This is a genomic window from Nocardia sp. IFM 10818 (assembly GCF_054655275.1).
Map to the genome: position 1 here is coordinate 57,003 of NZ_BAAHJH010000001.1, position 56,714 is coordinate 113,716.

Sequence of the window (56,714 nt, forward strand, 5' to 3'; positions counted from 1 at the left end):
CAGGACCGCCGTGCGGCGCGTGCGCGGTGTCCGGAAAGTTAGCCGCCTTACAGCCGGTTTGCCGGGATCCTTTGCGGGGAAATCTGTTCCATTGCAGGTGAGGGGCTGTTCCGGGGCTGCGCCGGGATGGCCGGACGTTTCCCTCGCGCGCGCGGAATTCAGTGGGCAACTCAACTGAAAAGCCGGTGCACGCCTGCTTTACACTGGAGAACGCGCAAGTTGTGGAGGACCGATGAAGAAGCCCAGCTAGACACTGTTATTAGTGCAACCTAAGTTGGTTGGGCTGTTGTCCTGACTTATCGTTTGCTCTTACGTCGAACTAGACAAGTTCGGCATATCTCCCCATACGGACCAGAGGCCCGATCGGCGCTCAGCCTAGCGGGGACGAACGGCGCGGTAGGTAGCGAGCACGTAAGCGTTCGGTTACCACCGAGCACCCGACTACATCACCGAGCGGGTGAAACAACTGGAGAGTTGACTGCACGGGATGACCATCAGCGCCGCTGGTCTCCGAAACGTCCGGGAGCAGTCTGACCGGAGGCTTTGGACGAACGCCGCATTCTTGCTGCGGTACGAACCGAAGGCCTGTTTTTTGTGAAGGCAGAGGCATGACGCAACTTCCTGGCCACAGGTCCCCTGGACCCCGCGGGCTCTATGACCCGGCGAACGAACACGACGCCTGTGGTGTCGCCTTCGTCGTCGACATGCACGGCCGCCGCAGCCGCGACATCGTCGACAAGGCTATTACGGCATTGCTGAACCTGGAGCACCGAGGCGCAGCCGGCGCCGAGCCCAATTCGGGTGACGGCGCGGGCATTCTGATCCAGCTCCCGGACAAGTTCTTCCGTGCGGTGGTCGACTTCGACCTGCCGGCCGAGGGCGCCTACGCCACCGGTATCGCCTTCCTGCCGCAGGCCCGCCGCGAGGCCGCCCGCGCCGGATACGGCGTGGAGAAGATCGTCCGCGAGGAGGGCTTGGAGGTTCTCGGCTGGCGCGAGGTCCCCATCGACGAGTCGTCGCTGGGCGCCCTGTCGCGCGATGCCATGCCGACCTTCCGGCAGATCTTCATCGCCTCGCCCAAGGACTCGGCCGAGCAGCTCACCGGCATGGACCTGGAGCGTCGCGCCTACGTCATCCGCAAGCGCGTGGAGCACGAACTCGGCAAGGCGGGCGCCGGTGAGGGACCCGTCGGCAAGGAGTCGGTGTACTTCCCGAGCCTGTCCGGTCAGACCTTCGTCTACAAGGGCATGTTCACCACGCCGCAGCTGCGCGCCTTCTACCTGGACCTGCAGGACGACCGCGTCGAGTCGGCGCTGGGCATCGTGCACTCCCGCTTCTCCACCAACACCTTCCCGTCGTGGCCGCTGGCGCATCCGTTCCGCCGCGTCGCCCACAACGGTGAGATCAACACCGTCTCCGGCAACGAGAACTGGATGCGGGCCCGCGAGGCGCTGCTGAAGTCGGATGTCTTCGGCACCGATCACGAGGGCAACAACCGCCTGGAGAAGATCTTCCCGGTCTGTACCCCCGGGGCTTCGGACACCGCGCGTTTCGACGAGGTTCTGGAGCTCCTGCACCTGGGCGGCCGCAGCCTGCCGCACGCGGTGCTCATGATGATCCCCGAGGCGTGGGAACGGCATGAGTCCATGGACCCGGCCCAGCGCGCCTTCTACCGCTACCACTCCTTCCTCATGGAGCCGTGGGACGGCCCGGCCTCGGTGTGCTTCACCGACGGCACCGTGGTCGGCGCGGTGCTCGACCGCAACGGCCTGCGCCCCGGCCGCGTCTGGGTGACCGAGGACGGTCTGGTCGTGCTGGCCTCCGAAGTCGGTGTGCTGGACATCGATCCGTCCACGGTCGTGCAGAAGACCCGGCTGCAGCCGGGCCGCATGTTCCTGGTGGACACCTCGCAGGGCCGCATCATCTCCGATGACGAGGTCAAGTCCGCGCTCGCCGCGGAGGCCCCGTACCAGGAGTGGCTGGACCGGGGCCCGACCAAGCTGTCGGACCTCAAGGACCGCCCGCACGTGCACATGTCGCACGATCGCGTGCTGATCCGCCAGCAGATCTTCGGATACACCACCGAGGAGCTGAACCTGCTGATCTCGCCGATGGCGCAGACCGGCGGCGAGGCGCTCGGCTCCATGGGCACCGACACCCCGATCGCGGTGCTGTCGGCCCGGCCGCGGCTGCTGTTCGACTACTTCTCGCAGCTGTTCGCGCAGGTCACCAACCCGCCGCTGGACGCCATCCGCGAAGAGGTGGTCACCTCGCTGCGCAGCATGATCGGCCCGGAGGCCGACCTGCTGAACCCGGGACCGGAGTCCTGCGGTCAGATCACCCTGACCCAGCCCATCCTGGACAACGACGAGCTGGCCAAGCTGGTGCACATCAACGACGACGGGTCCCGGCCCGATCTGCGTTCGGTGGTCGTGCACGGCCTGTACCCGGTCAAGAAGGGCGGCAAGGGACTTCGCAAGGCCATCGAGGCCGTGCAGAAGCAGGTGTCGGCGGCCATCGACGGTGGCGCGCGGATCATCATCCTGTCCGACCGCGAGTCCAATGAGAAGCTGGCGCCGATCCCGTCGCTGCTGCTCACCGCCGCCGTGCACCACCACCTGGTGCGCGAGCGCACCCGCACCAAGGTCGGCCTGGTGGTGGAGGCCGGTGACGCCCGCGAGGTGCACCACATGGCCCTGCTGGTCGGCTTCGGCGCGGCCGCCATCAACCCGTACATGGCCTTCGAGTCCATCGAGGACATGCTCGAGCGCGGCGCGCTGCAGATGCCGGGCAGCACCGGCGATCTGGCCGCCGACTACAAGAAGGCCGTCGCCAACTACAACAAGGCCGCCGGCAAGGGCGTGCTGAAGGTGATGTCCAAGATGGGCATCTCCACCATCGCCTCCTACCGGGGCGCGCAGCTGTTCCAGGTCGTCGGCCTGGCGCAGAGCCTGGTGGACGAGTACTTCACCGGCCTGCGTTCGCCGCTGGAGGGCATCGGCCTCGACGACATCGCCGGCGAGGTCGCGCAGCGGCACAAGGTCGCGTTCCTGGAGAACCGCAATGAGCGCGCGCACCGCGAGCTCGAGGTCGGCGGTGAATACCAGTGGCGCCGTGAGGGCGAGTACCACCTGTTCAACCCGGACACGGTGTTCAAGCTGCAGCACGCCACCCGCTCGGGGCAGTACTCCATCTTCAAGGAGTACACCAAGATGGTGGACGACCAGTCCGAGCGGCTGGCCTCGCTGCGCGGCCTGTTCAAGTTCAAGTCCAAGGGCCGCAACCCGATTCCGATCGAGGAAGTCGAGCCCGCCAGCGAGATCGTGAAGCGCTTCTCGACCGGTGCGATGAGCTACGGCTCCATCTCCGCCGAGGCGCACGAGACCCTCGCGGTGGCCATGAATCGCCTCGGCGGCCGCTCCAACTCCGGTGAGGGCGGCGAGCATCCGGCCCGCTTCGAGCCGGAGGAGAACGGCGACTGGCGGCGCAGTGCCATCAAGCAGGTGGCGTCCGGCCGTTTCGGCGTGACCGCGCACTACCTGACCAACTGCACCGACATCCAGATCAAGATGGCGCAGGGCGCCAAGCCCGGTGAGGGCGGTCAGCTGCCGGCGCACAAGGTGTACCCGTGGGTCGCCGAGGTCCGGCACTCCACCCCGGGCGTGGGCCTGATCTCTCCGCCGCCGCACCACGACATCTACTCCATCGAGGATCTGGCGCAGCTGATCCACGACCTGAAGAACGCGAACCCGCAGGCGCGGATTCACGTGAAACTGGTCGCGGAGCCGGGCGTCGGCACCGTCGCCGCGGGTGTGTCCAAGGCGCACGCGGATGTCGTGCTCATCTCCGGCCACGACGGCGGCACCGGTGCGTCCCCGCTGACCTCGCTCAAGCACGCGGGCGGTCCCTGGGAGCTCGGCCTGGCCGAGACCCAGCAGACGCTGCTGCTCAACGGTCTGCGCGACCGCATCGTGGTGCAGGTGGACGGTCAGATGAAGACCGGCCGCGACGTCATGATCGCCGCACTGCTGGGCGCCGAGGAGTACGGTTTCGCGACCGCTCCGCTGGTGGTCTCGGGCTGCATCATGATGCGCGTGTGCCACCTCGACACCTGCCCGGTCGGCGTCGCCACCCAGAACCCGGTGCTGCGCGAGCGTTTCACCGGCAAGCCGGAGTTCGTCGAGAACTTCATGCTGTTCATCGCCGAAGAGGTGCGTGAGCTGCTGGCGTCACTGGGTCTGCGGACCCTGGACGAGGCCATCGGCCGGGTCGATCTGCTCGACACCACCAAGGCCAAGGAGCACTGGAAGGCGGCCAAGCTGGACCTGTCGCCGATCCTCGACGATGTCGAGACGGCGTTCATGTTCCAGGATCGCCGCCGCACCAAGGATCAGGACCACGGCCTGGACAAGGCGCTGGACAACCAGCTCATCGCGCAGGCCGCGGATGCGCTGGAGCGCGGCAAGCCGGTCAAGTTCGACACCAAGATCACCAACGTGAACCGGACCGTCGGCACCATGCTCGGCCACGAGGTGACCAAGCTGTACGGCGGCGTCGGCCTGCCCGACGACACCATCGACATCACGTTCACCGGTTCCGCCGGTAACTCCTTCGGTGCGTTCGTCCCGGCCGGTATCACGCTGCGCGTGCTCGGCGACGCCAACGACTATGTGGGCAAGGGCCTTTCGGGCGGCCGCATCATCGTGCGCCCGTCGGCCGACGCCCCGTCGGCGTTCGTGGCGGAGCAGAACATCATCGCGGGCAACGTGATCCTGTTCGGCGCCACCAGCGGCCAGGCCTTCATCCGCGGCACCGTGGGCGAGCGCTTCGCGGTCCGCAACTCGGGCGCCACCGCGGTGGTCGAGGGCGTGGGCGACCACGGCTGCGAGTACATGACCGGTGGCCGCGTGGTCATCCTCGGCGAGACCGGCCGCAACTTCGGCGCCGGCATGTCGGGCGGTATCGCGTTCGTCTACAACCCGAACGGCAGCTTCGAGGCCAACCTGAACACCGAACTGGTGGATATGGAACAGCTTTCGGGCGACGATGCCGCGTGGCTGCAGAACGTCATCACGCAGCATCGCGACGAGACCGGTTCGGCCGTGGCCGAGCGCCTGCTCAGCGACTGGTCGCAGCAGGCGAGCAAGTTCGTCAAGGTCATGCCGCGCGATTACAAGAAGGTTCTGCTCGCTATCTCGGAGGCCGAGAAGGCCGGCCGGAACGTGGACGAAGCCATCATGGAGGCCGCTCGTGGGTAGCCATGCAGCCGCGTTGACGTGGACGAAGCGCTGTGACCATTCAAGGCCGCGCGTGGCTGACATGACCTTCGCCGAGAACTTTGCTAGCACGACTGGAGTTGTAAATGGGTGACGCACAAGGCTTCCTGAAGCACACTTCCCGGGAACTGCCGAAGCGCCGTCCGGTTCCGCTGCGCCTCATGGACTGGAAAGAGGTCTACGAGGAGAACTTCTCCAAGGACACGCTCCGGACCCAGGCCAGCCGCTGCATGGACTGCGGCATTCCCTTCTGCCACAATGGCTGCCCGCTCGGGAACCTGATTCCCGAGTGGAACGACCTGGTGTACAAGGGCGCCTGGAAGGAGTCGTTCGACCGGCTGCACGCCACGAACAACTTCCCGGAGTTCACCGGCCGGCTGTGCCCGGCGCCGTGTGAGGCGTCCTGCGTGCTCGGGATCAACCAGGATCCGGTGACCATCAAGCAGGTCGAGGTCGAGATCATCGAGAACGGTTTCGACGAGGGCTGGGTGACCCCGGTCTACCCGACCCGCCTGACCGGCAAGCGGATTGCCGTCGTCGGTTCCGGCCCCGCCGGTCTGGCCGCCGCCCAGCAGCTGACCCGCGCCGGCCACACCGTGACCGTGTTCGAGCGCGACGACCGCATCGGCGGCCTGCTGCGCTACGGCATTCCGGAATTCAAGATGGAGAAGCGCTTCATCGACCGCCGCATCGCGCAGATGGAGGCCGAGGGCACCATCTTCAAGACCGGCGTGAACGTGGGCGTGGACATCACCGCCGAGGCGTTGCGCGAGCAGTTCGACGCGATCGTGCTCGCCGGTGGCGCCACCATCGCTCGCGACCTGCCGGTGCCGGGACGCGATCTGGACGGCATCCACCAGGCCATGGAGTTCCTGCCGCTGGCCAACCGCGTCCAGCTCGGCGACGACATCACCGATGCCGACGGCCTGCCGCCCATCCACGCGCGCGGCAAGAAGGTCGTCATCATCGGCGGCGGCGACACCGGCGCGGACTGCCTGGGCACCTCGCACCGCCAGGGTGCGGAGTCGGTGCACCAGTTCGAGATCATGCCGCGTCCGCCGGAGGAGCGCGCCTCCTCCACCCCGTGGCCGACCTACCCGCTCATGTACCGCGTCTCCTCGGCCCACGAGGAGGGCGGCGAGCGCGTGTTCTCCGTCAACACCGAGCGTTTCGTCGGCGAGAACGGCAAGGTCACCGGGCTGCAGGCGCACGAGGTGACGATGGTCAACGGCCGCTTCGAGAAGGTCGAGGGCACCGACTTCACCCTCGAGGCCGATCTGGTGCTGCTGGCCATGGGCTTCGTGGGCCCGCAGAAGAACGGCCTGCTCGAGGGCCTGGGCGTCGGCTACGACCAGCGTGGCAACGTCAAGCGGGACAATGACTGGGCCACCACGGTTCCCGGCGTCTTCGTCGCCGGCGATATGGGCCGCGGCCAGTCGCTGATCGTGTGGGCCATTGCCGAGGGCCGCGCCTGCGCCTCGGCGGTGGACAAGTTCCTCGAGGGCGAGACCGCGCTCCCGTCCCCGATCACCCCCACCATGGTCGCCCAGCGGTAACCCGCTCCCGGCGCCGAAACCCGAAGCGCCCGTGGACCCCAGGGTCCGCGGGCGCTTTCGCGTGTCCGGGAGCCGGGCGCGAATGCTGTGGTGTACGAGGAATTCGGACAGATTGCGGCAGTTGGTTGGCGCAGTGCGAAAGGCCCCTTTATTGTTATGCGCGGTGTGTCGCTGATCTCTGTCACGCGGTCTGCTTCGCGCATCTCATACGGGGCGGTTACTTCGGTTAACCCTCAGTGCACCGGATGGACATCCGGCGACTTCACCATGATCGGGAATCGGGACGGTCACAGCGGTCCCGGGCAAATGGCGTGAACTGGAGCAGTATGCGGTTGAAGAAGGTTGTCGCCGCTGCGGGGGCAGCAGCGAGCGTGCTCATGTCGGGAATCGTGCTCGGCAGCGGCCCCGTTACGGCAGACCCGGGATGCCCGGTCATGTATACGGTGGCGATTCCGGGAACCTGGGAGACCGGCCGGGACAAGGCGCCCGAACCGGGAATGCTGTCGGATGTGACCGACGGGCTACCGGGTCAGGTCGACTATGTGGTCTACGCGGCCACCGCCTTCCCGTGGGAGGGCGACGTCTACGGCGCATCCAAGAAGGACGCCATCGACAAGGCGCGAGGCATGGTGGCGGCCATGGGAACCCGCTGCCCCGGCACCACCATCTCCATCACCGGCTACAGCCAGGGCGCGGACGCCGCGGGCGATCTGGCCGCCGAGATCGGCACCGGACTCGGCGTGGTGCCCCCGGATCGGATCGGCGCGGTCGCGCTCATCTCGGATCCGCGGCGCTCGCCCACCGATATCCAGATCGGTCCGGCCGCGCCGGGCATGGGTGCGGGCGGGCCGCGCGTCGGCGGCTTCGGCTGGATCGCGGACAAGGTGCGCACCGTCTGCGCCCTCGGCGATCTGTACTGCTCCACCGAGGAGAGCGACTTCGTCAGCCGCTTCGCCGGCTTCCTGGCGCAGACCTCGAATCCGAACCCGGTGAATCTGTGGCGGTACCAGCTCGAGTTCGGCGCGATCATGAACGATCTGATGGCGCAGGGCGGCATCCCGACGCTGCAGTCGCAGCTCAGCGAGGGCGCCAATGAGGAACGCGCCAAGCAGTTCGAGCAGTTCTTCCGCACCGGCAAGCACACCAGCTACGGGTACTACCCGGTCGGCGGCGGGCAGACCGCGCTGACCTGGATGCACAACTGGCTGGCGGGCGCCGCCTAAGGGGTGTGGGGGCCTGGCCCCCACACCTTCCCATCACTGGGGCAGGTTGCGGGGCAATAGATCCCAGACGTGCCCGTTTTCGTTGATGGTGGCAGCGGTTCGTCCGCCGGTGCGCGAGTACAGGATTCGCGTGATCGAGCAGTAGTCGATCGGGAAGGTCAGCGGCCGCTCCAGGCGCAGAACATCCTGGAGCAGGACGTTGATCACGCCACCGTGCGCGAAGACGACGACCGTCTCGGCGTGGTCCGCTGCCGCCACGATGCCCGAAATCCCGTCCAGCACACGGCTGATGAAGGCCGGGCCATCGATCTGCTCGGGCAGGTGGCCCGCCTTGATGCGCGCATAGGCGCCGGCGAAATCGCGCTTGGCATCCTCGATGGGGATATAGGCGGGCAGGTCGCGATCGTATTCGGCGAGGCCGTCCATGATGTCGGCGGCCAACCCCAGCTTTTCGGCTGTGGGACGGGCGGTTTCCCGCGCCCGCAGCTGCGGGCTGCTCACCACCCGGGCAATCCGGTGATGGGCCAGGGCGGCGGGCACGCGCGCGGCTTGTTCGAGGCCGATCTCGGTGAGATCCGGGTCGGCCGGGCCGGACAGCTCGGTGACGCGTTGCGGCTGAGCGTGGCGGACGAGGATCAACTGCACGCCATCACTCTGCCGCACCGTACCGTCACATTGCCCGGCGGGGCGGCGCTACTGCTGCTTCTTGCGCTTGGTCATGAGGTAGACGATGCCCAGGACGAGCGCGATGACGCCGATGCAGCAGACCGCGGCGAAGATCCAGAAACCGCCGCCGCGCTTGCTCTTCTTCTTGGCGGCCTCGTATTCGATGGCCGAGGTCCAGGTGTTCGGATCGGTCCATACGGTGTGATCCAGCAGGTTCGCCTGGGTCATCATATCGAGGTAGTACATCGGAAGCCCCTCTCGAATCGGAACGGCCCTCCTCCCGGGGCCCAACTCAGATTAGCTGGTGCGCGGTTTCACCAATGGGAATGGCAAGGTTTCCCTAATACTGCGACCGGTGAGCAGCATGACCACCCGATCCACGCCGACGCCGAGCCCGCCGGTGGGCGGCATGGCGTGCTCGAGGGCCTGCAGGAAGTCCTCATCGAGCTCCATGGCCTCCGGATCGCCGCCCGCGGCCAGCATGGACTGCTCGGTGAGCCGGCGGCGCTGTTCCACCGGATCGGTCAATTCGCTGTAGGCCGTGCCCAGTTCGACGCCCCAGGCCACCAGGTCCCAGCGTTCGGTGACGCCCGCGATGTGCCGGTGCCGGCGGGTGAGCGGTGAGACCGAGGTGGGGAAGTCGATGTAGAAGGTGGGTTCCTCGGTCTGCGATTCCACCAGGTGCTCGTACATCTCGAGCACGATCTGCCCGGTGTCCCAGCCCATTTGATGCGGTACGCCGGCCTTGTCGCAGAGCAGCCGCAGGCGTTCCTCATCGGTGTCGGGCGTAATGGTTTCGCCGAGTTTCTCCGAGACCGCGCCGTGCACGGTCTGCACCGGCCATTCGCCGGAGATGTCCACTTCGTCGAAGGTGCCGTCCGGTTTCGGCCGCAGCGCCACCATCTTCCCGTTGGCCGCCACCGCGGCCTCCTGGATGAGCTGACGGCAGGTGTGCATCATGCGTTCGTAATCGCTGTGCGCCTCATAGGCTTCCAGCACCGTGAACTCGGGATTGTGCGAGAAGTCCGCCCCCTCGTTGCGGAAGACCCGGCCCAGTTCGAAGACCTTCTCCATACCGCCCACGCACAGCCGCTTGAGATACAGCTCGGGCGCGATGCGCAGATACAGGTCCAGATCGTAGGCATTGATGTGGGTGGTGAACGGGGTGGCATTGGCGCCGCCGTGCACCCGCTGCAGGACCGGCGTCTCGACCTCCAGGAATCCCCAGCCGTGCAAGGTGTCCCGCAGCGAGCGCACCACCGCGCTGCGCTTGGCCATGAGCTCGCGGATATCGGTATTGATGGCCATGTCGACGTAGCGCTGCCGCACGCGCGCCTCGGGATCGGCCAGGCCCTTCCACTTGTCGGGCAGCGGGTGCAGGCATTTGCCGAGCATCCGCCAGTCGGCGGCCAGTAAAGACAGCTCGCCGCGCCGGCTGCGCCCGATCTGGCCGCTCACCTCGATGAGGTCGCCGAGATCGAAGTACTCGTCGAATTCGGCGGCGTGCTCCGCGCCGACCCGGCCGCGATCGATGACCAGCTGGATCTCCCCGGACCAGTCGCGCACCAGGGCGAAGATGACGCCGCCGTAGTCGCGAATCCGCAAGAGCCGCCCGCAGACTCGCACCGTGGTGCCCTGCGGGGAGCGGCGTGCGGCGGCCACCGTATGGGTGGGCGGATAGGCGACGGGGTAGGCGTCGATGCCCGCGGCCTCGAGCTTGTTCAGCTTGTCCATGCGCACCCGCACCTGTTCGGGGCGGCGCGGTCCGGCTTCCTCGAGCTCCTCGGGCGTCGGCTCGGGCGGGCTGCCGTCGGCGTGCAGCCCGGTAATGGTGGCGGGCACCGAGGAGCGCACGCCGGTGTGCGCGGAGGCGTCGTGATCCTTGCCGATGCGCGGCAGGAAGCCCTCGGCGAGCGCGCTGGCGATGGCGACCCGCGGTAGGTGCCGGCGTTCCTCGAACATCGAGAAGCGCGGCACCCAATCCGGTTGGTATTTCACATTCGAGCGGTACAGCGCCTCCAGCTGATACCAGCGGGAGAAGAACATGAGAATGCTGCGCCACAGTCGCAGCACGGGGCCCGCGCCGATGCGCCCGCCCTCTTCGAAGACGGCGCGGAAGACGGCGAAGTTCAGCGAGATGCGGGTGATGCCGTACTGCTCGGAGGTGAGCGCCAGCCGGGAGATCATCAATTCCATGACGCCGTTGGGGCTTTGGCGGTCGCGGCGCATGAGGTCCAGGGAGACGCCGGTGCGGCCCCACGGGACCAGCGAGAGCATGCCCAGTACGCGGTCGCCGGATTCGGGCGAGTCGGCCGAAGGCCGTCCGTTGCGGGTGGCGGTGGGCTGGCGGGCGGGCTCGACCGCTTCCACCAGCAGGCACTCGCCGTCGAGGGGATCGCCGAGGCGGTCGAGCGCCATCGAGAAGCCGCGTTCGGTCTCGGTATCGCGCCAGGCCTCCGCGCGGCGCATGACCTCCCGCATCTCCTCGGCCGGAATCTCCTTGTGCCGCCGCACCCGCACGGTGACGCCCTGTTTGGAGAGCCGGTTGACGGCCTGGCGGACCTGTTTCATATCCGGCCCGGCCAGGGAGAAGCTGCGGGTCTCCAGAATGGCCTCGTCGCCCAGGCGCAGCGCGGACAGCCCGGCCCGGCCGTAGGCGGTCGCGCCCAGCTCGCTGGCGCCCATGACGGCCGGGGCCCAGCCGTACTGGTCGGCCAGCCGCAGCCAGGCGTCGATGGCGTGCGGCCACGCCTCCTTCATGCCGATGGGATCACCGGAAGCCAGGCACACCCCGAGTTCCACGCGGTAGGTGACGGCCGCCTTCCCGCTGGGCGCGAACACCACCGCCTTGTCGCGCCGGGTGGCGAAGTAGCCGAGCGAGTCCTCCACATCGGAGCGCTCCAGCAGCCCGCGCAGCGCGGACTCGTCGATTCCGGTGAGCGCGTTGGCCGCTCGCTGCGACCGGAACAGCACCGCCACCGCGGCCAGCAGGGCGATGGCGCCGAACAGGCCGAGCAGCAGGTTCACCAGATGCGGCGGGTGCCCGTCGAAGTTCTCATTGCTGACCAGGATGGCCGCCGTCACCCGCGAGATCGACCACAGCGGCCGCTGCACGCCGCCCGCCAGGGTGCCGGGGAAGAGTTCGATCAGTCCCCAGCCGATGAGCGAGCCCAGCGCGAGCCCGCCGGCCAGCCAGCCCAGCGCCCGCCACACCGCGCCGCGCTGCACCTGGGTGTAGAACTCCGACCAGGACGCGATCAGGACGCCGATGACCACGAGGTGGACGAGCAGCGCCACCAGGGCGTTGAAGTCCTTCTCGGCGGCGAATTCCAATGCGTTGGCCAGGGCGTACACCGCCATGTAGCCGGTCAGTAACCACCAGGCGATGCGCTTGCGGCTGGCGGTGGCGCCGGCGAGCAAGCCGACCACCACGGCCCACACCAGTGAGGTGTCGGGCGCGTCGAAGTAGTAGTCGTCGACGTAGTGCCGCAGCGGCGCGGTCAGATACCGCAGGGCCGGCGAGATGCTCCACAGCGCGCAGACGGCCGCGAAGACGCCCAGGATCAGGCCCGCGACGTGCGGGACCTCACGGAACCGGCCGTGCCCGCGGTGCGGGACCTCCGGTGCGCGCGCGTCCGGTCTGTGATCGCTGTCCTGGTGTTGCCGGTCCTGCGTCGAAGTCACCGCACCAGTGTGTACGGTGCGCTTGCCCGCGCGCACTCAGAACCGCGTTCGTGTCGGCCACGCACCACTTACCGGCCGGTTGCGGGGGCCGGTATTTGGACTCTCGCGGCGCGCGGGTAAGGATGTACCCCATGACGGATCCAGTCGATGTTCCGATCGCGGACGAGGTCATTCGACTCGGCCAGTTCCTGAAACTGGCGAATCTCATCGATTCCGGCTCGGAGGCCAAGACCGTGATCGCCGAGGGCCTGGTGCGGGTCAACGACGAGGTGGAATTGCGCCGCGGCCGGCAGCTACACGCGGGCGACGTGGTGACGCTGGCCGGGCACCGCGCCCGGGTCGCCTCTGCCTGACGGGGAGATACGGGGGCTGTTGCCCCCGGAACCCCTTACTCGGCCCTGACCACCACGCCGTCGTGGTCGCTGTAGAGCATGTCGCCCGGCACGAAGGTGACGCCGCCGAACTCGACGGGCACGTCCTTGTCACCGGATCCGGTCTGGGTGCTCTTGCGCGGGTTGGTGCCCAGCGCCTTGATGCCGATGGGCAGCGTGCGCAGGATCGCGGAGTCGCGGACCGCGCCGTTGACGATCACCCCGGCCCAGCCGTTGTCCACGCCGCGGCCGGCGATGATGTCGCCGACCAGGGCGGTGTGCACGCTGGCGCCGCCGTCGACCACCAGCACGCGACCTTCGCCGGGTTCGCCGAGGGTCTGCTTGACCAGCAGGTTGTCCTGGAAGCAGCGAATGGTCACGATGCGGCCGGCGAACGCCTCGCGCCCGCCGAACTGAATGAACTGGGTGTCGCAGCTGCGGATCTCGGGGCCGATCTCATCGGCCAGATCCGCGGTGGCCACTGCGTTTGCTGATTCGGTCACGGGCCTATCTTGTCAGGGCGAAAATTCGCAGATCACGCGTGGTGCGGTTCTTGTAGGCGGTGTACGCCTCGGTGGTCTCCTCGAACCTGGCGAAGATCTCCTGCTTGCGACCCTCGTCCTCGACCAGCGTCGCCGTCACGGGGATGCGCTGTCCGGCGATGGTGACCTCGGCGGCCGGGGTGGCCAGCAGGTTTCCGGTCCACGCCGGGTGCTTGGCCTGCCCGAAATTACTGCCGATCACATACAGCACGTCCCCGCCGTGCACATAGAGCAGCGGGCTGGTGCGCGGCTGCCCGGACTTGCGGCCGATGGTGGTGAGCAGGATGACCGGGGCGCCGATCGGCCCGAGCACGGTGTATTTGCCATTCGTACGCTCCAGCACCCGGCGATCCAGCGGGGTCAACTTCCGGATCACCAGCGAGCCGAAGGTCGTCGCGGCGAACGGACTGGCAAGGCGCGACAGCAGATTGGTGCGTGATCCCCAGATCCGGTCGGGAAACTGCTCACTCATGCCCCGGAGCGTAGTTGGTGAAGCAATCCGGGTGCGATCAACGATTGAACAGCTGAGAATTGATCCGCACGTACACGCCGGTTGCAGGGGAGGGCATGAATGTGGAGCCGGCCATAGATTCCGACGCTGTCGATGAAACCCGCTCGCTGCTGACCGCGCTCACCGCCCGGTTCACCGCGGCGTGGGAGGCCGCGGGCGCGCCGCCGGAGCTGGCCGGATTCCTGCCGGATGCACCGGAGTTGCGCCGGTTGTGCCTGATCGAGCTGATCAAGATCGATCTCGAGTATCGGTGGATTCGCTACGACTTCCCGAAACGGCTGGCCGAATACCGCCTGGAATACGACGAACTGCGCTCCGGGCCGCTGCCGCCGGATCTGGCCTACGAGGAATTCCACGCCCTGCGCCGCTCCGGTCGCGGCCTGGACCACAGCGGCTTCCCGACCGAGGCCGCCTCCACCGAGATCGAATGGGATCAGCGCGACTACCGCAGCACCCTCATCGCCCGGCCGCAGGCCCGCGCCGCCCTCGACGTCATCGAGGTCGGCGACCGGGTGGACGATTTCGACCTGCTCGTCGAATTGGGCAGCGGCGCCTTCGCCCGCGTCTTCCTGGCCCGGCAGCGATCCATGCAGCGGCTGGTGGCGGTGAAGATCTCGCAGAATCACGGCACCGAATCCGAGACCCTCGCCCAGCTCGACCACGAGAACATCGTGCGCGTCTTCGATCAGCGGCTGATGGCCGAGCACGAACTCAAGCTCATGTACATGCAGTATCTGCCCGGCGGGACGCTGTCGCGGCTGCTGAGCCTGGTGCGCGAACGCCCGCCCGAGCAGCGCTCGGGCGCACTGCTGCTGGAGGCCGTCGACCGCGCCATGCGGGACAAGGGCGGGCTGGTGCCGAGCGAATCCGCCGCCCGCGCCGGCGTCGCCGCGCGCAGCTGGCCGGAAACCGTTGCCTGGCTGGGCAGCCGGCTCGCCCGCGCACTCGACTACGCCGCCGCGAACGGCGTGCTGCACCGGGATATCAAGCCCGCCAACGTGCTGCTCACCGCCGACGGGGTGCCCAAGCTCGCCGACTTCAATATCAGCTTCAGCCTGCACGTGGCCGGGACCAGCCCGCTGGCCTACTTCGGCGGATCCCTCGCCTACATGTCGCCCGAGCAGCTCGCGGCCTGCCATCCGCACCTGCCCGCCAGCGCCGAGGATCTGGACGGCCGCAGCGATATCTACGCCCTCGGTGTGGTGCTGTGGGAGCTGCTCACCGGCCGGCGTCCCTTCGACGACGAGTCCCGGGCGGGCGATTCGGAGTCCTCGCTCGAGCGCATGCTGGAATTGCGGCGGCGCGAACTGGATCGGGCGCAGCAGTCGCTGCTGCCGCCGGACTGCCCGCCCACGCTGCGGCGCGTGCTGCTGAAGTGCCTGGCCCCGAATCGGGAGGACCGCTGGGCCACCGGCGCGGAACTGGCCCGGCAGCTGGATCTATGTCTGGATCAGCGTGCCCGGGATCTGGTGGATCCGCCCGCGGGCAGCTGGCGCGCCAAGGCCGGACCGTGGTCATTGCTGGGCATCATCACTCTGGCGAGCGCGACCGGCGGCATTCTCGGGGTGCTGTACAGCAATCTGCACAGCAGCCCGCTGTTCGACGCCTGGATACCGCACGACGAGCAGCTGCGATTACAGAACATCAGCGGACTGTTCGGGCTGTTCACCACCGTACTGGTGCTGATCGTCACGAACTTCATGTGCCGCAAGGCTTTTCTGGTGTGGCGCGGCCTGCAGCGCGGTAGGCGCTACGATCCGGCCGAACTGGCCGCGGCCCGCCGCGACACGCTGGTGGACGGGGACCGGGTGGCGTGGGCCGCCTTCGCGGGCTGGTTGCAGCATGCGGTGCTGACGCCGTTCATCCTGCTGGCCTATACCGATCTGTCGCTGCCGCAGGTGCTGCACTTCGCCGCGACCCTGCTGGTCGCGGGCACGGTGGCGGTGGCCTACCCGTTCTTCCTGATCACCTTCTTCATCGTCCGCTGCATTTATCCGGCCCTGCTCATCCACGGTGAGACCACCGCCGACGACCGTGATCTGCGGGCCCTGAGCCGGCGCTGCACCCGCTATCTCGCGGTGGCGGCCTCGATTCCGCTCATTGCCGTGGTCACCGGATTCATGGCGCTGCGGCCGGACGAGGTGTCGCTGGTCATCGAGCCCATGAAGTGGCTGTGCCTGGCGGGCGTGCTCGGATTCCTCGGCGACTATTGGCTTTTCCGGCAATTGGAGGCGGATCTGCGCGCGTTCGAGCGCACCGTGGCGGAGCGTCCGGACCTCGGGTGAGTCAGAGGAAGAACCACATCCCGTACACCAGCATCCACGCCGCGCCGAGCGCCACACCGCCGATGGCCAGACCCTTGTCCTCCCGCTGCGAATCCAGCGCCAGCGCCACCGATCCGAGCGCGATGGCCGGCAGCGCGGTGATGCCGCAGGCGATCCCGAACATGCCGAGGATGAAGGCGGCGATCCCCATGCCGTTGGACCTGCGCGGCGGCCCGGGCGGCTGCGGGCCGTAGAGCATCGGCGTATTCGGATAGATGGCCGGTCCGAGCCGGACCGCCGGCAATCCGGTCATGACGTGTTCCAGATCGCCGTAGGTCTTGGCATTGAGCGCCAACCCGATTCGATCGGACAATTCGTCGGCGTCGATCCGTCCCTCGGTGAAGCACTGTTTCAGCGCTTCGACCACCCGATCCCGATCGTCGTCCCCCGCGCGGAAATGTGCGGCGGCCCAGTGAGGTTCCATCTGGCTCTCCCACGAACCCGAAGCAACAAATGTCTTCCCACCGAGCGTATGCCGCGAACGGGCGCGCCGCCGCAACCGAGAGCGGAACCACAGAGAGCGTTCAGGCTCCGCGCGGAATCAGGCGCGGCCGTGCCGCCGTTCATAGGCAATGCGGTCGGCGGCCTCGCGGGTGCGCCGATCGATATCGGCGAGTGCGGGATCCAGGCCGTGCTTGATGAGCCGATGCCGGCGGTAGACGTACATGAGCGCCGCGGTGAAATAGATGAGCGGAATATAGAGCAGCGCCATCATGGCCAGCCCCATCCACGTCGGCCCGGGCAGCAGCAGGAACAGGCAGAGAACGGGAATGATCGGAACGAGAATCCGCAGCAGATAGCGGCGGGTGGCGCCGGGTCCGGTCAGATCCTCGAGTACCCAGTCCCGCATGCTCGGCGGGAGGGTGCGGCCCCAGACGTAGCCGATCCGTTCGAGCGGATTCGGCGCGGCGCGTTCGGGCATGTGCCCAGGATCCCCGGTGCTGCGGCGGGGGACAACTCGGGGGGTCGGCGCCATTGACGACCCCGTGGCTCAGGCGCTGGCGCGGGCGGCGTGGAAGGCGGCGACCTGGGTGACCAGGTTCTTGGTGGAGCCCTTCACGGCCAGTTTCACGAACGGCTCGATGGTCTTGCCGAGCACCTTGCCCGCGATGCCGCCCGGGACCTTGTAGTCCACGATGGCGTCGATGGTGCAGGATTCCTCGCCCTTGTCGTGGAAGAGGAAGGTGGATTCGATCTCGAAGCCCTTGATGGACTTGACCCCGATGGCCACGCCCGGCTCATGCCGCACGATCTTGATGGTCGAATGCAGGGTGACGGGTCCCAGTGCGATGGTGCCGTCGAAGGTGGCGTCCACGCCCTCGGTCTGCTCGGTGAGCGGGGTGAAGGCGCTGATCTCATTGATGAATTTCGGCAGGTGCCGGTAGTCGTTGACATAGGCGAAGGCGGATTCGGCCGAGGCGGCGCAGTCCGCGACGATCTTGACTTCGGTCATGCGCAAAACTGTAACGTGTTCTAATTCTGTCTGCCTCTCACAGGAGGCGGGGAGAGGCGCAGATCACGCGGTGACGGCCAGCGTGGCGGCCAAGCCGAACACTACCGCCATTGCCAGCACTTCGGAAATCGCACGGCGCAACGAGGATTCGGCGGTCATGCGATGATCGGCCGCCAGCGGCACCCAGCGGGTGCGCCACCACCAGCCCAGCGCCAGCAGCGCGACCAGCAGCAGCGTCTTCGCCAGCAGGATGCGGCCGTAGCCGGTGGTCGCCAGGGCGGTGAGACCGCCCACCCGGATCAGCCCGTTCACCACGCCGGTCAGCGCCACCGCCGCGGCCAGCGGCAACGCCCACGCCGAATACCGGGGCAGCAGCACCGCCCACTCGCCCCGGGTGCGGACCGTCAGCGCCAGCGCCAGCAGCAGCCCGAACCAGGCCGAGGCCGCGAGCGCGTGCACGGCCGCCAGCACCGAACCGAACATCTGCTGCGACATGTGCCCGGTAATCGGCCGCAGCGCCACCGTCACCGCGGCGAACACCAGCACCAGATCGACGGTGGCGCGGTCGGGACTGCGAAACGCGAACGCGCTGTAGACCGCCACCGCACCGCAGCCGATCAGAATGGCGATGCCGATCTGCCCGCCGCTCACCGTGGTCAGATACTCGCCGAACTGTCCCGCGCTCATGCGCCGCAGCGGAATCCCCTGCACCTCGGCGGCTTCCAGCGCCAGCATGGTGAATTCCAGTGCCGCCCAGAGCCCGGCCAGGATGGTGAGCCGGCGCCAGGCCGGACTCACCCGCTCGTGCAGGCGCGGCAGCGCGGCCAGGCCGAGCACGGTCGCGCCCGCGCAATCGGCGAGCACCCGGGCGGGCGCCTCCGGCTGTACGGGATCGTTCGCGGCCAGCAGCCAGGCCAGGCCCGCACCGGCCAGGCCGAGCGGGACGACCAGCAACAGCCGGCGTACGGTGTTGCCGGTCGTCCCGGGTTCCCGGCGGCGATCGGTGCGGTCGGACCGATTCACTTGCGCCGCTTGCCCTTACCGCCGAGCAGGGCGAAGGCCAGGCCGCCGCCGAACAGCACCACCGCGCCCGCGATGAACACCCACAGCGGTACGCCGCCGCCGTCGGAACCGCCGGCCTTGGCCGAGGAGTCGGCCTTGGGTCCCGGAGTTCCATTGCCCGCCTTGGTGAGTTCGAACTTGCGGGTGCCGCTGACCGGATGGCCGTCGGCGGAGGTGACGCGGTAGGCGATGGTGTACTCGCCCACCGGGCCCAGTTCCCCGACCTCGATGCTCACCGAGGGACCCTCGACCAGCGGCTGCCCCTTGGACCACAGATTGCCGTCCGGGCCGGTGACCGTCATGGACGGATAGCTGGCCTGCAGATCCTCGTTGAAAGTGACGCTGACCCGCGCCGGGGCGGCGTCGATCTTGGCCCCGTTCTCCGGGGTGGAGGCGATGGCGGCCGAATGCGCATTGGCCACACCGCCGCCCAGGAGTGCGAAACCGGTGACCAGCAGGCCGGTGATCAGACCGGCGAATACCTTGCGCGTCATGCCTTCTTGCTCCGGATCACGGCGCCCAGACCGAGCGCGGCGCCCAGCGCGCCGAGCGCCAGGCCGATCCCGCCCAGCCAGCGAGCGGTGGTGTCCTCCGACTTCTGCTCCGCGGCCGCGGTGTCGCCGACGCTGTGGTCGTCACCGCCATTGCTCGAGGCCAGCGTGAGCGACGGGGCCGGATGCTCCGGTTCGGTGCCGTCGGCATTCTCCTGCTGATCCCAGTTCACGACCTTGCCGTCGCTGTAGGTCTGGACGGCGGCGAAGCTCAGGGTCTCCTGCTCGGGCAGCGGGCCCAGCGAGAGCACGAAGCGCTGGAACTGGCCCGGGCCGACACCCGGATTGCCCGGGTCCGCGGTCCACGTGACCGCGGTGGCCTGGCCCTTGTCGTTCCGCTCGACCTTGGCCGACCAGCCCGGCAGCGGTTCGGTGCGCGCCGACTTCAGATTCGGCACCGTGACGGTGAGTTTCGTGGTGGACGCGGTATCGGATTCGGTCGGCACCTTGAAGGTGACGACGGAGTACCCGCCCTGTTTGGCGCCGGGCGCCTCCACGGTGACATGGGCGGCGGCCGTACCGGCGCCCAGCAGCGTCAGGCCCACGGTCGCACCGACCGCGACGAGCCCACGCGAAAGAGAGGTGTGCATGGATGGATTGCCTTTTCTGACAAAGGGTTACGGGTGAAGGGGAGTCACACCGCAACCGGTGGCGCCCGCGGCCCGAACCCGCCGCGCACCAGCCGCCCGCGCAGCACGGGCGCGGCGTGCGCCCAGCGCGCCGACCCGGCCCGCACCGGCCCTGCGGCGGGCCGCGTCGACACCACCCGAAGCGCCTGCGAGACAACCGTATACAGCCGCTCGGCAATCAGGATGAGGAAGGCGAAGGCGATCGCGGCGATGGCGTGCGCCACCGTCATCGCGCCGTCCACGACGAAATCCGCTGCCCCCGAACCGTGCCCGCCGTGCGCGAGGCCGCTCAACGCGACGTGCCCGGCGGGCTGGCCGAGGGCCATCAGCGCGGGCACCGCGGCGGGGGAGTGCCGCACCGGTAGCAGGGCCACCAGCGCCCCGACGGCCGCGGCCGCCAGCAGTAGCAAGGTCAGCCCGGCAGATCCCGGATACCCGCCCCCGGCCCAGCCGTGCGCCGCCACCGCCAGCGCCGCCATGACGGCGCCCGCGAGACAGCCACGCACAGCATTGGATTCGGCTCTGCCGCGCTCCCCGTCTCTCCGGCGTGCGCTCGGCCGGAATGCGCCGCCGCGCCGTGTGCCGACCGTGCCGGGGGTTGCCCCCCGGCCGTCGGCTGCATCGCGGCGGCGCATCGCTTTCGGCTCAGTTCACGCCGAGGCGTGCGAGCACATCGGCCTCGATACCGGAGAGCTCATTGGAGATGGAGGCGTGCACGGCGCGGCGGCGCTGCACCGGCATCTGGGCGGCGGTGCGGACCGCGGCGGCGAGGCTGTCCAGGCGGTCACGCGTGGTGGCGGCGAACTTCTTGACGTCCGTGTCGTTCGGATTCTTGCGCTCCACCTCGGCGAGGGTGCCTTCCACATTCGCCAGCCGGGCCTGGAGTTTCGCGCCGGGACCGGAGAATTCGCCGAGCTGATTCACGCCGATGCCCAGCTGCTGCGCCCGCCGGATGTCGAGCTGGCCGCGCACCAGGGTGGCGGCCCGGTAGGCCAGTGGCGCCAGCACCGGCAGCAGGATCCGGGCCACGCCCAGATACTTCTTCACCTGTGCCGGGCTGAACGGATCCCGCTCGGCCTTGGCGGCCAGCTTGAGCGCGGCCTTCTCCTCGGCCTGCAGCTTCGCGATCTCGGCCTTGGCGACCTTCTCCTGGGTGCGCGCTTCGCTGCGATGACGCTTGCGCTCGTTGCGCGCCCCGAGCTTGGCCTCCATCGCGGCCTTGTGCTTGAGGGCTTTCGCCTCGGCTCGGCGGCTGACCCGCTTCTTGCGCTTGGTGAACAACCCCATAAATGGCCTCCGTCATGCTGGTTCGCCATGGCAGCACAGGGCCGGGGGATATGCCTGTCCGCCCATGTAACACAGTTTGCCCCACCCTATCGGGTCGGAAAGCCGGGTTCCGGTCCGGAGGCCCGAATTAGGCGCGCCGGGGCAACGCCGGGGCGGGCGGGGATCGATGTCGGGGGTTACCGCCATACTGGCGGGTGTGTATTCGGGCATCGGTGACCATGGCGAGAGGGCTGCGTTCCTTGACGCGCGCTCGCTGATCGGGTGCCGGCACCGGCTGTTTCTGGACGCTTCGCATCCGGGAGTGCTGACCGGGGTCGCGGAGGACGCGGGGGTGCAGCAGCGGCGGGAAGCCGCGGCGGCGCATCGATCGAATGTGCGGGACACGCTGGTCGCGGCCGATCCGGACCGCTGGCTGGTGATCGATCCGGCCCTGTCCGCGGGCCAGCGGGCCGCGGCGACCATGGCGGCCATGGCGGCCGGGATCGAGCGGATCTGGGGCGGGCTGCTGCCACAGGAATCCGATACCGGCCGCCGCGGCGGCTGCGAAATCCTGTGGCGCGACGGCGATCGCGGCGGCTACATCCCGGTGATCGTGGTGAACCACAAGGTGACCGATCCCCGCCAGCCCGATCCGGCGGACTACCACCCGACGACGAGCGGTCTCCACCACTGGGATCCGCAGCCGGACCGGCACGTGCGCACCCGCCCGCAGCCGCGCGACACCCAGCGGCTCGCGCATCTGTATCGCATGCTGCAGCGGCACGGCTATGCCAGCCCGGCCCTGGTGGGCGGCGCCATCGGCTATCACTTCGACCGCATCCTGGTGCACGATCTCGCCGCCGTCCTCGACGACTACGACGTGCGCTACGCCGACCGCATCGCGGTGGTGCGCGGCGAACTGCCCACGGTCCCGTCCAAGGTGCCCGAATGCCGGCAGTGCCCATGGTGGACCCGCACCCCGGAGGAGGGCAGGCCCAGCTGCTCGCAGTGGCTGTCCGAGCACCGCGATGTGAGCCTGGTGGCCCCCGGCTCGCGCGCCGAGGTGCTGCGCCGGCACGGCGTGGAGACCATCGACGATCTGGCCGCCTGGACCGGTGACGATCCCGACGACTGGCAGTACGAGCCGTTCACCGAAACCGTTGTGACCGCCCGGGCCTGGGCCACCGGCGCACCCCTGGTGCGGCGGGTGGAGCAGGTGCGGGTGCAGCGCGCCGACGTCGAGGTGGACGTGGATCTGGAGAGCTTCCAGGAGCACGGCGCCTATCTGTGGGGCACCCTGCTGGACGGCGTCTACCGCCCCTTCGTCACCTGGGATCCGCTGCCCACCATCGACGAGGGCCGCTCCTTCGCCGAGTTCTGGACGTGGCTCATGGGCGTTCGCGCCGAGGCCGCCGCGAACGGCAAAACCTTTGCCGCCTACTGCTATTCCCGCACCGCCGAGGACAAGTGGCTCTACGAGTCGGCCCGCCGTTTCGCCGGTATGCCGGGCGTCCCGACCGAGAAGCAGGTGCAGCAGTTCGTGGACGGTCCGCAGTGGGTGGACATGTTCCAGGCCGTCTCCGAGCAGTTCATCTGCCCGAACGGCAAGGGGCTCAAGAAGATCGCGCCCGTCGCCGGCTTCGCCTGGCGCGACGCCGAGGCCGGGGGAGAGGCGTCCATGGCCTGGTATCGCCTGGCGGTCGCCTATGACGGCGGTGAACCGGACATGTCGCAGCGCACCCGCATCCTGGAATACAACGAGGACGATGTGCTCGCCACGAAGGCCTTGCGGGAGTGGATGACCCAACGGGCCGATGCCGAGGTTCCGGCCATCGCCGATTTCGCGCGTCGTAGTATCGCCTCGTGACCGAACACGTCGAACACCTGGAGTTTCAGGCCGAGACCCATCAGCTGCTGGAGTTGATGATCCACTCGGTCTACTCGAACAAGGACACCTTCCTGCGGGAACTGATCTCGAACGCGTCCGACGCGCTGGACAAGCTGCGGCTCGAGTCGTTCCGCGACAAGGATCTGAACGTAGACACCTCCGACCTGCACATCGAGCTGGAGGTCGACAAGGACGCCCGGGTTCTCACCGTCCGCGACAATGGCATCGGCATGTCCCGCGCCGAAGTGGTGGATCTGATCGGCACCCTGGCCAAGTCCGGCACCGCGGAACTGCGCAAGCAGCTGCTGGAGGCCAAGAAGTCGCAGACCGAGGCCGAGGAGCTCATCGGCCAGTTCGGCATCGGCTTCTACTCGACCTTCATGGTGGCGGACAAGGTCACGCTCACCACTCGCAAGGCGGGCGAAACCGGGGGCACTCGCTGGGAATCCAGCGCGGGCAGCTCGACCTACACCATCGAAGAGCTCGACGAGGCTCCGCAGGGCACCGCGGTGTCGCTGCACCTGAAGCCCGCCGACGAGGAGGATCACCTCTTCGACTACACGCTGGAGTGGAAGCTCCGCGAGATCGTGAAGCGGTACTCGGATTTCATCGCCTGGCCCATCCGCATGGATGTCAAGCGCACCGTCATGGAGGGCGAGGGCGAGGAGAAGACCGAGAAGGAGATCACCGAGACCCAGACGCTGAACTCCCAGAAGGCCCTGTGGACCCGCCCCAAGAGCGAGGTCTCCGAGGAGGAGTACAAGGAGTTCTACAAGCACGTCTCGCACGCCTGGGACGATCCGCTCGAGATCATCCCCATGAAGGCCGAGGGCACCTTCGAATACCAAGCGCTGCTGTTCGTTCCGAGCCACGCGCCCTTCGACCTGTTCATGCGCGAGCACAAGCGCGGCGTGCAGTTGTACGTGCGGCGGGTGTTCATCATGGACAACTGCGAAGAGCTGATGCCGGAGTATCTGCGCTTCGTCAAGGGCGTGGTGGACGCACAGGACCTGTCGCTCAATGTGTCCCGCGAGATCCTGCAGCAGGACCGGCAGATCCGGGCCATTCGCAAGCGCCTGGTCAAGAAGGTGCTGTCCACGGTCAAGGACATGCGCGGCGCCGAGGATCAGGAGAAGTACCAGACCTTCTGGAAGGAATTCGGCCGGGTCCTCAAGGAGGGCCTGCTCTCCGATACCGACAATCGCGAAACCATCCTGCAGGTCTCGTCGTTCGCCTCCACGCATTCCGAAGCCGAGCTCACCAGCCTGGCCGAGTACGTCGAACGCATGCGGGAGGGCCAGCAGGCCATCTACTACATGACCGGCGAGTCCCGGCAGCAGATCGAGAACTCCCCGCACATGGAAGCCTTCAAGGCCAAGGGCCTGGAGGTGCTCGTGCTGACCGATCCGGTCGACGAGATGTGGGTGGGCTCGGTGCCGGAGTTCGACGGCAAGCCGTTCCAGTCCATTGCCAAGGGCGAGGTCGATCTGGAGACCGAGGAGGAGAAGAAGTCCTCCGAGGCGCTGCGCGAGCAGCAGGAGAAGGACTTCGCCGAGCTGCTCGGCTGGATGCGGGAAGCCCTCGAGGCCAGTGTGAAGGAGGTCCGCCTCACCTCCCGCCTGACCACCTCCCCGGCCTGCGTCGTCGGCGATGTGTTCGATTTCACACCGATGCTCGAGCGCATGTACCGGGCCTCCGGCCAGGAACTCCCGGAAACCAAGCGCATCCTCGAGCTCAACCCGGCGCACCCCCTGGTCACCGGCCTGCGCGATGCCTTCGCGAAGGTCAAGGACGAGGATGTCAAGCCCGCCGAACTCACCGAGACCGCCGAGTTGCTCTACGGCACAGCCGTTCTCGCCGAGGGCGGGGAACTGAAGGACCCGGCGCACTTCGCCCGGATCCTCGCCGATCGCCTCGCGCGCACGCTCTGACTCGGCGAGGCGACATCCTCTGATCTGGATGTTCATGCGGCCCCCGCGGTTTGGACGCGGGGGCCGCTACCGCCTCCGGGGTGTGGCCGCGGGCGCGCGGATTTCGGTCATGCTCGAGATGGCGCAAATGTGACGCTTGTTATCCCCCGTCGATTTCGGGAACTCTCTCGAGACGCGTACGTTGTACGTCTTGGTCGTAAGTTTTTCGTGTTCGTGTTTTACATGCTCGCGCGGAACATTGTGCGGGCGTCGCTTCCTCTTGCAAGCAAGGAGTAAGCCGCCTTCTGATCGACCGGACCACCGCGACCGCGGTGGTTGAAATGCCTCGTCAGGAGAAGGTAATGGTTCAGGGCACCGTCAAGTGGTTCAACGCGGAGAAGGGCTACGGCTTCATCGCCCGCGAAGACGGCCCCGACGTGTTCGTTCACTACTCGGAAATCGAAGGCAACGGCTACCGCCAGCTCGAAGAGGGCCAGGCCGTGAGCTTCGAGATCACCGAGGGCAAGAAGGGTCCGCAGGCCGCGGCCGTCCGCCCTCACTGAAACCCAGCGCGGTGACCTAGGGCGCAAGCCCCAACCCGCCTGAAAAACAAGGCCCACACCGGATTCGGTGCGGGCCTTGTCTGCGTTTCGGGGCTCGGGCGGTTGCCCGCCCTACCGTTCATCGCGTACGGGGGCCTGGCCCGCCCTGCCCTTCAGCGGGGGGTACGGGGCCTGGCCCGCCCTGCCCTTCAGCGGGGGTACGGGGCCTGGCCCGCCCTGCCCTTCAGCGGGGGTAGGGGGCGTGGCCCGCCCTGTCTTTCAAAGGGGGTGCGGGGGGCCTGGCCCCCGGTTCCCCTCTCTTCGGGGGTTTGGGGGCGAAGCCCCCGAGACCCAGCGTCAGCGCGGCGCCATGCGGAGAGCGCCGTCCATGCGGATGGTCTCGCCGTTCAGGTAGTCGTGCTCGGTGATGTACTGCGCCAGCTGCGCGTACTCGTCCGGCCGGCCCAGGCGCGACGGGAACGGCACACCGGCCTCGAGGCCCTTGCGGTACTCCTCGGTGACACCGGCCAGCATCGGGGTGTCGATGATGCCGGGCGCGATGGTGTTCACGCGAATGCCGAACTGCGCCAGGTCACGCGCGGCCGGAATGGTCATGCCGGCGACGCCGCCCTTGGACGCGGAGTAGGCGATCTGCCCGATCTGGCCCTCGAACGCCGCCACGGAGGCGGTGTTGATGATGACGCCGCGCGAGCCGTACTCGTCGACCGGATCGGTCTTGGCGATGGCGTCGGCGGCCAGGCGCATGACATTGAAGGAACCGAGCAGGTTCACGGTGATCACCGTGCGGAACAGCTCCAGATCGTGCGGGCCGTTCTTGGACAGGATGCGTCCCGCCCAGCCCACACCGGCGCAGTTGACGACGATGCGCAGCGGCACACCGGATTCGACGACCTTGGCGACCGCGGCGGCCACCTCGTCGGCGCTGGTGACGTCGGTCGGAATCAGGGTGACACCGGCGGGGACGCTGTCGCCGGCGCGCTCGATGGACTGCGCGAGGTCGAGTCCGAACACGGTGGCGCCCGCGTCGGCGAATCGCTTGGCGGTGGCGGCGCCCAGGCCGGACGCACCTCCGGTGACGATGGCGGCGGAGCCCGAAATCTCCACGGTGATTGGTCCTCTCTGACGTGGACGGCCCTCTCACTGGCCCTCCGTCAATAGGCACCCTAACGGGGGGCTCGCGGGGGGTCATTCGGGGCCGGGGTATCCGCGCGCGAAAGACGACCGTGAAGTTTGCGAACAGAAGTGTTCGTCAGTGGTACTGTCGTCCGCATGAACGCCAGCACGGCCCGACGTTCGCGCCGTGGTCTCCTACGCCCGTCCCCGCTGGTCGCCGGAAAACGCATCCTGATCACCGGGGCCGCACGCGGATTGGGGGCGAGCCTGGCCCGCCAGCTGCACGCGCACGGCGCCCGGGTCGCCTTGCTCGGCATCGAGGAGGCCCTGCTGGCCGATGTCGCCGCCGACTGCGGTGACGCGCCGTGGCGCTATTGCGACATCGGGGATCCGGCGCAGGTCGAGCGCGTCATCAATTCACTCGCCGAGGAGCTCGGCGGTCTCGACGCGGTGGTCGCCAATGCCGGTATCGCCAAACAGCTTCCCCTGCTCGGCGGCGACCCGCTGGTGCTGGAGGAAACCCTCGCCGTCAATGTGCTCGGCGCGTACTACACGCTGCGCGCCGCCGGCCCGCACATCGCGCACCCGGGCGGCTACATCCTGCTAGTGTCCTCGCTGGCCGCCGCCGTCCACCTACCCCTGGCGGGCGCCTACAGCGCGTCCAAGGCGGCCGTGGACGCCCTCGGCCAGACCCTGCGCATCGAATTGCGCCACACCGGCGCCAAGGTCGGCGTCGCCTACTTCGCCGAACTCGACACCGAGATGACCAGCCGCGGCTTCGACACCGAGGCCGCCCGCAGCATTCTGGGCCGCAGCACGGTCTCCGGCATCGCCCCGCTCGGCCCGGCCATCGACGCCATGGAACGCGCCCTGGCCCGCCGCTCCCGCCGCGTGGTCTCCCCGTTCTGGGTGGGCATGGTGCTGAATTTCCGCGCGATCAGTCAGCGCATGATCGAATACTCCTTGCGCAACGGCGTCGCCCCCGGCCTGGATATCGCCCGGACCGAGCGGACGGCCTTCACGACGGAGCAGCCGGCCCGGCAGCGCAGAATGAGGAAGCTCGCCTAACCGTCCCCGCCCCACGGAGCCCCATGACCGATTCGGCTGTCACCGCCCGCCAGCTGCCCCGCGGCCGCCACGGTCTGCCCCGGGAGACCGTGGTCGCGGCCCAGCGCGACCGCATCCTGCTCGCCATGGCCGAGGCCATGGCCGAGAACGGTTATGTCGGAACGCCGGTGGCGGCGGTCATCAAGCGGGCGGGCGTCTCCCGGGAGACCTTCTACGAGCAATTCCGTTCCAAGGAGCACTGTTTCGAGGCCGCCTTCGAACGCACCGTGGAACTGCTGCTGGCCGGTGTGCTCGCCGCCAGCACCGAGGGGCCCGAGGGCGAGACCCAGATCCAGCGCATCGAGCGCCTGCTCACCGCCTACCTGGATGCCCTTGCGGCACAACCGGCCTACGCCCGCCTGTTCCTGGTCGAGGTGTACGCGGTCGGCGCCGAGGCCATTGCCCGCCGCACCCAATTGCAGGAAACCTTCGTGGCCATGGTCGCCGACACCCTGGGCGCGGAATCCGAGGAACAGCGTTTCGCCTGCCAGACCCTGGTGGCCGCGCTGAGCGCCATGGTCACCGCGCGCATCGCGGTGGGCGATATCGACGGCCTGCGCTCGCTACGTGAGCCGCTGCTCGACCTGGTCCGGCGCAGCGGGGAACTCTTCGGCAGCGCGCCGCTGGGCGAGTGAGGCCCGGCGGCGCAGCAGCGCCAGCGCCAGCCCGGCCAGCACCGGCAATACCGCCGCCAGCGTGAGCACCGCGGGCGTGCCGAGGCCGTCGGCGAAGGCGTCCAGCAGCGTCATGCCGCCGAAGTAGAGGAACAGCAGCCCCGAGGCGATGGCAATGAGCCGTTCGGGCAGATGCTTGCCCACGGTGACGCCGATCAGGATGGCCAGCCCGCCCGCCGCGACCATGCCGGCCACCGAACCGATCCACACCGCCAGCCAGCCGTTCTTGGTGGCCAGGGCCATGGTCGCGAACATGGTGCGGTCGCCGAGTTCGGCCAGCAGGAAGGCCGACAGCACCACGAAGAAGGCGGATCGCGACGTCGATTGCGGCGCCGCGGCAGCCGTCCCGTCCTCGGACTCGCGACCGGGCAGGGTTTCGCGCAGGGTCCACAGGCCGACGCCGATCAGTGTGGCGGCCGCGAAGGCGGCGATGACAGTGGTCGGCAGCGCGGCGCCGAGGAAATGGCCGACGCCCACCGCGATGAGGTTCACCAGCACGCTCGCCGCGGTGATGGCGCTGAGCACGACCCACCAGCGATAGCGCAGCGCGAAGGTCAGGGCCATCAGCTGCGACTTGTCGCCCAGTTCGGCGAGGAACAGCGCGCCGAAACTCAGCAAAATCGTGGCGATCATTTCTTCTCAGCTCCAAGGTCTCCGGCCTGCCGGCTGAGAATGCGGGGGCGCTTCAGCCGACACCCGCACCGGTAAATCGGTTTGGTTGTCATCGGCCGAAGGTCTCGCCCACCGGATGACTCCGGTTCACGCAGCCGGATCCGCGATGGACCAGTATGTCGACTGCGTGATTGGGGGCTACTCCCCTTCGCTGTCCGCCACTCTATCGGGCAAATCCGGCGCCTGCAAACGCGCGTAACCGAAATCGCAATGCGCACAATAAGTTTGGAGACACTGCCGGGATTCTTCGGGAACCCTTACGCGGGCGTTCCCGCCACCCTCACGCCGCCAGCAGCATGGCCAGAACCGCGGTGTCGGGATCGCTGATCGGGTCCACCCCCACCCGGCTCACCATGGAGGTCACCGCCCCGTCGGAGTCGGTCTCCACCCACGCCGCCCGATGCTCCAACCCCAGATGCGGCAGCCCCGGAAGCAGCAGGCACCCGGAAGCGGCACCCGTGCACTCCGGCAGCGTAGGCCGCGTCTCCCGCGGCGGATGCAACATGATCAGGGCCGGTGGCACATGTTCGGCAAACTTCCCGGGCGCCAGCGCCTCCTCCCCGAGCACCGTCCCCTCCGCGATCACCAGCCCCACCATCCCCGGCTGCGGCTCGTCGGGCAGCTCCTCCCGCGCCCCGAACACCGTTGTGGTCGGCAACAACCCCGGCAAACTGGCCACCCGCACCGCCAGCACCAGCACCTGCGCCCACTCCTTCGTCGAATCCGGCCACCGCCCGGAGATCACGAACCCGCGCAACGACCCGCGCGCCTGAAACGGCATCACACCGATCTGGTCGCTCATTGTGTGCCTCCCGAGCGATCCGGGGGCGGCTCTGCCCAACCAACCCTTGACCACCAGGTTGTACCCACAACGAACTGGCACACAAGTACCAGTGAGTGCTAGCAACCGCACCGGGGGCAGAAACAGCAACGGCCCGCGAACCAGTAGGTTCGCGGGCCGTGCGGGTCCGGGAGCGGGGCTTGCCCCCCACGAAGCCCGGCTGAGCTGCTCAGCCGAAGATGAGACCCTTGCCCTGGTTCACGGCGCGGGCGAAGCGGTCCTGCACCTCGGCCCAGTTGACGACGTTCCAGAACGCCTTCACGTAGTCGGCCTTCACGTTCTTGTACTGCAGGTAGAAGGCGTGCTCCCACATATCCAGGCCGAGCAGCGGGATGATGCCGAGCGGCACGTTGCCCTGCTGGTCGGTGAGCTGGAAGGTGAGCAGCTTGCCGGCCAGGGTGTCGTAACCCAGCCAGGCCCAGCCGGAGCCCTGCAGGCCGTTGGCGGCCGCGGAGAACTGCGCGACGAACTTGTCGAAGGACCCGAACTGGTCGTCGATGGCGGCGCCCAGGTCGCCGACCGGCTTGTCGCCGCCGTCCTTGGACAGGGTCTTCCACCAGATGGAGTGGTTGACGTGCCCGCCCAGGTGGAAGGCCAGGTTCTTCTCGTTCAGGAAGATGGCGGCGTGGTCGCCGGACTCCCGGGCGGCCTCCAGCTTCTCCAGCGCGGCATTGGCGCCGGCCACGTAAGCGGCATGGTGCTTCGAATGGTGCAGCTCGTTGATCTGCCCGGAGATGAACGGCTCCAGGGCGCTGTAGTCGTAATCCAGATCTGGCAGCGTGTAAACAGCCACGATGTCCCTTCCTCAGTGTCGGGGCTTAGTGTGCCCTGCCGGCGATTGCCGTGGCGCACCCAACCTTCATTCGTACACCCGCTCCGGTGCAACCGGGCTTTCTCCCCCTACATTCCGGTCCGCCCGGAGCTTTCTCAATCTTTGGAATCGGCCGTGATTGCCATGGCGGGCACGGCGAAGGGCCGTCCCGCGCGAGCGGAACGGCCCTGGCGCTTTCGCGACACCGGCGTGATCAGGCCACGAAATTACAGCGGCGGCACGATATTCGGCTTCTGGGTGCGGGGGTCGTTGGCGTCGTGGGCCTTCCACCACCGCACGCCGCCGGCGATGAACTCGTCGACGGGAATGTCATTGCCCTGCTTGTCCTGCACGGTGATGCCCTCGAACCAGACCCGCACATCCAGTTCGCGCGGATCGATGCCCTCCTCCTGGGAGAACTCGAGCATGTGCGCGGCCGGCCGGTCACCGAGGGTGGTGTCGAAGCTGAGCAGTTTGCGCCACTGCGTCCAGGCCTTGTCGTCGAGATCCAGGAATTCCCAGCCGTGCAATGCGCCGCCGCCGAAGCTGCTGACCGCGTCGTGCAGGCCGTCCACGGTGAGCGGCAGGATGACCGGTTCCAGGTCGTCCCAGCGCTGCATGCGGAACGAGGCCGCGATCCGGCTGACGCCGGTGAGGGTCAGATATACATCGCAGCCGTCCGGCGGCGGGCCGTCGACGGGCAGGGTCAGGACGTCGAGTTCCAGCCGGAGCGTGCCGGCCGCCGCGTCGACATCCACACCGAGGCAGGTCGCCTCGGAGAGTGCGGTGTTGAGTCCGGTGATATCCAGTCCGTCGAGTAGCCCCCTGTGCGCGGTCATAGCGCCAGGCTACCGATTCGCCCTGGCAGGTCCAGGGATTTCCGGTTTTCGCGCGCCGACCGGCGCGCCTACCCTCGAAGCACCCGGCATACAAGGACAATCAGGACAGGTCTGAAGCTGTGGATCAGGTTGTGGATTATGTGGATAACTCCCGGCCGGACTGCCGCGTACCCGGATAGAACTGCACAGCTCCGCGACGCCCGTGGCAGGATCGAAAGTGTGACCAGTCCCCATGTCCCCTCGGTTCCGATCGACGCCGTGCCTGCGGAATTCGATGCCGCCGAGTCCGGCCTGGGCACCGCACTGCTGCTGGATGTCCGTGAGGACGACGAATGGCGGCTCGGGCACGCGCCCGGCGCCATCCACATTCCCATGGTCGACGTGCCCGCCCGCATCGACGAATTGGACTACGACGCCGAGATCTACGTCATCTGCCGGCAAGGTGGCCGTTCCCTGGAAGTGGTGCGCTACCTGAATCACGTCGGCTTCGAGGCGGTGCAGGTCACCGGCGGCATGGTGGCCTGGCAGCAGACCGGGCGCCCGCTCGCTGGCGACGGCGACGAGCCGAAGATCTACTAGTGAACGGGGGACACGTGGCCGACTCGCGCTCGCCGGTCGTACAGCCCTGCGCCCGGTGCGGCGCCCGCTGGGCCGTGCAGGGCAAGCCGCTGCACTGGTGCCCGCGCTGCCACGGCGTCCTGCTCTCACCGGCGCCGGTGGACGCGCCGCCGGAACGCCGCAACTACCGCTGGGTGGCGCGCCCGCCGGGCCGCAGGGCCCATCCTGATCGGACTCCGCCGCGGCGCGCGATGAGCCCGGAAACGCCGCGCTACACCGAGATTCCGCGCTGGGGACTGCAGGACCGGCCGCCGCAGCAGGCTGTCGCACCGCAGCGCCGGCTCGACCGCCTGGCAGCGCGAATTCCCCGGCTGCTCACGCTCACCGCCGTGGTCTTCGGCCTGGCGGCGCTGGCCGAACTGCTGCGCTACGGCATCCTGCTGCGCAATCGCACCCGGCTGATCCATCCCTGGGTGGTGTGGGGATCCGATGCGGCCGTGCTCGTTTCGGGGGTGCTGGCGCTGGTGTTCGCGCTGGTGAGCGCGGTGGCGCTGGTCGCCTGGCTGACCCGGACCCGGCGGGCGGCGTATACCGCTGCCGGTGAACAGGATCCGCGCTCGCCGCGCTCGCTCGCCCTGGGCTGCCTGGTGCCCGGCGTGAACCTGATCTTCCCCGGCGTCTTCCTGACCGAGGCCGCGCGGGTGCGCTCCGAGGCCGGCGGCCTGCTGCGCGTGGTGCGGATCTGGTGGGGCGCTTGGGTTCTCAATGGCGCTCTCGTCGTGATCGCGCTGCTGTACAAGTTCGCCGGGTCGCTCCAGGTCGAGGCGGACGGCGTGCTGTTCACCGTATGGACGAATCTGGTCGCCGCCGGGGTGGCGGTGCTCACGCTGTGGGTGGTGCGCGCCTTCGCCGGAGAGGATCTGCGCGGTCGCGAACTGACCGTGAAGCGCTGGTTGATCGCCCCCGCCGGGCCGGAACCGGTCATCGAACCCGTGCAGCCGGGCGCGGGCGCGGTTTCCACCGGACGCGCGCCCGCCGCCGCCGTCGGGAATGATGAGGCCACCGCATCGAATCCGGATTCCGCGCCCGCGAATTCCGGCGTTGCGCCGGAACGCGAGCAAGAGGAGGTATTGGCGAAGTGAGCTCGGCCAATCGCGCACCGTTCGTGGTCGCGCACCGGGGAGCGTCGGCGGCGCGTCCCGAACACACCCTCGCCGCTTACGAACTCGCGTTGCGGGAAGGCGCCGACGGCGTCGAATGCGATGTCCGGCTCACCAAGGACGGCCATCTGGTGTGCGTGCACGACCGCACCGTGGACCGCACCTCCTCGGGCACCGGCGCGGTCAGCGAGATGACCCTCGACGAGCTCGAGGCCCTCGACTTCGGCGCCGCGGGCGAGCCCGCCGCCATCCTCACCCTGGCGCAGCTCATCGAACTCGTCCTGGACTGGAAGAGCCGCCCCACCAAGCTGTTCATCGAGACCAAGCACCCGGTCCGCTACGGCGCCCTGGTCGAGACAACCCTCCTGAACGAACTGCAGCGCTACGGCATCGCCACCCCCGCCTCCGCCGACCACTCCCGCGCGGTGGTCATGTCCTTCGCCGCGACCGCGGTCTGGCGCATCCGCCGCGCCGCCCCGCTGCTACCCACCGTCCTGCTCGGCGAGTCCTCGCTGTATCTCGCGGGCGGCGCCGCAACCACCGTGGGCGCCACCGCAATCGGCCCCTCGGTCCGTTCCCTGCGCGAGCACCCGGACCTGGTGGACCGCGCCGCCGCGGCGGGCCGCGCCACCTACTGCTGGACCGTCGACGATCCGGACGACGTCAAGCTGTGCGCCGACCTCGGCGTCAGCTGGGTCGCCACGAATCACCCGGGCCGCACCAAGACCCTGCTCACCGCCGCGTAGTTCAGCCTGTAGCTTTGCCTGCTATGGGTAAGAGCAAGCGGAATAGTCCCAAGCCGGACAGCAACCGGGCGCAGAAGCTGGCCGCACGCCGCGCCGCGCAGGAGCAGGCCGCGCAGACCGTCACGCGCCCGTTCGAGGGCTTGGCCGCGGAATGCGATCTCGTCGCGCTACGGGAGTTCGTGCCGTCCGCGACCGCGACGCTGAAGCTGTCGCCGAATGTCGCCGCCGAGCGTGCGGTCACCCTCGCCACCGTGCTGCCCGGTGCGGTGGCCGCGCTGGTGCGGGCCGGGGACGAGGCCACCGGTTTCGTCGGCACGCAGGTGCAGTTCCAATCCGGTGATCCCGCCGCCGATCTGGCGAACGCGATCCTCTGGACCCAGTCCGCGGAGCCGGGCGAATCGCTGGCCGCCGCGAGTACCGATGGGGTGCCGGGTCTTTCGGAGGTGCTCGACGCCGGCGCCGCCCTGGATCTCACCGTGCACCAGGACTTCAACTGGTGGGTGCCCGAGGGCGTCACCCCCGACCCGCAGGTGGCCGCCACCATCGAACAGGCCAATCAGGCCATCATGCCCTCGGCCCGGCTGAATCTGGGCGCGGACGGCATCGGCGCGGCCTGGTGGGTGGACGCCGGAGAGAAGGCGCATCTGCGCTGGGTGCGGCCCGAGGACGAGGATGCGCTCATGCTGGCGCTGGCGCGCCTGCACGCGGCCGGCGGTCTGCACCTGGGCGAGGGCTCCCGTTTCGCGGGTTCCTTCCGCACGCACGGTCTGCTGGTTCCGGTATTCGATCTTGATCCGGAAAAGCACGCCACCGAATGGGAGGCTCCCGCACGCGAATTCGGCGCTCGTCTCGCCGACGCGCTGAAGAACGACGCGCCGCTGACCTCGGATGAGCGTCGCTCGCGCGATGGCCTGCGCTCGCGCCAGGTGACCCTGCGCTGACGCTCTGAGCTGTGCTTTCCGGGCCGCTCGCCGGTGGGTTCCGTTCCTGGCGAGTGGCCCGGAGTTTTTGCCGGGGAATTTTTTGAAAAACGCCCTTTTCGCAACCTGTTCTAGGTTACGTTCTCATCACCCCAGAAGGTCGGGGGCCGGTAGGGGAAACCACACCGGGCAGTGATGAGGAGAAAACAATGGATGCCATTCTCGAGCTGATCAAGGGTCTCGTTAGCACTCTTTCCAGCAGCCTCTCCAAGGAATGATCGACCTTCCCCGGTAGATCAGCGACAGCCCCGGTCCAGCGCAAGGGACCGGGGCTGTCGTGATAAGAAAAACTACAGTGCGCCGCCGGCGGCGTGCGGAGCGCCGGAAGCATCGCTCGGGGAACTCATTTCGCGCGAGACGTAATTCTCCAGATCGAACAGGTTCGCACTGGCCCGTTCGGCGACGGTGAGCAGGGTGCGCATGGTCGACACTTCCTCGACCTGCTCCTTGAGGAACCACTGCATGAACTGCTCACCCTGGTAGTCGCCCTCTTCGCGGGCGGTCTTGGCGAGCTGGATGATCTGCTCGGTGACCGTCTGCTCCTGGGAGAGCGCCAGGGCGATGGGCTCCTTGGCATTCGCGAATTCGGACTTCGCGGCATCGGTGTTCGCCACCTCGACGCTGATATCCAGGTCGAGCAGGTAGCGGGCGATCATCATCGCGTGATTGCGTTCCTCGACGGCCTGCTTGTAGAAATACTTCGCCAGGATCGGCAGATCGGCATTGTCGAACCACAGTGCAATGGCGATGTACTGGTGCTCGGCATTGAATTCGTTGCGGATCTGATCCTGCAGCAGGGAGTGGAACTTGCTGCGCTTGGTTTGGGTGCGGGTCGACATGGGGACGACATTAGCCCTGGTCACACCGCGTGTCATCCAAGTGCAACCTTATTGAGCACAGCCTTATTGAGGCAAGTATTACCTAAAACGAGTGCCCCGAATGCCCTAATTTCCGACCGTGGTGATGAGGTCCGCCGGGATCGGCTCATCGGTTTCCAGCGCCTCGAAGAACCTGCTCGCACGGTCTTTGTCCCAGAGCAGCACATTGCCCACATCCGTATCGGTGAACCCGCCGATCGGGACCGTGGTTGCCACCGGATCGCCGCTGAGCGCCTTGCCCAAAAGGGCCAGATGCCAGACGTGATCTCCGTCATCCACTTTCAAAGCCTTCGTCAAGCCCTGTATCAGCGGCCAGGCCCGGAACGGGTTGGCCAGGGTGGCCGGGCTCGACGCCTTCTTCAGCAGGGCGCTCAAGAACTTTCGCTGATTGAGCATGCGATCCAGGTCGGCGCTGGCGGTGGCGCGGGAGCGCACGAATCCGAGCGCGTTGGCGCCATTGAGTTCCTGGCAGCCCGCCGGCAGGTCGATTCCGGCCAGCGGATCATTGATGGGCTGGTCCAGGCACATGTCGATGCCGCCGACCGCGTCGACCACATCGGCGAAACCGCTGAAACCGATCTGCGCGTAATGGTCGATGTGCAGTCCGGTCGCGCCCTCCACCGTCTGCACCAGCAGCTGCGGGCCGCCGAAGGAGAAGGCGGAATTGAGCTTGTCCTTGCCGAAGCCCGGAATGCTCACATACGAGTCGCGCGGCAGGCTGACCAGCGTCGGCTGCCCGGACTCCGGAATGTGCACCAGCAGAATGGTGTCGGTCCGCTCGGACCCGACCTCACCGCCGGTCGCCAATTCCTGTTCCTGCTCCGGCGTGAGCCCGGAGCGGCTGTCGGAACCCACCAAAAGCCAATTCGTCCCGGGCGTGTCGCCGGGCCGGCCCTCGTACTTGGTGAGCACGTCGATGCGCTGCAGATTCCGGTCCACGTAGATCGCGGCGCCGATGGGCAGGAACAGCAGCACCACCAGCAGCATGAGAATGATCCGCCCCCAGCGGAAGCGGTACCGGCGCTTGCGCGGCTCCCGCGGCGGACGGCCGCCCCGCTCGCGCCTGCCCGGCGGAACCGGGGGCGGCGGGGGACTCGCCTCCCGATAGGGGACCGGTTGCTGGGTGGGGGCGTGCGTCACGGGCGCGCCCTCGCGGTCGGGATAGCGGGGCGGCTGCTGCCGCGTGCGCGGCTGCGGCTGCGGCGGCCGCGGCGGTTGATTGCGCGGCGGTTGACTGCGCGGAGCGCGCACCGGAGGCGTCTGCGAATAGGCCAGCGCCGGACCGGCTTCCTCGCGCGGCAGTCGCTTGGTCGGACCGAGCGGATCGGGCCGCGGCCCGCGCGCCGCATGCGGTGGCGGGCCCGGATTCGGCCGGGGCGGCCGGCCCGCCCAGCCCGGCGGCGGCTCCCGGCGCAACCGTGCATTGTGCTGGGGTTCGTCGCCGTTCATCACCGATGATGCTACTGATCAGGGCGCTCGGGGTGTTCATTCCAATCGCATTACGGCAGCCAGGAGACGTGCCCGCGCAGGGCGGCATAGCCGAGATAGGCGACGGTGTCGATGAGCGCGTGCGCCAGCAGCAATGGCCATAAACGGTTGGTGCGCTGCCAGTATCGGCCGAAGAGCAGGCCCATCACGAGGTTGCCGAGCCCGCCGCCCAGACCTTGATAAAGGTGATAGCTGCCACGCAGCAGAGCGGATGCGAGCAGTGAGCGGTTCTCCGACCAGCCGAGCGCGCGCAATCGGGTGATCAGGTACGCGACGACGAGGACTTCCTCGGCGGCCGAATTGGCCCAGGCGGTGAGCACCAGCATGGGCAGGCGCCACCAGTATTCGAGGGATCCGGGGACGATGGTGACGCTCACGCCCAGGGCGTGCGCGGTGAGATACAGGCCCAGCCCGGGTATTCCGATGACCGCCGCCAGCACGAGTCCGGGCAGCACGTCGGCCCGCCACCGCAGCCGGCGGGCCAGGCCGATCGCCTGCGGTCCGATTCCGCTGCGCCACAACAGGTACAGCCCCAGCGCCGCCCAGCCGAGCAGCCGCGCCACGCTCAGGAACTGAAACAGCAGATCGATCGTCGACTGCGTGGCGCGCGAGGGGTTGAGCGCAATGGTCTGCCCGCCCACGCCGCCCGGGGACAGCGCGCTCTCCAGCAGCGACAGCGCCGCATTGGCCCCGCTCAGCCCGAAAGTGACCACCAGCACCACCGCGATCTCGAGCCGGATGGCCCGCCGCTGCCGGTCGGTCGATGCGGGCTCGGGCCACGTGGGTGCGGGCTCAGCTGCCGAAGACATGGCAGTCAATCTAGGTGCCGCCGGGCGCGGCGGCAGGTTGCGGTGCGGCGTCAGATGCGGTGCAGGCCGCGGCGGAACGGGTCGACGGCGAGGGCTTGCACGGCGCGGCTGAGGGATTCGACATCGTCGGCGGGCGCCGGGAAGGGCAGCCGGATGTCGTGATCGGCCTCGGCCGATTCGACGCGCAGGGTGACGCCGTAGCGGTCGATGGCCAGCGGGTGCACCAGCGCGCCGCGGCGGATATCGGAGGGCAGGTGATGGGCCAGCCGATCGATGACATCGGCGTGATCGGCGTGCAGGTGCTGCAGCCAGGCCGCTTCCATGGCGCAGAACGGGTCCGGCCGGGCGGCCCGGAGCTGGTCGCGGTCGACGGCGTCCGCGCCGGCGGTGTCGGCGACCACGGCCGAGTCCACGACCAGGCGCAGCAGAGTGGCGGTGTGGCCGATATCGAGCAACGCCGGATTCGGATGGTCCTCGGCGACGGCCGCGGCCAGGGCGCGCTGGGCGTGCGCGGGCACCGCGTGCACCCAGCCGCGCAGCCAGACCAGGGCGCGCACGGGTTCGCGCAGCGGCAGCGGGGCATGGTCGGTGAGTTCCAGGACCGCGGGCGAGCCGGTGGTGCCGGTGCCGCCGACCAGCAGGTTGGCGGTGGAGGTGGACGGCACCGCGACCACGATGTCGCCGCACTGCCGCAGCAGATGGACCGAGGTGGGTACCGGATCGAGGCCGGGCAGGGCCAGCACCGCGCTCTCGGCGTGGGCACAGGCGCTGTGCACGCGTTCGGCGGTATTGGGAGCGACGGCCGGTGCCGCGTGGGGCATACACACCTCCGAGAAGAAATTAGGTAAACCTAAGCTAAGTGACGGTGTGATCTTGCGCAACCCATCCGCTCGCATACGGTGAAACTCGTGCCGCACGATTCCGCCCCCGCCCCCGAACCGGTCCTCATGCAACTGACCGTGCCCGGCAAGACCGGCGCGCAGACGCTGCTCGACGGACTGGTCCGCCCGATCGGTGCCGCGCCCGCCGGCGCGGAGGTCCTGGAGCCGGATGCGGACGATGAGGCCGTTTCGGAATTCCTGGTCCGAATCGCGCACGGCGACACGGGTTTCGTCGCCCGCACCGACTCCGGCGAACGCGCGCTCGCACTCGTCGCCGCCACGGTCGCCGCGCTCTGCGGCGAGGACATCCGGACCGCGCTGACCACCCCGGACATCGAATTCATCAAGGGCCTGAAGCCGCCCGCCGTCGAAGCGCTGCGGACCGTCCTGCTCGCCGTCGAGACCGCCGATCCGGAGGCCGTGCACAGCGCGCTCGCCGTTCTCGGATGAGTTGTTACCGAGGAGTCGGCCAAAGCGCGGGAGGACTCCGGATCCGCAAGTAATGTCGTAGCCGTGCCGCGTATCGCCTACTTCGGGCCGTCGGGAACCTTTACGGAGATGGCCCTCGCAAAACTCGAGTCCACCGGAGTGTTCGGCGGGCCTGTCGAGCGTGTCCCGGCGGCCAGCCAGGGCGCCGCGATCGAACTGGTGCGGGCCGCGGGCGTCGAGGGCGCGGTGGTGCCGATCGAGAGTTCGGTGGAGGGCTCGATCGCGCCCACCCTCGATGCGCTGGCCGTCGGTCCCCGGTTGCAGATCATCGCCGAGACCGAATTGGATGTGGCGTTCACGATTCTGGGCAGGCCCGGCACCGAGCTGGCCGATGTGCGGCGCGTCGCCGCCTACCCGGTGGCCGCCGCCCAGGTTCGCATGTGGCTGGCGCATCGACTACCCGGAGCCGAGCTGTACACCTCGGCCTCGAATGCCGCGGCCGCCGAGGATGTGGCCGCCGGGCACGCCGACGCCGCCGTCTCGACCGCGCTGGCCGGACAGCGCCTGGGCCTGTCGGTGCTGGCCTCCGGCGTCGCCGATCACGATCAGGCCGTGACCCGGTTCGTACTGGTCGCGCCGCCGCAGCCGGCGCCGCCGCGCACCGGCGTCGATCGCACGTCGATCGTGCTGGAACTGGCCAACGAGCCCGGTTCGCTCATGCGCGCGTTCGCGGAATTCGCCACGCGCGGTATCGATCTCACTCGTATCGAGTCGCGTCCCACCCGCACCGGTATGGGCACCTACCGTTTCTATCTGGACTGTGTCGGGCATATCGACGACGCGGCGGTCGCGGAGGCGCTGAAGGCGTTGCACCGCACGGCCGCCCGGATCCGCTACCTCGGATCCTGGCCGGCCACCGCGCCGACCGGCACCCCGCCGCCCGCCGACGAACCGGCGGCGGCTTGGCTGGCCGACCTGAAGAAGGGGGTGGCGGACCTGTGACGGCCAAACTCATCCTGGTGCGGCACGGTGAAACCGAGGGCAATGTCGCCAAGATCCTGGACACCCGGCTGCCCGGCCTGCCGCTCACCGAACGCGGTGTGGCACAGGCGAAAACCTTCGGCTCCAACCTGGCCGCGCCGCCCCTGCGGCTGTTCTCCTCACAAGCTCTGCGCGCCCGCCAGACCGGCAGCTATATCGAGGCCGCCACCGGCGTCCCGCTCGAGGTCCTCGAGGACCTGCACGAGGTCCAACTGGGCGATCTCGAAGGCCTCAACACCCGCGAGGCCCACGAAACCTTCCAGGACATCTACCACTCCTGGCATTTCGGCGATCTCGACACCCGGGTTCCCGGCGGCGAATCCGGCCGCGATGTCCTGAACCGCTACATCCCGGCCCTGGAACGCCTCCGCGACGAATACCTCACCGACTCCGAAGCCGGCGACATCATCCTGGTCAGCCACGGCGCTGCCATGCGCCTGGTCTCCCGCGAACTCACCGGCGTCCCACGCCTGTTCGCCGCCAACAACCACCTCGACAACACCGAAACCATCGAACTCCTACCGTTCTCCGACGGCCTCTGGGAATGCACCCGCTGGGGCCGCTACCCCGCCCCGTTCGGCGACAACATCGAACCCACCGGCGACGACCCGATGGGCTGACACCCTCCAGAACTGAAACGACGTCGACCGGGAACTGGTGGCGGCAAACCCCGAGAAGGCCCCGCCACCAGTTCCCGGTCGGTGATATTTCAAATCGGGATGTGCCTCACAACGCACGGAGGTGCCAGTTGCGCGCCAGTCTGTGGGCACCAGCAATGATGGTGATCATGACTGGTGAACCCCTGCTTGTGCCCCTTGCTGAGCTGCGCAGGTCGTTCGAAGTGCTTCTCGACCATGTCGAAGCCGTTGCAGGGACGGGGGTGGTCTCCCTGGACAAGGACTACTTCTGGTCGGTCCCCGCCGAACAGCTGTATGACATCAACAGCGAACCGTCCGACCTGACTATCGGCCAACTATCCGAGTCCTGGCAGCACATGCGGGATCTACTTACGAATCAGGACCGAGCCCTCTCGTACCATCTTGTATGGCTCGCAGATGTCTTACGAGCTATTGGCCAAGACATCGTTCGCTGAAGGAGCTGAACTACGCGGCGGTGAGCAGGGTCTTGGTGCGGCCCGGGTGATTCGTCCCCTCAGCTACTTCCCGATGGGTTGCAGACCATTCACGAATGAAGAGAACACCGCTCGCTGCTCCTCGGTCATCAACTCTTTCGGGACGGTGACCGCTTGAAGCTTGCCGAACATGATGTACCAGACCTCGGGTGTCTCGATGACACGACCTAGACCAGCCCATCGAAACCGTGACTCGACAAGAGGGTAGATCATCGTCACCCACTCGTCGTCGAGCGTCATATGAGATCCATCCCTGATGGCGCTGGCCTGCATTCGCATCGACCATGCCACCGTGAGCGGTCCCACCGCGAACGCGAACAGTAGTCCGAGCGCGACGAAGAAGTAGCCGATCGGATTCGTGGGCTCCAACGTCAGCATGAAAAGGCCGAGTAGGACAATGAATCCGCCCATGACGCGGTAGAAGTTGAACTGTCCACGCATGACGAACCGTAGAGTGCGGCGGAGCCGCTGTTCCTCGTATGGAACCCACATCGAGATTTGCACCGCCGCATCCTAAGTCGGTAGGCATCGACCGGCTCGTCGAAGAAGACCAATCAGTACCTTGTCGCTTCAGCTGAGGACTGCGGCGACAACCAGACAGGGCAAAGCGTGTCGGGATGACGAGTGACGAGTTCAGCTCAGGTGTGTTCGGCCGGGAAGTCCGGTCGCAGCGGAAGCGACGTAATGAGATCTTGTAGTGCGGTGCGCAGGCGGGCAGGGGTGCCGCTCGCCAGCGAGGTCCACTTCGTGCCGTCGTCGGCGCGGCTGGTTGTCGCCAGGAGGCGGCCGTGCCGGGTGTTGAAGACGGCGATGTGGTTGTCGGTCACGTCGCGGGTGCCGTCGCCGTAGACGACGCCGACAATCTCGGCGTGGGAGTCGACCTGAACCAGGGCGGAGGCAAGGGTTTTCGCGTCACGGGGCGGATTGCCCACCTTGGCCAGGCGGTTGGTTGTCGTCGTTACGTCGCCGGCGTCGTCGAAGATCGGGGCCAATTCCTCGGTGGGTGCGTTCATTCCGGTGAGTTCCAGGGGTTCGGCCGGGCCGAGGGCCGCCATGAAGGTGCCCGGAAGGTCGTGTCCCGCTTCGTCGATGACGTAGGAGTTGGGGCCGCGCAGGGCGACCACTTCGAAATCGTCGCCCTTGGCCAGGCAGAAGCGGTTGATCTGGCCGTTCACGTACCAGCGCAGGGCGAGCACCCAGTGCGGCCGGTACAGTACGCGCAGGCGTTCGGCCAGCTCCGGATGCACCTGGTCGCCGTCGAGAAGTTCGCGCTCGGTGAGGGTTTCGGCGGCGGCGCTCATGGCGGTGTCGTGGTCGGTTGCATTGTCGTAGCGGCCCATGGCATTCAGCACCACGGGCAGCTCGTCGATCGTCAATGTTTCTTGGAGGTACTGCAATTCGTCGGGGGTCAGGGTGACCGCTCGCAGCAGGGACGGGCCGCGGCCGGCGCCGAGGACGGTCATCGGGCGTCGTTCGGGTCGCCGCCGATGACGGCGGGTGCGATGACCCGGCCGTCGGCGAAGTGCTCCACCGAGCGCCCGTAGTCCTTGCCGTCGTGGGTTTCGTCCTCGTCTCCGGAGTGGTTGCTGCCGAGTAGCGGGCTCGTGCTAGCGGAGCGGACGGGGGCGGTCGCGGCGGTATTCGGGGAGGCGGCAACGGGTTCGGTCAGCACCGGTGCGGCCGGGGTTGCGCCGCTGCCGATTCCGGCGCCCGCGCCCCAGCCCTCGGGGAGTTTCAGTGTGCCGCCGCCGTTTCCGATGCTCACGCCCGCGCCGCCACCGGTGAAGGACACCGCGCGGGTGCTCACCCCGGCCGCACCGGCGCCCGCCGTGGCCACACCCATGCCGGCCAGCATGGGCAGTTGGGCGCCCGCGGCTGCGGTCTGCGACAAGCCGTTGGCGACCGCGGTCACGGCGGTGCCCGCGACCTGCCCGGCGGTGCTGACACCGCTGGTCACCACGGTTCCGGCGACCTGCGCGGCCTGGGCGACGGCGCTGATCACGGCCGGATTATTGGCCAGCCCGGCCGCCGTGGCCAGGGCCGCCTGCACAGGATCGCCGGACATATTGGCGGCCGCGCCCGCATCGGCGGAACCCGCGCCCATGGCGATGGGCGGCGGCATGAGGAATTGGCCGGGTGTGGTGACAATGGCGGTGGTCGCGGCCTCGTAGGTCTCCATGACCAGCGCGGCGCGAATGTCGAGGGCCAGTTTGGCGGCCTCAGCGGCCTCGGCGGTGCCATTGAGCGCGCCGCCGGTGGAGTACGCGGCCACCCGGGCGGCCTCGACGACGGCGATCTCCGGCAGGCTCGGCATGGCGATCGAGGCCACGGTGTAGGCGGTGGCATTGGCGGCGGTCTTGGCGGCCATGGCGGCGGCCATGACGCCCTGCTGTTCGGCCCAGACGGTGAAGCCGGACAGGCGGGCCAGCACATTGAGGCCGTTCACGCCCTGCAGGCCCACGCCGACCTCGGCCATGACCCGGGCGACGGTGGCGGTGGCGTCCACCCACGCGCCGGTGAGTACGCCCCAGGAGGTGCTGGCGGCGGCAATCGGAATGGCGTGCGCGCCCGCGTTCAAGGTGACGGAATTGAGTTCCGCCATGCGGGGCAGCCAGAACACCCCGGTGATTCCCAGCGTCATTGTTCCCCCTAGACCTGAATGGCCGCGATGCCGGCGGCGCGCACCGCGTCCTGGATCAGATACTGCGCGAGCTGGCTGCGCAGCGTGGCGGCGGCGTGGTGCAGTTCGAGAATGCCCTGGGCGACGGCCCGGTCATGGCTGAAGGCGGCGTGATTGAAATGCCCGGCGGCCAGGAACGAGACCTCCTCGGTGCCGGAGGGCAGGACGTGGGTGGCCGGGCCGGCCGCCGCCGAGGCCGCGGACAGGCGCTCGGCGAGTAGGTCGAGTTCCAGGGCTGCCGCGAGGACGACCTCCGGCTGCACGAGGACGTGGCCAACCATGATCGATCTCCCTTCGGGATTCCCCCGGGTACGCAGTCGCGTCCCGATATGAAGCTTGGACGCGACGGGGATTCGATCGGTTCCCGGTTTGCCGCGAGTTAGCCCCATCCCAGCTGATGAAGGCGGTCGTCGTCAATCCCGAAGTAGTGCGCTATCTCGTGAATCACTGTGATTGCCACCTCTTCGACCACTTCTTCTTCGCTGTGACACATCTCCAGGATGGCCTCGCGGTAGATGGTGACGGTGTCCGGCAGCGCGCCGCCGTAGTGGCTGAAGTCCCGGTCGGTGAGGGCGATGCCGTGATAGAGCCCGAGCAGCTGCGGCTCTTCCTCATTGCGCGGTTCGATGAGCACCACGACGTTGTCGATGGCCTTCGACAATTCCGGCGGAATGAGATCGAGCGCGTCCCCGACGAGTTCCTCGAAACGATCGTCGGACATGGAGACCGGCACGGCTACCTCGGCGCGGGGATGACCGGCGGCGCGGCGCCGGGCAGCGGCTGCGGGGTGGAGCGGCCGTTGTTCGGCGGCGGCACCGGGGCCTGCCCGTCGACCAGGATGTCGCCGCGCGCCGATCCGGTGATGGCGGCGAAGCCCTCCTGATCCGCGCCCTTGCCGATCATGCAGTTGAGGCTCTTGCTGCCGGCCAGCCAGCTGCGGCTGTCGAGGTAATCCCAGAACAGCGTGAGGGTCTTGTTGCGCAGCGCGTCCTCGGATCCGAGATAGTCGGTGGAGTCCTTGGCGCACTGTTCTTCCATGAACCGGTCCTGCTCGTCCTTGGACGGCGGGCCGCCGTTGAAGTGACTGCTCAGATCCACGGTCGAGACGATCTCGAAGGCGTGCGGCTGTGCGCAGTCCACCGGATCGGTGGGCAGATTGCGGGCGATGCCGATGCAGGTGCCGACGTCGTAGATCTTGGACTGGTTGGAGTTCTGCACGCTGCCGCTGACGGTATGGGTGGCGGTGCCGGAACTGCCCGCGACCTGCAACCCGCAGCGCAGCGTGCGCTCGCCCGCCTTCCAGCCGGCCTCGCCCGGATTGATCAGGCCGACCACGAATTTGCCGCGCGGATCGAACTTTCCGCCGAGGTAGGACTGGGCGGCGCTGACGCAGTGCTCGTCGCGCAGTTCGGAGAAGCGCAGCGAATCCGGGAACCGCGATCCGGGACCGAATTCGACGCCCGGGTACTTGCTCAGGTCGATATCGGCGGTGACCTCGAACAGATGCTTGTCGCCGCAGTCCACCTTCACCAGATCGCTGGCATTGGATTTGGACCAGGCCAGGCAGTCGCCCTGTTTGGCGGTGCCGAAGGCCTCGCCCGCGACCGCGCCGGTGGGCGAGGCCGAGCCCGGATTGTGCGCCTCCACCCGCCCGGCGTGGAAGCCGGAGACGGCGACGGTGATGAGCGCGGCCACCAGGGCGCCGACGGCGACCGCGAGCAGACCCCAGCGCAGGGTCGGCGCGGACAGCGGGCCCTTGTCGAGCTTGGCGCGCAGGCCTTCCAGGGCGCCGGGCAACGACCGGCCCGCGGACCCGCCGGTGGGGCTACCGGCCGGCCCACCCGTGGGCTTACCGGCCCGGCGGCGACCGGGCGTGGGCTGCTGTGGCGGAGGCGACTGTTCGGACATCGCGCTCCATCATTGCAGCGCCGCCGCACCCCCGCCATGTCCTCTTGGGTCAGGACCTGTCGGTTTCGGTCAGGCGTTGATCAGGTCGGCCGCCTTTTCACCGATCAGCACCGCCGGGGCGTGGGTATGGCCGCGGGTGATGATCGGCATGACCGAGGTGTCGGCGATGCGCAGGCCGGCCACGCCGCGCACGCGCAGTTCGGGATCCACGACTCCGGTCTCGCCGGTGCTCATGCGGCAGGTGCCGACCGGGTGGTAGAGGGTGTGCGAGTGGTCCTCGAGGCAGCGCCGCAGCACGTCCTCCATGGGCGTGTCGGAGGGCAAGGCGGGTTGCATGAGCTCGCCGATATGTTCCTTGAGCGCGGGCTGATTCGCGATCTCGACGCAGGTGCGCAGGCCATTGAGCAGGGCGGTGCGGTCGGTGAATTCGGCGCAGTAGCGGGGATCGATGCGGGGTGCGGTGAACGGGTCGGCGGAGGCGAGGGTGATCTCGCCGGTGGATGTGGGTTTGAGCAGGATGGCCGCGAAGGTGAGCGCGTGGCCGTCCGGATCGCCGAGGCCCTCGCCGATGTACGGGGCGGGGCCGAAGATCAACTCGAGGTCCGGCAGCCCGACATCGGGATGGCTGCGCACGAAGCCGTACGCCTCGCCGACATTGGAGGTGAGCTGGCCGCGGCGGCGTAGCAGGTAGTTGGCGAGTTCCGGAATGCTCTTGTCCGCGCCGAAGAGACTGCCCGCGCGGGTGCGGTAGACAATGGGGGCGGCCAGGTGGTCGCGCAGATTGCGGCCCACCTCCGGCGAGTGGTGCAGCACCGGAATCCCCAGTGCCCGAAGCTGGTTCGAATCGCCGATACCGGACAGCATGAGCAACTGCGGGGTATTGATGGCGCCGCCGGACAGGATCACCTCGCGCTTGGCCTTGAGCTGTTTGAGCTCCCCGCCGAGCTGATACTCGACGCCGATGGCCCGGGTGCCCTCGAACAGCACCCGCGTGACGTGCGCGTCGGTGACGATGGTGAGATCGCGATGCGCCTGCAGGGCGGGCCGCAGATAGGCGTCGGCCGTGCTCCACCGCGCGCCCCGCTTCTGCGTCACCATGGTCTGCGTGAACCCTTGCGGTTCATCCAGATTCGCGCGCTCGACCTTGTACCCGGCCTCCACCGCCGCCTGCAGATAGTTCAGCGTGTGCGGCCGCGGGCTGCGCTGGCGGGAGATGTGCAGCGGCCCGTTCACGCCCTCGCCGGGTTCGCTGGCGTCCTCGACCGCCTCCATGCGCTGGAAGTAGGGGAGCACCTGCTGGAACGACCACCCGGGTCCGGCGTGCTCGGCCCATTCGTCGTAATCGGCGGCGAAGCCGCGCACCCACATCATGGCGTTCATGGAGGATGATCCGCCGAGCATCTTGCCGCGCGGCCAGTACACCCGCCGGTCGCGCAGTTCGGGCTGCGGCTCGGTGCGGTAGTTCCAGTCGTTGGGTCCCTGGAACAGCTGCGCGAACCCGGCCGGAATACGGATGAATTTGTCGCGGTCGGCGCTGCCCGCCTCCACGAGGGCGACGCTGGTGCCGATGCGCTCGCTCAGCCGCGCGGCCACCGCCGCGCCGGCCGATCCGGCGCCCACCACGATGAAATCGACTGTGTCCGGGGTGTATTGCATGGGAACTCCTCGGAATTGACTGCGCCGACCGGCCGGCTCGACAACCGTGGCACGGAAGGGATGGGTCCGCTACCGGAGGCCATGGCCCCCACTATGGCGGGGCCTGCTGGGCAGCGGCCGAAAACGCGGGAAAAACCGCGGGAAACTGTGAGCTCGGCGGCGGGACAAGCGGTCTCGCCCGGGCCCCGACCTGGGCGAAAATCAGTGGAGGCCGCCCACTAGGCTTATTGCCTATGATCGACCTTCGATTCCTGCGGGAGAACCCGGACGTGGTCCGTGCGTCGCAGCGTGCGCGCGGTGAGGACCCGGCCCTGGTGGACGCCCTGCTCGAGGCGGATGCGGCCCGGCGCGCGGCAGTGGCGACCGCCGACAATCTGCGCGCCGAGCAGAAGGCCCTCGGCAAGAAGGTCGGCAAGGCGTCCCCGGACGAGCGCCCGGCGCTGCTGGCCCAGGGGCAGGAGCTGTCGGCGAAGGTGAAGGAGGCCGAGGCGGCCGAGAATGCCGCCGACGCCGATCTCGACACCGCCATGCGCGCCCTGTCGAATGTCGTGCAGGACGGCGCGCCCGCCGGCGGCGAGGACGACTACATCGTGCTGGAGACCGTCGGCACGCCGCGCGAGTTCGACTTCGAGCCCAAGGATCACCTGGAGCTGGGTGAGTCGCTGGGCCTGATCGATATGGAGCGCGGCGCCAAGGTCTCGGGCGCGCGCTTCTACTTCCTCACCGGCTACGGCGCGCTGCTGCAACTGGGCCTGCTGCAGCTGGCCGCGCAGAAGGCCACCGCCAATGGCTTCACCATGATGATCCCGCCGGTGCTGGTGCGCCCGGAGATCATGGCGGGCACCGGATTCCTGGGCCAGCACGCGGCCGAGGTCTACCACCTCGAGGAGGACGACCTGTACCTGGTCGGCACCTCGGAGGTGCCCCTGGCCGGCTATCACTCGGGCGAGATCATCGACCTGAGCGAGGGTCCCAAGCGCTACGCCGGCTGGTCGTCGTGCTTCCGCCGGGAGGCCGGCAGCTACGGCAAGGACACCCGCGGCATCATCCGCGTGCACCAGTTCGACAAGGTGGAGATGTTCGTCTACGCCAAGCCCGAGGACGCCGATGCCGAGCATCAGCGCCTGCTGGCCTGGGAGCGCGAAATGCTCGCCGCCGTCGAGGTGCCCTATCGCGTGATCGATGTGGCGGCCGGTGATCTCGGATCCTCGGCGGCCCGCAAGTTCGACTGCGAAGGCTGGGTGCCCACCCAGCAGACCTACCGCGAACTCACCTCGACCTCGAACTGCACCACCTTCCAGGGCCGCCGCCTGAATGTGCGCTACCGCGACGAGAACAACAAGCCGCAGACCGCGGCGACGCTGAACGGCACGCTCGCCACCACGCGCTGGATCGTCGCCATCCTGGAGAACCATCAGCAAGCCGACGGGTCGGTCTGCGTGCCCGCCGCGCTGGTGCCGTTCGTCGGAACCGAAGTGCTGAAGCCGATTCGCTGAAATCCCTCCCGAAGGGGAATGGTTTTCGGGAGCCGCGAACCCAGCAGTAGCGAAGCGCAGGCAAAATTCGGCGGACCGTTTAGGCTAGGCAGCGTGCGAGGAATCGGGTCTCGCGGCGATACCCGAACCCGGGTGCGGGCGGCGTCGGCGCTGGCGACGGCAATGGTCATGGCTCGGACCACCGGGGCGTTCTACGTCATGGGTGGGGTGCTGGGTCTGATCATCACGGCGGTCGCTCCGGGTGATGAGGGCAATCGGCCGCTGGTGGGTACGGCGGCGCTGGTCGCGCTGCTGCTCGGCATCAGTCTGCTGATCTGGGGTCCGCGGATGCCGCATTCGGTGCATCACGTGTACGTCGGCATGGCGACGGTGCTGGTCACCATTGCGGTGCACTGGTTCCCGAATACCGTGGGCGCCATCAGCCTCGCCGCGTTCTATGTGTTCGTGGCCTGCGATGCGGCCATCTTCTTCGCGTGGCGCTGGCTGGGCGTGCATCTGGCCTTCGCCATCGCCTGCTGCCTGTGGGTGGTACCCTCGCGCGGTCTGCCGTGGTGGTCCGGTCTGATTCCGGCGGGCATCACCTTCGGAATCGGCATCGTGGTCGGCATTTTGACCCGCATGGCGTCCGACGCCGATATCGACGTGCTGACCGGTCTGCTCAACCGCCGCGGGTTCGATCGGGCGCTGAGCAACGCCATCGCGCACGCCACCCGCACCGGTCAGGGGCTGGCGCTGGTGCTGGTGGACCTGGACCGCTTCCAGAAGATCAACGACCATCTCGGCCACCGCGCCGGCGACGCCGTACTGCAGCGGGTGGGCGACACCTGGTCGAAACTGCTTGCGCCGGACCAGCGTCTGGCCCGCTACGGCGGGGACGCCTTCGCCCTGCTGCTGCCCGGCACCACCGAACAGGCCGCCATCCTGCTGACCGAGCAGCTGCGCGCCGCGGTGACCACCGGCTGTTCCGCGGGCGTGACCTCCTGGCAGCCGGGCGAATCCGGCTCGCTGCTGGTGAGCCGCGCCGATGTCGGCCTGTACCGGGCCAAGCAGGCGGGCCGCAATCGCACCGTGCTGGAATCCTCGCGGCAGCTGCCGCTGGCGGTGGAGCTGCGCGAGGCCATCGATCGCGGCACCCTCGACGTGCAGTACCAGCCCATTGTCAGCCTCTCCGACGGCGCCACCCGCGCGGTCGGGGTGGAGGCGCTGCTGCGCTGGTCCTCGCACGCGCAGCCGGATGTCACCACCGAGGGGCTCATCCGGGTCGCCGAGGAATACGACCTCATCTCCGATCTGGACGAACTGGTCCTACGCCGGGCCTGCGCCGACGCCGCCCGCCTGCAGGAGACCTTCGCGCAGCTGGACCTGACCCTCAATGTGAATGTGAGCGGTCTGGAATTGGCCGAAACCGAATACGCCGACCGGGTTTCCGGCATTCTCGCCGATACCGGCTGGCCCGCCGATCAGCTGGTCCTCGAGGTCACCGAGAGCGAACTGGCCGCCGAATCCGAGACCGCCATCGCGAATCTGCACACCCTGCGCGAGCGCGGGGTGCGGATCGCCATCGACGATTTCGGCACCGGCTATTCGTCCCTGAGCCGCCTGGCCACCCTGCCCAGCGACATCCTGAAGGTCGACCAGTCCTTCGTCGCCGCCATCCGCTCCGATTCCCCGGCCCCGCCGCTGCTGGGAGTCATTGCGGCGCTGAGCAAATCCCTCGACCTCCAGGTCATCGCCGAAGGCGTGGAGACCGAATACCAGGCCGCGGTCCTCACCGAACTGGGCTTCGCCCTCGCCCAGGGCTACCACTACAGCGATTCGCATCCGGTCTCCGAACTCATCAGCGACCTCAATGAGCGCCACGGCCTGGTCGGGGCCGCCGTCGCCGACCACGAGGTCAACACCAATGGCTGGATCCCCATCGACAATCCCCTTGACGGCGGTCCCGGCGGCGCGCCAAGCTGACCACATGCGCATGCTCATCTACGGCTGTTGATCTCTCCGCGCTCTCAGCGGTAGCAACCGCGACCTGCGCCCGGCCTCGGTGCGCGGTCTCACCGTGCGTGCGGTCCTGTTCTCCCTCACGGCGGACCTGATCCCGTATTACGCCCTCTACGCCCTGCTCTTCGCCGACCACGGCCTGAACACGGCGCAGATCTCCACGCTGCTGGCGATCTGGTCCACCACATCCTTCCTACTGGAAGTGCCGTCCGGCGCCTGGGCGGACACCGTCTCCCGGCGCGCCCTGCTGATCCTGTCCGGATTCCTGCTGGTCGCCGGTTTCGCGTCCTGGACGCTGTGGCCGACCTATGCCGGATTCGCCCTGGGTTTCATCCTGTGGGGTACTTCCGGCGCGCTGCGGTCAGGCACCTTCGAGGCGCTGATCTACGACGATCTCGCGGCGTACCCGTCGATGGATGGACGCGGGCGCGGGGCCACATCCGAATACCCCCGAATCATGGGTTATGTCCGCGGCGCCGCTGAATCCGCCGCGCTGATCGGCATTCTGGCGGCCGCGCCGCTGTACGCCTGGGGCGGCTACGCCCTGGTGGGCTGGTCCAGCGTGGCGATCGCCGCGGTGCACACGCTCGCGGCCTGCGCGTTGCCGGGCGCGCCCAAGGCGGTCTCGGCCGGTGCGGTCGAGGAGCTGGAGGATCCGGAGCCGGCCGAGACGCCCGAAACCGCCGCGACCACGGCGGTTTCGCCTCGAGCCGGCTCGGCGGCTGTCGCCCGCTACCTGCATATGCTCCGATCGGGCCTTCGGGAGGCGCTGCGGGTCACGGTGATTCGCCGGGGCGTGCTGCTCGCCGCCCTGCTGGACGGCGTCACGGCCTATGACGAGTACTTCGCCCTGCTGGCGGGCGATGCCGGCGTATCGCCCTGGGTGGCGGCGATCCTGGTCGGCGTCACGGTCGCGGGCGCCCTGATCGGCGCGGTCACCGCCGGCCGCACCGAAGCCATCGCGCCCCGCACCATGTCCATCGCCCTGGCGGTCGGCGGCCTGCTGTTCCTCGGCGGCGCACTGCTGGCCGGACTCGCCCTCGCCTACCCGAACGCCGTCTACGTCCTGACCGCTCTCGGCTTCACGGCGATCGGCGCGGCCTACGGCATCAACTACAACGCGAACGTCATTGCCGACGCCCGCCTCCAGGACGCCATCGAAGGCCCCGCCCGAGCCACCGTCACCTCGGTCTCCGGCCTGGTCACCGAGGTCTTCGCGGTGGCCGTGTTCGCCTTCGTCGGAGTGGCCTCGCTGTGGCTGTCGATACCGACCGTGGTCGCGCTGCTCGGTGTTCCGCTCCTCGCGACAGCGGCTTTGGTACCGGCGTGGCTGCCACCCCGCACGACCGGTTCGGTCCCCGAAGTGCCGCGTCGCACCACCGGTGACTGAGCACCCGATCGGGAGGTCCGCGCCCGCGCCACCTGGTCCGGGTCGTCGCGCGGCCGTCATTCCGGCAGGTGTTCGGCCGGAATCCACCGGTTTCGTTGCAGTGCCTCAGGGGCCGGAACCACGCCGGTCGGACGGGATGGTGGTGCGGCGTCGCCAGAGGATCACGCGTCGACCGATCGGGTGGGACGAACAAGTGAAACATCGCCGACCGGGAACTGGTGGCGGGGGCTTCTCGCGATTTGCCGCCACCAGTTCCCGGTCGGCGTCGTTTCAGAACGGGGTGCGGGGGAAGATCGAGGGGTGGCGATGCGGCGGCGGGTTGGGTTGGTGTTCGGGGGGTGTATCGGGGCGGCTGTGGCGGGGCAGGCTCGGATCAATGGGGCCTTGGGGGAGCGGTTGCAGGATGGGGTGGCGGCGGCCGTGATCAGCTTCGGGGCGGGGTTGGTGCTGTTGTTGATCGCGTTCGGGGCCAGTGGCCGACTACGGGCGGGGCTGGGACGGGTCTGGGTGGCGCTGCGGGCGGGCGGGTTGCGGTGGTGGCAGTTGCTCGGGGGGTTGTGTGGGGCGTTTTTCGTTGCGTGCCAGGGGCTTACGGTGGGGGCGATCGGGGTCACGGCGTTCACCGTGGCGGTGGTGGCGGGGCAGTTGGTGAGCAGTCTGGTGGTGGATCGGTTCGGGCTGGGGCCGGGCGGGCGGACGCCGGTGACCGGATTGCGGGCCGGGGGCGCGGGGCTGGCGCTGGTGGCGGTGGCGCTCGCGGCGCTCGGGCGGGCCGACAGCGGGGGCGGGCTGGCGGTGCCGGAGGCCTTGCGCGGCGGACCGCAGGTGTTGCTGATCGGGTTGCCGCTGCTGGCGGGTTTGGGGGTGGCGTGGCAGCAGGCGGTGAACGGGCGGGTCGGGGCGGTCGGCGGGCCGCTGTCGGCGACGCTGGCGAATTTCACGACGGGCCTGGCCGGATTGCTGATCGTGGAAACCGCGGTGGTCACCAGGACCGGGTGGCCCACCGCCTTTCCCCGCGAGCCGTGGCTCTATCTCGGTGGCGTCGTGGGCGTCGCGTTCATTGCGCTGGCGGTGGTGACGGTGCGCTGGATCGGGGTACTGCTGCTCGGGCTGACCACGGTGGCCGGGCAGCTGCTGATGTCGCTGGTACTCGATGTGCTCACGCCCAGCGGGCCGGGGTTGTCGGCCACGGCGGTGGTGGGTTGCGCGCTGACCTTCGCCGCCGTGGCGCTCGCCGCGCGCACACCCGCCCGAGCCGCGTAGGCCGCCGCTCCGCGGAGGTGCTGCCCGGATCGCTCGGCACTGTGGCCCGAGATCCGATCGGCGATCGAATCGCGTTCTCCCGATTATCGTTTCGAGTTCGCCCGGGTGTGTCATGGTGCGGGCATGACCATCGAATACGGCGTGTGGGGACTGCGGCTGGCGCTGGGTGTGGTGTTCGGATTGTCGGCGGCGGGGAAATTCGCGGATCTGGCGGGGACGCGGAAGGCGGTGGGGGAGTTCGGCATCCACCTGCGCTGGGCGCCCGCGGTGGCCTGGGCGCTGCCGGGTTTCGAGGCGCTGATCGCGGCGGCGGTGCTGCCGTCGTGGACTGCGGCGGGGGCGGCGCTGGTGGCGGTCGGGCTGCTCGGTGTGTTCACCGGGGCGGTCTTGCGCCTGCTCCGGCAGGGGCGGCATCCGGCGTGTTCGTGTTTCGGGGCGGGCAGCGCCGCGCCGATAGGGGTGCGGACGGTGGTGCGCAATGCCATTCTGATGCTGCTCGCGCTGGCGGTGGCGGTGGGTGCGATCGGATATCCGGAGGTGCCGGGGGCGCTGCCGCTGGATCATGCGGTGGGCATGGCGGTGGCGGCGGGCTTCGTCGCGATATTCGTGTGGCTGGGGGGTGAGATACGGGTGCTGCGGCGGCGATTGGACGAGCAGGTGCTCTCGACGCTCGGTGCGGAGGGCCTGCCGCCGGGTGCGGTCGCGCCGGAGTTCGAATTGCTGAAGACGGCGGGGGGCGGGCGGGCGAATCTGGACTCGCTGCTCACACCGGGGCGGTCGCTGCTGCTGGTGTTCGTGCATCCCGGTTGTGAGATGTGCGCGGCGCTGGCGCGGGAACTGCCGCGCTGGCAGGTGCGGGCGGCGCGGTCGCTGACCATTGCGGTGGTGGGCAACGGTGATGTGGCCGAGCATGCGGCGTGGGGGCGCGAGCAGGGGCTGGGGGAGATCCCGGTGCTGGTGCAGCAGGGTAATGAGGCGGCGCTGCGGTATCGGGTGCGGGGGACGCCGTCGGGCGTGCTGATCGATGCGGACGGCCGGGTCGCCGCGCCGGTGGCGCGCGGCGCGATGGCCATTCGAGACTTGATAATTCAAGCGAAACGGACTGGGTTGCAGTCGATTACGCACGGGAACGGGCAGTCGGTTCCCGATCGCGGTTAGTCGATCTCCGCGCCGCCGTTTGCCCGGAATCAAACGGGTCGGTCCCGCAAAATGCATTGCCACACAATTGATTTCAGCAATTTGCGTGCTTCGTGAGGCTTACCATCGAATGGCAGGACCCTCCCCATTCACCCAACGCATCGAGCGAGGGATCATCATGGCGGACTTCGCATTCACCGATTATTCCGGCAAAGAATTCGTTATTCGGCTGACCAACGAACAGCGCATTCAGGAGGCTCGCCGGATTCTCTCCGGCGAGGAACAAATGTCGGTCCACGTCATGGGCCGGATCAGGAAGCAGACGGCGGAATACAACCCGGGCTGGAGCTTCCATCTGGATCCGGACACGATCACGTTCTTCACCATGGCCATCGAGGTCTGCGATGCGAGCATCACCTATGTCGAAGACCATCTCGACGAGGCCTGCGGCGCCTTCCTGCCCGGCTGCTTCTGGTGCCCGTGGTCCTCGCGCCTGACCCGTGAACTGACCTGACCGCCCGCAGAGCGGCGACACTCTCCGGCCGACGTGGCGAACGCCGGCCGGAGTCGTGTGATCAGAGTTTGCGCGAGCGCAGTTCGTGGCCCTTGGAGGTCTTGCACCGCCCGGATTCCAGATCCCACTGCCAGCCGTGCAGATTGCAGGTGAGGGTATTGCCCTCCACCACACCGAATTTCGACAGGTCCGCCTTCAGGTGCGGGCAGCGGCGCTGCACTTCCCAGCCGGCCAGTTCGGTGGAGGCGGAATCGTCGTGCGCCTCGGCGAACCAGCCGTCGGCGTAGGCGATGCGCTCATCGGTGAGGCATTTGAAGAAGGTGTAGAGGAATTCGTTGTAGCCGCCGATCCGCCAGGTGGTGAAGCGGGTCGACAGGAAGATGGTGTTCACCCAGTCGGGTTCGTTGTCGCGCAGTACGGTGCGCACCAATTGCGGATCGATGCGGAATCCGTAGCGCTGCTTGCCTTCCCCCTCGATGGGTTCGCGCACCACGCGCTTGGGGAAGTCGAGGACCACGGTCTCCTCGCCCATGACCAGGGCGACCGGATAGCCGATGCCGTCGCAGATGAGGTCGCTCTGCGCCATGATCGGCTCGAAGAGCTCCTTGAGCTGCGGCAGCAGGGGAGTGCCGTCATCGACTGCCCAGGAAGCCTTTTCGGCCGCCAGCACGGGGGCCATGCGCTGGGCCATGTCCTCGATGTAGGCGGCCTTGTCGTCGTACACGGTGGCCGGATCGACGAGGTGGGTGAGCCCGAGCAGTTCCTTGCCGCGCAGCTCCGCGGTGGAGCCCGGGATCATCAGCAGCCCGCCCTCGTTTCCGTGGATCTTCATCTGCTCGAGGAAGACCATCTGGTCGGGGAAGATATTGCCCTCGTCGCCGCGATCGTCATTGAGGTAGCGCAGTTCGTCGTCGAGGAAGACCGGCGGCCCGGCGGACGGGACTATCCAGGTGGCGCCGACCTGTTCGATGTAGGAGCGGGCGCGGTCCATGCCGCGCTGGCGCTTCTGCTTGCCGAAGTTGGCCTTGGTCTTGGTGG

54 protein-coding genes (1 of these 54 only partly in view) are annotated in these 56,714 nt (G+C 68.3%); 24 read left to right on the forward strand and 30 right to left on the reverse strand.

Annotated elements, in window-relative coordinates; all coding sequences use genetic code 11:
• Window positions 1-608: 608 nt before the first annotated feature.
• The 3 genes from gltB to ACYQ5L_RS00290 all read left to right on the forward strand — a co-directional run bounded on the left by gltB (window position 609) and on the right by ACYQ5L_RS00290 (window position 8,055).
• A complete protein-coding gene (gene gltB, locus ACYQ5L_RS00280; RefSeq protein ID WP_459954814.1) occupies window positions 609-5,258 on the forward strand; it encodes a glutamate synthase large subunit in 4,650 nt (1,549 codons plus the stop codon).
• Between the two features lie 104 nt (window positions 5,259-5,362).
• A complete protein-coding gene (locus ACYQ5L_RS00285; RefSeq protein WP_459954815.1) occupies window positions 5,363-6,832 on the forward strand; it encodes a glutamate synthase subunit beta in 1,470 nt (489 codons plus the stop codon).
• Between the two features lie 326 nt (window positions 6,833-7,158).
• Window positions 7,159-8,055 carry a cutinase family protein gene (locus ACYQ5L_RS00290; RefSeq protein WP_459954816.1) on the forward strand — a complete coding sequence of 299 codons (897 nt, stop codon included), beginning with the start codon at window positions 7,159-7,161 and terminating at the stop codon, window positions 8,053-8,055.
• Between the two features lie 33 nt (window positions 8,056-8,088).
• On the opposite strand, the gene ACYQ5L_RS00295 is transcribed toward ACYQ5L_RS00290, so the two are convergent.
• The 3 genes from ACYQ5L_RS00295 to lysX are packed head-to-tail and all read right to left on the reverse strand — an operon-like array spanning window position 8,089 to window position 12,405.
• Window positions 8,089-8,700 (reverse strand): histidine phosphatase family protein, encoded by a 612-nt coding sequence (locus tag ACYQ5L_RS00295; protein WP_459963280.1) that lies wholly within the window; start codon window positions 8,698-8,700, stop codon window positions 8,089-8,091.
• 48 nt (window positions 8,701-8,748) lie between these two features.
• Complete coding sequence (locus ACYQ5L_RS00300; protein WP_459954817.1) at window positions 8,749-8,967, reverse strand: hypothetical protein; 219 nt, start codon at window positions 8,965-8,967, stop codon at window positions 8,749-8,751.
• 51 nt (window positions 8,968-9,018) lie between these two features.
• Window positions 9,019-12,405, reverse strand: a complete 3,387-nt coding sequence (gene lysX, locus ACYQ5L_RS00305; RefSeq protein ID WP_459954818.1) for a bifunctional lysylphosphatidylglycerol synthetase/lysine--tRNA ligase LysX — start codon at window positions 12,403-12,405, stop codon at window positions 9,019-9,021.
• 131 nt (window positions 12,406-12,536) lie between these two features.
• Here lysX and ACYQ5L_RS00310 point away from each other — a divergent pair, with 131 nt between their 5' ends.
• The gene (locus ACYQ5L_RS00310) at window positions 12,537-12,758 is read left to right on the forward strand and encodes an RNA-binding S4 domain-containing protein (RefSeq protein WP_459954819.1); all 222 of its coding nucleotides are present in this window, start codon (window positions 12,537-12,539) and stop codon (window positions 12,756-12,758) included.
• A gap of 35 nt (window positions 12,759-12,793) precedes the next feature.
• On the opposite strand, the gene rraA is transcribed toward ACYQ5L_RS00310, so the two are convergent.
• Both rraA and ACYQ5L_RS00320 read right to left on the reverse strand, forming a co-directional pair.
• Window positions 12,794-13,279, reverse strand: a complete 486-nt coding sequence (gene rraA / locus ACYQ5L_RS00315) for a ribonuclease E activity regulator RraA (protein ID WP_459954820.1) — start codon at window positions 13,277-13,279, stop codon at window positions 12,794-12,796.
• A 4-nt stretch (window positions 13,280-13,283) separates the two neighbouring features.
• Window positions 13,284-13,790 carry a nitroreductase/quinone reductase family protein gene (locus ACYQ5L_RS00320; protein ID WP_459954821.1) on the reverse strand — a complete coding sequence of 169 codons (507 nt, stop codon included), beginning with the start codon at window positions 13,788-13,790 and terminating at the stop codon, window positions 13,284-13,286.
• Window positions 13,791-13,885: 95 nt separating this feature from the next.
• Between ACYQ5L_RS00320 and ACYQ5L_RS00325 the strand changes: the two genes are divergently transcribed.
• On the forward strand, window positions 13,886-16,114 hold the full coding sequence (locus ACYQ5L_RS00325; protein ID WP_459954822.1) for a serine/threonine-protein kinase: 2,229 nt from the start codon (window positions 13,886-13,888) through the stop codon (window positions 16,112-16,114).
• Window position 16,115: 1 nt separating this feature from the next.
• On the opposite strand, the gene ACYQ5L_RS00330 is transcribed toward ACYQ5L_RS00325, so the two are convergent.
• The 8 genes from ACYQ5L_RS00330 to ACYQ5L_RS00365 form a co-directional block, all read right to left on the reverse strand.
• A complete protein-coding gene (locus ACYQ5L_RS00330; protein WP_379193895.1) occupies window positions 16,116-16,577 on the reverse strand; it encodes a DUF1707 and DUF4190 domain-containing protein in 462 nt (153 codons plus the stop codon).
• 117 nt (window positions 16,578-16,694) lie between these two features.
• Window positions 16,695-17,075: a DUF5313 family protein gene (locus ACYQ5L_RS00335; protein ID WP_459954823.1), complete on the reverse strand. Its 381-nt coding sequence runs from the start codon at window positions 17,073-17,075 to the stop codon at window positions 16,695-16,697.
• A 69-nt stretch (window positions 17,076-17,144) separates the two neighbouring features.
• The gene (locus ACYQ5L_RS00340) at window positions 17,145-17,606 is read right to left on the reverse strand and encodes an SRPBCC family protein (protein WP_459954824.1); all 462 of its coding nucleotides are present in this window, start codon (window positions 17,604-17,606) and stop codon (window positions 17,145-17,147) included.
• A 63-nt stretch (window positions 17,607-17,669) separates the two neighbouring features.
• Window positions 17,670-18,629, reverse strand: a complete 960-nt coding sequence (locus tag ACYQ5L_RS00345) for a CopD family protein (RefSeq protein WP_459954825.1) — start codon at window positions 18,627-18,629, stop codon at window positions 17,670-17,672.
• Window positions 18,626-19,162, reverse strand: coding sequence for a copper resistance CopC family protein (locus tag ACYQ5L_RS00350; protein ID WP_459954826.1), 537 nt, complete (start codon window positions 19,160-19,162; stop codon window positions 18,626-18,628). The genes ACYQ5L_RS00345 and ACYQ5L_RS00350 overlap by 4 nt, the downstream gene beginning before the upstream one ends.
• Entirely contained in the window at window positions 19,159-19,809 is a 651-nt protein-coding gene (locus ACYQ5L_RS00355) for a YcnI family copper-binding membrane protein (RefSeq protein WP_459954827.1), read from the reverse strand. Before ACYQ5L_RS00355 ends, ACYQ5L_RS00350 begins: the two co-directional genes overlap by 4 nt.
• A 44-nt stretch (window positions 19,810-19,853) precedes the next feature.
• The gene (locus ACYQ5L_RS00360; protein ID WP_459954828.1) at window positions 19,854-20,354 is read right to left on the reverse strand and encodes a hypothetical protein; all 501 of its coding nucleotides are present in this window, start codon (window positions 20,352-20,354) and stop codon (window positions 19,854-19,856) included.
• Window positions 20,355-20,493: 139 nt separating this feature from the next.
• Window positions 20,494-21,135: a DUF6474 family protein gene (locus ACYQ5L_RS00365; RefSeq protein WP_459954829.1), complete on the reverse strand. Its 642-nt coding sequence runs from the start codon at window positions 21,133-21,135 to the stop codon at window positions 20,494-20,496.
• A gap of 166 nt (window positions 21,136-21,301) precedes the next feature.
• Here ACYQ5L_RS00365 and ACYQ5L_RS00370 point away from each other — a divergent pair, with 166 nt between their 5' ends.
• The 3 genes from ACYQ5L_RS00370 (at window position 21,302) to ACYQ5L_RS00380 (ending at window position 25,475) form a co-directional block, all read left to right on the forward strand.
• Window positions 21,302-22,981, forward strand: coding sequence for a TM0106 family RecB-like putative nuclease (locus ACYQ5L_RS00370; RefSeq protein WP_459954830.1), 1,680 nt, complete (start codon window positions 21,302-21,304; stop codon window positions 22,979-22,981).
• A complete protein-coding gene (htpG, locus tag ACYQ5L_RS00375) occupies window positions 22,978-24,933 on the forward strand; it encodes a molecular chaperone HtpG (RefSeq protein ID WP_459954831.1) in 1,956 nt (651 codons plus the stop codon). The genes ACYQ5L_RS00370 and htpG overlap by 4 nt, the downstream gene beginning before the upstream one ends.
• 341 nt (window positions 24,934-25,274) lie before the next feature.
• Window positions 25,275-25,475: a cold-shock protein gene (locus tag ACYQ5L_RS00380; protein WP_033085228.1), complete on the forward strand. Its 201-nt coding sequence runs from the start codon at window positions 25,275-25,277 to the stop codon at window positions 25,473-25,475.
• Window positions 25,476-25,811: 336 nt separating this feature from the next.
• Here ACYQ5L_RS00380 and ACYQ5L_RS00385 read toward each other — a convergent pair whose 3' ends face one another.
• Window positions 25,812-26,579 (reverse strand): SDR family NAD(P)-dependent oxidoreductase, encoded by a 768-nt coding sequence (locus tag ACYQ5L_RS00385; RefSeq protein ID WP_379193904.1) that lies wholly within the window; start codon window positions 26,577-26,579, stop codon window positions 25,812-25,814.
• Between the two features lie 165 nt (window positions 26,580-26,744).
• On the opposite strand from ACYQ5L_RS00385, the gene ACYQ5L_RS00390 reads away from it, so the two are divergent.
• Window positions 26,745-27,656: an SDR family NAD(P)-dependent oxidoreductase gene (locus ACYQ5L_RS00390; RefSeq protein ID WP_459954832.1), complete on the forward strand. Its 912-nt coding sequence runs from the start codon at window positions 26,745-26,747 to the stop codon at window positions 27,654-27,656.
• A gap of 23 nt (window positions 27,657-27,679) precedes the next feature.
• Window positions 27,680-28,330 (forward strand): TetR/AcrR family transcriptional regulator, encoded by a 651-nt coding sequence (locus ACYQ5L_RS00395; protein ID WP_459954833.1) that lies wholly within the window; start codon window positions 27,680-27,682, stop codon window positions 28,328-28,330.
• On the opposite strand, the gene ACYQ5L_RS00400 is transcribed toward ACYQ5L_RS00395, so the two are convergent.
• From ACYQ5L_RS00400 to ACYQ5L_RS00415, 4 genes are all read right to left on the reverse strand, one after another.
• Window positions 28,259-29,002 carry a TMEM165/GDT1 family protein gene (locus ACYQ5L_RS00400; RefSeq protein WP_459954834.1) on the reverse strand — a complete coding sequence of 248 codons (744 nt, stop codon included), beginning with the start codon at window positions 29,000-29,002 and terminating at the stop codon, window positions 28,259-28,261. The two genes, ACYQ5L_RS00395 and ACYQ5L_RS00400, sit on opposite strands and share 72 nt — an antisense overlap.
• A 319-nt stretch (window positions 29,003-29,321) precedes the next feature.
• Window positions 29,322-29,843, reverse strand: coding sequence for a peptidase (locus ACYQ5L_RS00405; protein ID WP_379193908.1), 522 nt, complete (start codon window positions 29,841-29,843; stop codon window positions 29,322-29,324).
• A 208-nt stretch (window positions 29,844-30,051) separates the two neighbouring features.
• Complete coding sequence (locus ACYQ5L_RS00410) at window positions 30,052-30,675, reverse strand: superoxide dismutase (protein WP_379193909.1); 624 nt, start codon at window positions 30,673-30,675, stop codon at window positions 30,052-30,054.
• 245 nt (window positions 30,676-30,920) lie between these two features.
• The gene (locus tag ACYQ5L_RS00415) at window positions 30,921-31,532 is read right to left on the reverse strand and encodes a hypothetical protein (RefSeq protein WP_459954835.1); all 612 of its coding nucleotides are present in this window, start codon (window positions 31,530-31,532) and stop codon (window positions 30,921-30,923) included.
• Window positions 31,533-31,751: 219 nt separating this feature from the next.
• On the opposite strand from ACYQ5L_RS00415, the gene ACYQ5L_RS00420 reads away from it, so the two are divergent.
• The 4 genes from ACYQ5L_RS00420 to ACYQ5L_RS00435 are packed head-to-tail and all read left to right on the forward strand — an operon-like array spanning window position 31,752 to window position 34,937.
• Window positions 31,752-32,111, forward strand: a complete 360-nt coding sequence (locus ACYQ5L_RS00420) for a rhodanese-like domain-containing protein (protein WP_459954836.1) — start codon at window positions 31,752-31,754, stop codon at window positions 32,109-32,111.
• A gap of 14 nt (window positions 32,112-32,125) precedes the next feature.
• A complete protein-coding gene (locus tag ACYQ5L_RS00425) occupies window positions 32,126-33,232 on the forward strand; it encodes a DUF4328 domain-containing protein (protein ID WP_459954837.1) in 1,107 nt (368 codons plus the stop codon).
• Window positions 33,229-33,996, forward strand: a complete 768-nt coding sequence (locus ACYQ5L_RS00430; RefSeq protein WP_459954838.1) for a glycerophosphodiester phosphodiesterase — start codon at window positions 33,229-33,231, stop codon at window positions 33,994-33,996. The genes ACYQ5L_RS00425 and ACYQ5L_RS00430 overlap by 4 nt, the downstream gene beginning before the upstream one ends.
• A gap of 23 nt (window positions 33,997-34,019) precedes the next feature.
• Window positions 34,020-34,937: a DUF5926 family protein gene (locus ACYQ5L_RS00435; protein ID WP_379193914.1), complete on the forward strand. Its 918-nt coding sequence runs from the start codon at window positions 34,020-34,022 to the stop codon at window positions 34,935-34,937.
• Between the two features lie 329 nt (window positions 34,938-35,266).
• Here ACYQ5L_RS00435 and ACYQ5L_RS00440 read toward each other — a convergent pair whose 3' ends face one another.
• From ACYQ5L_RS00440 to ACYQ5L_RS00455, 4 genes are all read right to left on the reverse strand, one after another.
• Entirely contained in the window at window positions 35,267-35,815 is a 549-nt protein-coding gene (locus ACYQ5L_RS00440; protein WP_459954839.1) for a ferritin, read from the reverse strand.
• A 105-nt stretch (window positions 35,816-35,920) separates the two neighbouring features.
• Complete coding sequence (locus tag ACYQ5L_RS00445; RefSeq protein WP_459954840.1) at window positions 35,921-37,303, reverse strand: LCP family protein; 1,383 nt, start codon at window positions 37,301-37,303, stop codon at window positions 35,921-35,923.
• 50 nt (window positions 37,304-37,353) lie between these two features.
• Window positions 37,354-38,151, reverse strand: a complete 798-nt coding sequence (locus ACYQ5L_RS00450; RefSeq protein WP_459954841.1) for a CPBP family intramembrane glutamic endopeptidase — start codon at window positions 38,149-38,151, stop codon at window positions 37,354-37,356.
• A gap of 50 nt (window positions 38,152-38,201) precedes the next feature.
• Complete coding sequence (locus ACYQ5L_RS00455; protein WP_459954842.1) at window positions 38,202-38,972, reverse strand: DUF2470 domain-containing protein; 771 nt, start codon at window positions 38,970-38,972, stop codon at window positions 38,202-38,204.
• An 87-nt stretch (window positions 38,973-39,059) separates the two neighbouring features.
• Between ACYQ5L_RS00455 and ACYQ5L_RS00460 the strand changes: the two genes are divergently transcribed.
• The 4 genes from ACYQ5L_RS00460 (at window position 39,060) to ACYQ5L_RS00475 (ending at window position 41,595) form a co-directional block, all read left to right on the forward strand.
• Window positions 39,060-39,482: a hypothetical protein gene (locus tag ACYQ5L_RS00460; protein ID WP_459954843.1), complete on the forward strand. Its 423-nt coding sequence runs from the start codon at window positions 39,060-39,062 to the stop codon at window positions 39,480-39,482.
• A 63-nt stretch (window positions 39,483-39,545) separates the two neighbouring features.
• Entirely contained in the window at window positions 39,546-40,463 is a 918-nt protein-coding gene (pheA, locus tag ACYQ5L_RS00465; RefSeq protein WP_459954844.1) for a prephenate dehydratase, read from the forward strand.
• Window positions 40,460-41,122 (forward strand): histidine phosphatase family protein, encoded by a 663-nt coding sequence (locus ACYQ5L_RS00470; RefSeq protein WP_459954845.1) that lies wholly within the window; start codon window positions 40,460-40,462, stop codon window positions 41,120-41,122. The genes pheA and ACYQ5L_RS00470 overlap by 4 nt, the downstream gene beginning before the upstream one ends.
• A gap of 128 nt (window positions 41,123-41,250) precedes the next feature.
• The gene (locus tag ACYQ5L_RS00475; protein WP_459954846.1) at window positions 41,251-41,595 is read left to right on the forward strand and encodes a hypothetical protein; all 345 of its coding nucleotides are present in this window, start codon (window positions 41,251-41,253) and stop codon (window positions 41,593-41,595) included.
• Between the two features lie 63 nt (window positions 41,596-41,658).
• Here the strand turns inward: ACYQ5L_RS00475 and ACYQ5L_RS00480 are convergent, their stop codons facing one another.
• The 7 genes from ACYQ5L_RS00480 to ACYQ5L_RS00510 form a co-directional block, all read right to left on the reverse strand.
• Window positions 41,659-42,138, reverse strand: coding sequence for a YcxB family protein (locus ACYQ5L_RS00480; RefSeq protein ID WP_459954847.1), 480 nt, complete (start codon window positions 42,136-42,138; stop codon window positions 41,659-41,661).
• A 134-nt stretch (window positions 42,139-42,272) separates the two neighbouring features.
• Entirely contained in the window at window positions 42,273-43,097 is an 825-nt protein-coding gene (locus tag ACYQ5L_RS00485) for an ESX secretion-associated protein EspG (RefSeq protein WP_459954848.1), read from the reverse strand.
• Window positions 43,094-44,275 (reverse strand): PPE domain-containing protein, encoded by a 1,182-nt coding sequence (locus ACYQ5L_RS00490; RefSeq protein WP_459954849.1) that lies wholly within the window; start codon window positions 44,273-44,275, stop codon window positions 43,094-43,096. The genes ACYQ5L_RS00485 and ACYQ5L_RS00490 overlap by 4 nt, the downstream gene beginning before the upstream one ends.
• Before the next feature lie 8 nt (window positions 44,276-44,283).
• On the reverse strand, window positions 44,284-44,595 hold the full coding sequence (locus ACYQ5L_RS00495) for a PE domain-containing protein (RefSeq protein ID WP_379193924.1): 312 nt from the start codon (window positions 44,593-44,595) through the stop codon (window positions 44,284-44,286).
• Between the two features lie 98 nt (window positions 44,596-44,693).
• On the reverse strand, window positions 44,694-45,047 hold the full coding sequence (locus ACYQ5L_RS00500; RefSeq protein WP_459954850.1) for a metallopeptidase family protein: 354 nt from the start codon (window positions 45,045-45,047) through the stop codon (window positions 44,694-44,696).
• A 2-nt stretch (window positions 45,048-45,049) separates the two neighbouring features.
• The gene (locus ACYQ5L_RS00505) at window positions 45,050-46,222 is read right to left on the reverse strand and encodes a septum formation family protein (RefSeq protein ID WP_459954851.1); all 1,173 of its coding nucleotides are present in this window, start codon (window positions 46,220-46,222) and stop codon (window positions 45,050-45,052) included.
• A 69-nt stretch (window positions 46,223-46,291) separates the two neighbouring features.
• Entirely contained in the window at window positions 46,292-47,878 is a 1,587-nt protein-coding gene (locus ACYQ5L_RS00510) for a GMC family oxidoreductase (RefSeq protein WP_459954852.1), read from the reverse strand.
• A gap of 233 nt (window positions 47,879-48,111) precedes the next feature.
• Between ACYQ5L_RS00510 and serS the strand changes: the two genes are divergently transcribed.
• The 6 genes from serS (at window position 48,112) to ACYQ5L_RS00540 (ending at window position 55,676) form a co-directional block, all read left to right on the forward strand.
• Window positions 48,112-49,374: a serine--tRNA ligase gene (serS, locus tag ACYQ5L_RS00515; protein ID WP_459954853.1), complete on the forward strand. Its 1,263-nt coding sequence runs from the start codon at window positions 48,112-48,114 to the stop codon at window positions 49,372-49,374.
• Window positions 49,375-49,467: 93 nt separating this feature from the next.
• A complete protein-coding gene (locus tag ACYQ5L_RS00520; RefSeq protein WP_459954854.1) occupies window positions 49,468-51,336 on the forward strand; it encodes a putative bifunctional diguanylate cyclase/phosphodiesterase in 1,869 nt (622 codons plus the stop codon).
• Window positions 51,337-51,430: 94 nt separating this feature from the next.
• Window positions 51,431-52,762 (forward strand): MFS transporter, encoded by a 1,332-nt coding sequence (locus ACYQ5L_RS00525; protein ID WP_459954855.1) that lies wholly within the window; start codon window positions 51,431-51,433, stop codon window positions 52,760-52,762.
• A 306-nt stretch (window positions 52,763-53,068) separates the two neighbouring features.
• A complete protein-coding gene (locus tag ACYQ5L_RS00530) occupies window positions 53,069-54,025 on the forward strand; it encodes a DMT family transporter (protein WP_459954856.1) in 957 nt (318 codons plus the stop codon).
• 123 nt (window positions 54,026-54,148) lie between these two features.
• Window positions 54,149-55,183 (forward strand): MauE/DoxX family redox-associated membrane protein, encoded by a 1,035-nt coding sequence (locus ACYQ5L_RS00535; RefSeq protein WP_459954857.1) that lies wholly within the window; start codon window positions 54,149-54,151, stop codon window positions 55,181-55,183.
• A 157-nt stretch (window positions 55,184-55,340) separates the two neighbouring features.
• Window positions 55,341-55,676, forward strand: coding sequence for a BP74-related protein (locus tag ACYQ5L_RS00540; protein ID WP_379193933.1), 336 nt, complete (start codon window positions 55,341-55,343; stop codon window positions 55,674-55,676).
• A 61-nt stretch (window positions 55,677-55,737) separates the two neighbouring features.
• Here the strand turns inward: ACYQ5L_RS00540 and ACYQ5L_RS00545 are convergent, their stop codons facing one another.
• A protein-coding gene (locus tag ACYQ5L_RS00545) for a Rieske 2Fe-2S domain-containing protein (protein ID WP_459954858.1) crosses the window boundary here: on the reverse strand, window positions 55,738-56,714 show its 3' portion. Its footprint extends 565 nt past the window's final position; only the last 977 of its 1,542 coding nucleotides appear in the window; its start codon lies off the right edge, out of view — the gene reads right to left on this strand; its stop codon occupies window positions 55,738-55,740.

Bases quoted from the DNA above. Each gene is read 5' to 3' on its own strand.
- ACYQ5L_RS00400 (WP_459954834.1), bottom strand. From the start codon at position 29,002: ATGATCGCCACGATTTTGCTGAGTTTCGGCGCGCTGTTCCTCGCCGAA.
- gltB (WP_459954814.1), top strand. From the start codon at position 609: ATGACGCAACTTCCTGGCCACAGGTCCCCTGGACCCCGCGGGCTCTAT.
- ACYQ5L_RS00365 (WP_459954829.1), bottom strand. From the start codon at position 21,135: ATGGGGTTGTTCACCAAGCGCAAGAAGCGGGTCAGCCGCCGAGCCGAG.
- ACYQ5L_RS00535 (WP_459954857.1), top strand. From the start codon at position 54,149: ATGACCATCGAATACGGCGTGTGGGGACTGCGGCTGGCGCTGGGTGTG.
- ACYQ5L_RS00300 (WP_459954817.1), bottom strand. From the start codon at position 8,967: ATGTACTACCTCGATATGATGACCCAGGCGAACCTGCTGGATCACACC.
- ACYQ5L_RS00320 (WP_459954821.1), bottom strand. From the start codon at position 13,790: ATGAGTGAGCAGTTTCCCGACCGGATCTGGGGATCACGCACCAATCTG.
- ACYQ5L_RS00415 (WP_459954835.1), bottom strand. From the start codon at position 31,532: ATGACCGCGCACAGGGGGCTACTCGACGGACTGGATATCACCGGACTC.
- ACYQ5L_RS00390 (WP_459954832.1), top strand. From the start codon at position 26,745: ATGAACGCCAGCACGGCCCGACGTTCGCGCCGTGGTCTCCTACGCCCG.
- ACYQ5L_RS00290 (WP_459954816.1), top strand. From the start codon at position 7,159: ATGCGGTTGAAGAAGGTTGTCGCCGCTGCGGGGGCAGCAGCGAGCGTG.
- ACYQ5L_RS00395 (WP_459954833.1), top strand. From the start codon at position 27,680: ATGACCGATTCGGCTGTCACCGCCCGCCAGCTGCCCCGCGGCCGCCAC.
- ACYQ5L_RS00340 (WP_459954824.1), bottom strand. From the start codon at position 17,606: ATGACCGAAGTCAAGATCGTCGCGGACTGCGCCGCCTCGGCCGAATCC.
- ACYQ5L_RS00540 (WP_379193933.1), top strand. From the start codon at position 55,341: ATGGCGGACTTCGCATTCACCGATTATTCCGGCAAAGAATTCGTTATT.
- ACYQ5L_RS00405 (WP_379193908.1), bottom strand. From the start codon at position 29,843: ATGAGCGACCAGATCGGTGTGATGCCGTTTCAGGCGCGCGGGTCGTTG.
- serS (WP_459954853.1), top strand. From the start codon at position 48,112: ATGATCGACCTTCGATTCCTGCGGGAGAACCCGGACGTGGTCCGTGCG.
- ACYQ5L_RS00350 (WP_459954826.1), bottom strand. From the start codon at position 19,162: ATGACGCGCAAGGTATTCGCCGGTCTGATCACCGGCCTGCTGGTCACC.
- ACYQ5L_RS00355 (WP_459954827.1), bottom strand. From the start codon at position 19,809: ATGCACACCTCTCTTTCGCGTGGGCTCGTCGCGGTCGGTGCGACCGTG.
- ACYQ5L_RS00330 (WP_379193895.1), bottom strand. From the start codon at position 16,577: ATGGAACCTCACTGGGCCGCCGCACATTTCCGCGCGGGGGACGACGAT.
- ACYQ5L_RS00325 (WP_459954822.1), top strand. From the start codon at position 13,886: ATGAATGTGGAGCCGGCCATAGATTCCGACGCTGTCGATGAAACCCGC.
- ACYQ5L_RS00440 (WP_459954839.1), bottom strand. From the start codon at position 35,815: ATGTCGACCCGCACCCAAACCAAGCGCAGCAAGTTCCACTCCCTGCTG.
- ACYQ5L_RS00530 (WP_459954856.1), top strand. From the start codon at position 53,069: ATGCGGCGGCGGGTTGGGTTGGTGTTCGGGGGGTGTATCGGGGCGGCT.
- ACYQ5L_RS00495 (WP_379193924.1), bottom strand. From the start codon at position 44,595: ATGGTTGGCCACGTCCTCGTGCAGCCGGAGGTCGTCCTCGCGGCAGCC.
- ACYQ5L_RS00450 (WP_459954841.1), bottom strand. From the start codon at position 38,151: ATGTCTTCGGCAGCTGAGCCCGCACCCACGTGGCCCGAGCCCGCATCG.
- ACYQ5L_RS00285 (WP_459954815.1), top strand. From the start codon at position 5,363: ATGGGTGACGCACAAGGCTTCCTGAAGCACACTTCCCGGGAACTGCCG.
- ACYQ5L_RS00505 (WP_459954851.1), bottom strand. From the start codon at position 46,222: ATGTCCGAACAGTCGCCTCCGCCACAGCAGCCCACGCCCGGTCGCCGC.
- ACYQ5L_RS00485 (WP_459954848.1), bottom strand. From the start codon at position 43,097: ATGACCGTCCTCGGCGCCGGCCGCGGCCCGTCCCTGCTGCGAGCGGTC.
- ACYQ5L_RS00445 (WP_459954840.1), bottom strand. From the start codon at position 37,303: ATGAACGGCGACGAACCCCAGCACAATGCACGGTTGCGCCGGGAGCCG.
- ACYQ5L_RS00490 (WP_459954849.1), bottom strand. From the start codon at position 44,275: ATGACGCTGGGAATCACCGGGGTGTTCTGGCTGCCCCGCATGGCGGAA.
- ACYQ5L_RS00455 (WP_459954842.1), bottom strand. From the start codon at position 38,972: ATGCCCCACGCGGCACCGGCCGTCGCTCCCAATACCGCCGAACGCGTG.
- ACYQ5L_RS00370 (WP_459954830.1), top strand. From the start codon at position 21,302: ATGTCGGGGGTTACCGCCATACTGGCGGGTGTGTATTCGGGCATCGGT.
- ACYQ5L_RS00435 (WP_379193914.1), top strand. From the start codon at position 34,020: ATGGGTAAGAGCAAGCGGAATAGTCCCAAGCCGGACAGCAACCGGGCG.
- ACYQ5L_RS00380 (WP_033085228.1), top strand. From the start codon at position 25,275: ATGGTTCAGGGCACCGTCAAGTGGTTCAACGCGGAGAAGGGCTACGGC.
- ACYQ5L_RS00335 (WP_459954823.1), bottom strand. From the start codon at position 17,075: ATGCCCGAACGCGCCGCGCCGAATCCGCTCGAACGGATCGGCTACGTC.
- ACYQ5L_RS00310 (WP_459954819.1), top strand. From the start codon at position 12,537: ATGACGGATCCAGTCGATGTTCCGATCGCGGACGAGGTCATTCGACTC.
- ACYQ5L_RS00510 (WP_459954852.1), bottom strand. From the start codon at position 47,878: ATGCAATACACCCCGGACACAGTCGATTTCATCGTGGTGGGCGCCGGA.